44 protein-coding genes (1 of these 44 running past the window's edge) are annotated in these 57671 nt (G+C 66.5%); 17 read left to right on the top strand and 27 right to left on the bottom strand.

Going from position 1 to position 57671, the window contains the following annotated elements; translation table 11 throughout:
• Positions 1–809: the beginning of a hypothetical protein gene (locus tag AC3WRR_RS25455; protein ID WP_492298463.1), read on the bottom strand. The gene continues 1099 nt to the left of window position 1, outside the view; 809 of the gene's 1908 nt are visible here — the first part of the coding sequence; its start codon is at positions 807–809; its stop codon lies beyond the left edge, outside the window.
• A 741-nt stretch (positions 810–1550) separates the two neighbouring features.
• On the opposite strand from AC3WRR_RS25455, the gene AC3WRR_RS25450 reads away from it, so the two are divergent.
• Positions 1551–1940 carry a GIY-YIG nuclease family protein gene (locus AC3WRR_RS25450; RefSeq protein WP_492298461.1) on the top strand — a complete coding sequence of 130 codons (390 nt, stop codon included), beginning with the start codon at positions 1551–1553 and terminating at the stop codon, positions 1938–1940.
• Between the two features lie 9 nt (positions 1941–1949).
• Positions 1950–3305, top strand: coding sequence for a DNA sulfur modification protein DndB (locus AC3WRR_RS25445; RefSeq protein ID WP_492298459.1), 1356 nt, complete (start codon positions 1950–1952; stop codon positions 3303–3305).
• A gap of 197 nt (positions 3306–3502) precedes the next feature.
• Here the strand turns inward: AC3WRR_RS25445 and gyrB are convergent, their stop codons facing one another.
• From gyrB to dnaA, 3 genes are all read right to left on the bottom strand, one after another.
• Entirely contained in the window at positions 3503–6028 is a 2526-nt protein-coding gene (gyrB, locus tag AC3WRR_RS25440) for a DNA topoisomerase (ATP-hydrolyzing) subunit B (RefSeq protein WP_492298457.1), read from the bottom strand.
• 229 nt (positions 6029–6257) lie between these two features.
• The gene (dnaN, locus tag AC3WRR_RS25435; protein WP_010811375.1) at positions 6258–7373 is read right to left on the bottom strand and encodes a DNA polymerase III subunit beta; all 1116 of its coding nucleotides are present in this window, start codon (positions 7371–7373) and stop codon (positions 6258–6260) included.
• Between the two features lie 367 nt (positions 7374–7740).
• On the bottom strand, positions 7741–9498 hold the full coding sequence (gene dnaA, locus AC3WRR_RS25430; RefSeq protein WP_492298455.1) for a chromosomal replication initiator protein DnaA: 1758 nt from the start codon (positions 9496–9498) through the stop codon (positions 7741–7743).
• 816 nt (positions 9499–10314) lie between these two features.
• Between dnaA and rpmH the strand changes: the two genes are divergently transcribed.
• The 4 genes from rpmH (at position 10315) to yidC (ending at position 13031) form a co-directional block, all read left to right on the top strand.
• Positions 10315–10449, top strand: coding sequence for a 50S ribosomal protein L34 (rpmH, locus tag AC3WRR_RS25425; RefSeq protein ID WP_008650850.1), 135 nt, complete (start codon positions 10315–10317; stop codon positions 10447–10449).
• A gap of 133 nt (positions 10450–10582) precedes the next feature.
• A complete protein-coding gene (gene rnpA / locus AC3WRR_RS25420) occupies positions 10583–11020 on the top strand; it encodes a ribonuclease P protein component (protein WP_136227835.1) in 438 nt (145 codons plus the stop codon).
• A 10-nt stretch (positions 11021–11030) separates the two neighbouring features.
• Positions 11031–11342, top strand: a complete 312-nt coding sequence (yidD, locus tag AC3WRR_RS25415; RefSeq protein ID WP_010811372.1) for a membrane protein insertion efficiency factor YidD — start codon at positions 11031–11033, stop codon at positions 11340–11342.
• Positions 11343–11363: 21 nt separating this feature from the next.
• A complete protein-coding gene (gene yidC, locus AC3WRR_RS25410; protein ID WP_439668429.1) occupies positions 11364–13031 on the top strand; it encodes a membrane protein insertase YidC in 1668 nt (555 codons plus the stop codon).
• Positions 13032–13138: 107 nt separating this feature from the next.
• Here yidC and AC3WRR_RS25405 read toward each other — a convergent pair whose 3' ends face one another.
• From AC3WRR_RS25405 to AC3WRR_RS25380, 6 genes are all read right to left on the bottom strand, one after another.
• Positions 13139–13303, bottom strand: coding sequence for a rubredoxin (locus AC3WRR_RS25405; protein WP_035817912.1), 165 nt, complete (start codon positions 13301–13303; stop codon positions 13139–13141).
• The gene (locus tag AC3WRR_RS25400) at positions 13300–14175 is read right to left on the bottom strand and encodes a metal-dependent hydrolase (RefSeq protein ID WP_492298453.1); all 876 of its coding nucleotides are present in this window, start codon (positions 14173–14175) and stop codon (positions 13300–13302) included. Before AC3WRR_RS25400 ends, AC3WRR_RS25405 begins: the two co-directional genes overlap by 4 nt.
• 47 nt (positions 14176–14222) lie before the next feature.
• Entirely contained in the window at positions 14223–15185 is a 963-nt protein-coding gene (locus AC3WRR_RS25395; protein WP_211980480.1) for an alpha/beta fold hydrolase, read from the bottom strand.
• The gene (locus AC3WRR_RS25390) at positions 15182–16072 is read right to left on the bottom strand and encodes an SDR family NAD(P)-dependent oxidoreductase (protein WP_011616291.1); all 891 of its coding nucleotides are present in this window, start codon (positions 16070–16072) and stop codon (positions 15182–15184) included. Before AC3WRR_RS25390 ends, AC3WRR_RS25395 begins: the two co-directional genes overlap by 4 nt.
• A gap of 61 nt (positions 16073–16133) precedes the next feature.
• The gene (locus AC3WRR_RS25385; RefSeq protein ID WP_492298450.1) at positions 16134–17708 is read right to left on the bottom strand and encodes a flavin-containing monooxygenase; all 1575 of its coding nucleotides are present in this window, start codon (positions 17706–17708) and stop codon (positions 16134–16136) included.
• Between the two features lie 258 nt (positions 17709–17966).
• Positions 17967–19040: an AraC family transcriptional regulator gene (locus AC3WRR_RS25380; RefSeq protein WP_492298448.1), complete on the bottom strand. Its 1074-nt coding sequence runs from the start codon at positions 19038–19040 to the stop codon at positions 17967–17969.
• A gap of 115 nt (positions 19041–19155) precedes the next feature.
• Here AC3WRR_RS25380 and AC3WRR_RS25375 point away from each other — a divergent pair, with 115 nt between their 5' ends.
• From AC3WRR_RS25375 to AC3WRR_RS25345, 7 genes are all read left to right on the top strand, one after another.
• Positions 19156–19761 carry a hypothetical protein gene (locus AC3WRR_RS25375; protein ID WP_011616288.1) on the top strand — a complete coding sequence of 202 codons (606 nt, stop codon included), beginning with the start codon at positions 19156–19158 and terminating at the stop codon, positions 19759–19761.
• 8 nt (positions 19762–19769) lie between these two features.
• Complete coding sequence (locus AC3WRR_RS25370; RefSeq protein ID WP_492298446.1) at positions 19770–21365, top strand: GMC family oxidoreductase; 1596 nt, start codon at positions 19770–19772, stop codon at positions 21363–21365.
• 268 nt (positions 21366–21633) lie between these two features.
• A complete protein-coding gene (locus tag AC3WRR_RS25365) occupies positions 21634–22608 on the top strand; it encodes a TetR/AcrR family transcriptional regulator (protein WP_010811362.1) in 975 nt (324 codons plus the stop codon).
• Positions 22609–22814: 206 nt separating this feature from the next.
• Positions 22815–23711, top strand: a complete 897-nt coding sequence (locus tag AC3WRR_RS25360) for a DUF1571 domain-containing protein (protein ID WP_492298444.1) — start codon at positions 22815–22817, stop codon at positions 23709–23711.
• Positions 23712–23962: 251 nt separating this feature from the next.
• Positions 23963–25315, top strand: coding sequence for a DUF2957 domain-containing protein (locus AC3WRR_RS25355; RefSeq protein ID WP_439671094.1), 1353 nt, complete (start codon positions 23963–23965; stop codon positions 25313–25315).
• 37 nt (positions 25316–25352) lie between these two features.
• A complete protein-coding gene (locus AC3WRR_RS25350; RefSeq protein ID WP_492298442.1) occupies positions 25353–26633 on the top strand; it encodes a DUF2957 domain-containing protein in 1281 nt (426 codons plus the stop codon).
• A gap of 87 nt (positions 26634–26720) precedes the next feature.
• Positions 26721–27560 carry an OmpW/AlkL family protein gene (locus AC3WRR_RS25345; protein ID WP_010811358.1) on the top strand — a complete coding sequence of 280 codons (840 nt, stop codon included), beginning with the start codon at positions 26721–26723 and terminating at the stop codon, positions 27558–27560.
• Positions 27561–27628: 68 nt separating this feature from the next.
• Here AC3WRR_RS25345 and AC3WRR_RS25340 read toward each other — a convergent pair whose 3' ends face one another.
• The 3 genes from AC3WRR_RS25340 to AC3WRR_RS25330 form a co-directional block, all read right to left on the bottom strand.
• Positions 27629–29116, bottom strand: coding sequence for an efflux transporter outer membrane subunit (locus AC3WRR_RS25340; RefSeq protein WP_010811357.1), 1488 nt, complete (start codon positions 29114–29116; stop codon positions 27629–27631).
• A gap of 2 nt (positions 29117–29118) precedes the next feature.
• Positions 29119–32271: an efflux RND transporter permease subunit gene (locus AC3WRR_RS25335; protein ID WP_492298440.1), complete on the bottom strand. Its 3153-nt coding sequence runs from the start codon at positions 32269–32271 to the stop codon at positions 29119–29121.
• A gap of 63 nt (positions 32272–32334) precedes the next feature.
• Entirely contained in the window at positions 32335–33585 is a 1251-nt protein-coding gene (locus AC3WRR_RS25330) for an efflux RND transporter periplasmic adaptor subunit (RefSeq protein WP_492298438.1), read from the bottom strand.
• A 617-nt stretch (positions 33586–34202) separates the two neighbouring features.
• Here AC3WRR_RS25330 and AC3WRR_RS25325 point away from each other — a divergent pair.
• Positions 34203–34946 carry a TetR family transcriptional regulator gene (locus AC3WRR_RS25325; protein ID WP_010811354.1) on the top strand — a complete coding sequence of 248 codons (744 nt, stop codon included), beginning with the start codon at positions 34203–34205 and terminating at the stop codon, positions 34944–34946.
• Positions 34947–34965: 19 nt separating this feature from the next.
• On the opposite strand, the gene AC3WRR_RS25320 is transcribed toward AC3WRR_RS25325, so the two are convergent.
• Positions 34966–36060 (bottom strand): ABC transporter substrate-binding protein, encoded by a 1095-nt coding sequence (locus AC3WRR_RS25320; protein ID WP_454750887.1) that lies wholly within the window; start codon positions 36058–36060, stop codon positions 34966–34968.
• A 296-nt stretch (positions 36061–36356) separates the two neighbouring features.
• Between AC3WRR_RS25320 and AC3WRR_RS25315 the strand changes: the two genes are divergently transcribed.
• Complete coding sequence (locus AC3WRR_RS25315) at positions 36357–37031, top strand: response regulator (RefSeq protein WP_010811352.1); 675 nt, start codon at positions 36357–36359, stop codon at positions 37029–37031.
• A 2-nt stretch (positions 37032–37033) separates the two neighbouring features.
• The gene (locus AC3WRR_RS25310; protein ID WP_011616278.1) at positions 37034–38488 is read left to right on the top strand and encodes a sensor histidine kinase; all 1455 of its coding nucleotides are present in this window, start codon (positions 37034–37036) and stop codon (positions 38486–38488) included.
• Positions 38489–38491: 3 nt separating this feature from the next.
• Here the strand turns inward: AC3WRR_RS25310 and AC3WRR_RS25305 are convergent, their stop codons facing one another.
• From AC3WRR_RS25305 to AC3WRR_RS25245, 13 genes are all read right to left on the bottom strand, one after another.
• On the bottom strand, positions 38492–39961 hold the full coding sequence (locus AC3WRR_RS25305) for a dihydrolipoyl dehydrogenase family protein (protein ID WP_439668420.1): 1470 nt from the start codon (positions 39959–39961) through the stop codon (positions 38492–38494).
• 67 nt (positions 39962–40028) lie between these two features.
• Complete coding sequence (locus AC3WRR_RS25300) at positions 40029–40925, bottom strand: patatin-like phospholipase family protein (protein WP_492298436.1); 897 nt, start codon at positions 40923–40925, stop codon at positions 40029–40031.
• A gap of 22 nt (positions 40926–40947) precedes the next feature.
• Positions 40948–41370, bottom strand: a complete 423-nt coding sequence (locus AC3WRR_RS25295) for a PaaI family thioesterase (RefSeq protein ID WP_011616275.1) — start codon at positions 41368–41370, stop codon at positions 40948–40950.
• A 50-nt stretch (positions 41371–41420) separates the two neighbouring features.
• The gene (locus AC3WRR_RS25290; protein WP_010811347.1) at positions 41421–42479 is read right to left on the bottom strand and encodes an AbrB family transcriptional regulator; all 1059 of its coding nucleotides are present in this window, start codon (positions 42477–42479) and stop codon (positions 41421–41423) included.
• 124 nt (positions 42480–42603) lie between these two features.
• The gene (locus AC3WRR_RS25285; protein WP_010811346.1) at positions 42604–44118 is read right to left on the bottom strand and encodes a tripartite tricarboxylate transporter permease; all 1515 of its coding nucleotides are present in this window, start codon (positions 44116–44118) and stop codon (positions 42604–42606) included.
• Positions 44119–44150: 32 nt separating this feature from the next.
• Complete coding sequence (locus AC3WRR_RS25280; protein ID WP_010811345.1) at positions 44151–44624, bottom strand: tripartite tricarboxylate transporter TctB family protein; 474 nt, start codon at positions 44622–44624, stop codon at positions 44151–44153.
• A 230-nt stretch (positions 44625–44854) separates the two neighbouring features.
• Positions 44855–45823 (bottom strand): Bug family tripartite tricarboxylate transporter substrate binding protein, encoded by a 969-nt coding sequence (locus AC3WRR_RS25275; protein ID WP_010811344.1) that lies wholly within the window; start codon positions 45821–45823, stop codon positions 44855–44857.
• Between the two features lie 326 nt (positions 45824–46149).
• Positions 46150–46986 carry a ChaN family lipoprotein gene (locus AC3WRR_RS25270; protein ID WP_492298434.1) on the bottom strand — a complete coding sequence of 279 codons (837 nt, stop codon included), beginning with the start codon at positions 46984–46986 and terminating at the stop codon, positions 46150–46152.
• A 321-nt stretch (positions 46987–47307) separates the two neighbouring features.
• On the bottom strand, positions 47308–50505 hold the full coding sequence (locus tag AC3WRR_RS25265) for an efflux RND transporter permease subunit (RefSeq protein ID WP_010811342.1): 3198 nt from the start codon (positions 50503–50505) through the stop codon (positions 47308–47310).
• 3 nt (positions 50506–50508) lie between these two features.
• A complete protein-coding gene (locus AC3WRR_RS25260; protein WP_010811341.1) occupies positions 50509–51747 on the bottom strand; it encodes an efflux RND transporter periplasmic adaptor subunit in 1239 nt (412 codons plus the stop codon).
• A gap of 260 nt (positions 51748–52007) precedes the next feature.
• On the bottom strand, positions 52008–52646 hold the full coding sequence (locus tag AC3WRR_RS25255; RefSeq protein WP_011616272.1) for an MOSC domain-containing protein: 639 nt from the start codon (positions 52644–52646) through the stop codon (positions 52008–52010).
• Positions 52647–52811: 165 nt separating this feature from the next.
• Positions 52812–53984: an MFS transporter gene (locus AC3WRR_RS25250; protein WP_492298432.1), complete on the bottom strand. Its 1173-nt coding sequence runs from the start codon at positions 53982–53984 to the stop codon at positions 52812–52814.
• A 227-nt stretch (positions 53985–54211) separates the two neighbouring features.
• Positions 54212–55237 carry a D-2-hydroxyacid dehydrogenase family protein gene (locus AC3WRR_RS25245; protein ID WP_492298430.1) on the bottom strand — a complete coding sequence of 342 codons (1026 nt, stop codon included), beginning with the start codon at positions 55235–55237 and terminating at the stop codon, positions 54212–54214.
• A 460-nt stretch (positions 55238–55697) separates the two neighbouring features.
• On the opposite strand from AC3WRR_RS25245, the gene AC3WRR_RS25240 reads away from it, so the two are divergent.
• The gene (locus AC3WRR_RS25240; protein WP_010811337.1) at positions 55698–57554 is read left to right on the top strand and encodes a phosphoenolpyruvate carboxykinase (GTP); all 1857 of its coding nucleotides are present in this window, start codon (positions 55698–55700) and stop codon (positions 57552–57554) included.
• The last annotated feature ends 117 nt before the right edge of the window (positions 57555–57671 follow it).

Here is a 57671-nt window from a genome sequence, read left to right as displayed (position 1 = left end):
CGGGCGATCTCTACTAGGTCACCAAGACGACGTGCTAGCTGTCCCCCGTCCGATTCGCCCAAGAGGCGCCTGCGGTTCTCGTCGATCGGGCAGATCTTGCCGCCCGATGCAAGTGAACAGCGCTTGCAGTTGTCCCACTCGGGATGCCCCGCGACAGCCCTGGCCACCTCGTCCAGCGTTTTGCGGCTGGTGGTACGGCTCAGATCAAAAACGGCAAGCCGATCAGGCGCCGGACCTGCTTGAAGAAATCGCTCCTGCAAGGGCTTGCGCAGCGGATGGTGCCGTCCTTGTCTACGACCCAATTGGCGCAGTCGGTCGAGCAATTGACCGTGGTTGGCCGCAAGAACGACCACTTCAGAATCATCGCCTCCAAGCACCGACCGTTCGAGTCGTTCCAAGGGGACGTCGCTCTCCTCGCCATTGAACTCAGAAAGGTCCTTGATAAAGACAGCCAAACGGCCATCTGCAAGCTGGAGCTCCTTGATGTTGCCCTCACCTGACCAGACTTGCGAATCCCCTCCAATCTTGGCCCAAAGGGCCCGACAGTGATAGGTTTTGCCATCGCCAGCTGTGCCGGCGATGAGTATGGAACCTGGGACCTTTGACTGGATGTGCTCGACCATCGCATCGAGCAGCGGTGTTGACAAGCTGATGGGCTGCACCTTGGCCCTACTAAGCGCGCCTGCCACGTATTCATCGAACATCGTCAAGTTGTTCGGTGTTGGGCCGTAGCTTCGTAGGAAGCGTACCCAGGCGCTGGAAGGCAGCACGGGGGAATCCCCTTCCCCTTGTGATTGAGTTTCATTCAATTTGTTCTCCCTCGGAACACTATTCTGGATCGCGTACCGCCTTCTAGGCAACCTTGGCGCTGAGAGTAATGGCCGTACTTTCTACTTAAGGTTTCGAAACCCCGAAACTCCCACTTTCACCATCACTCGTGCTGTCGAAGTCTAGCGCAAACAGGAGAGGCAATGCATCGCCCTCCTTAACATACGGCCGTTAATCAATACACTGTGGCCGCTGGCCACGGAACGTTTGGCGCGGATGAGCTTTGTTCCATATGACACAGCATTCCCAACTTTAAGTACCTTCGCCCAGACAGCCTCTGTTAATTACCATTCGTTATGGAGACTATAAATAGTTGCTGTGACCTCGATATGGACGTACGACATGCTAGTGCGATTGGCGACCAACAGGTGGGCGAGGTTTGCAACAGTCGCCAACTTACATAAGCAGGCAAGCAAGATTGTTCCGCAATCACTGGAAGGGTCTTTTGTAAGAAATCGGCTTCGTAATGGCCCACATGTTCTTCAAGTTCTTTGAGCCCGATGCTCAGTACTAGGCCTCGGGTTCCAACCGGATGCGGTTCGGGCATAACCGCGTCAGCCCTCTGACTACGTCCAGAACGGCAGCGCGCTCACCAAGGCCCGACGTTCTTTTGGCGGGCTGTGCAAGAATACTTAGGCGCTGAAAAAGGCACAAAAAGAGCCCTTGACCAAATGTAAAACAGAACCATACTTCTGGCAAACATCCCCGCTGTTTGCAAAAACATGGCGAAGCAATCGCGACTTCTTCACGGGCGTGCGAAAGGCTTTTTTGAAGCACCCATCGAGCTTGTTTTCGATGGGCCCGTACCGTTCGGACGAAACAAGGCGTTCTTGGTCCCGTGTTCGGCGGGTGTTTACTTGATCAGCGACCTTCGAGGGGTGCTCTATGTCGGACGAAGCAGAGACTTGCGTCGGAGGCTTATGGAGCACGTGGAGTTGCCGAGAAATGATCTTCTACAGACGGCGCGCCGTAGCCCCTTTGGGCCAATGCAGTTCCACTGGGTGCTGGAAGAGGACGATCTTGCGAGAGCGCGCCTTGAAAGGGAACTCGTTTCATGGTTGCGACCAGCGTGCAACAAGGTAGTCCCAGGCCCCAGGCCTGATCTCGACTAGGAGAAAGAAATGGCGATCTTAATCCCGGCGCTTAGAGCCAAGTTCGGCAACACGGAATATTACGAAGCGGTCATGTCCGCAAGAGATCTAGTCCAATCCGTACGCCCGCCTCGGGAGCTCGATGAATGGGCGAGCTTTAGCATTGAGGAGCGCATGCAGCGCGAGCCCGCGGTTGCGCGCATCAAGAAGGAACTCGCCCCCTACCTTGTAAATAATGCCGACCGCTTCTTTGGCTCGATTATCGTGCTGATTTATAAAGGGGAGATCACTTTTGAGCCACTGGCCTCATTAGCAAAGGATGTTCCGGCCGCGTACAAGAAGGCTGCAGCACAGCAGATAGGCTTCCTGACGATCGATAGCGGGACACTGATTGTGCTAGACGGTCAACATCGTCTCCTAGCCGAACGAATGGCGATCCAGCAAGAAATCTCCGGCCCCGAGTCGCCCAAAATTGGGGACGATGAAATCTGCGTAATATTTGTTCAGCACGAGAGCAACGTCAAGACGCGGCGAATCTTCAATACCGTTAATCGTTACGCCAAACCCACCAGCCGGGGAGACAATATCATAACCAGCGAAGACGATGGATATGCAATCGCCGCGCGGGGCCTGCTCCGCGACGATGAACCGCTGCACGCCGTGCAGGTTGATGGAAAAAAGGAGGATATTGTCGACTGGAAGAGCAACACGCTTTCAGCCAGGAGCATCAAACTAACAACGATTAGCGCGGTGTACGAGACCGTTAAGATGGTTTTGCACGACAAGAATATTTATCTTAACAAGCAGGAACGTCCGGGCGTCGAGCAAATGGAGCTACATCGATCCGAGGCGGCTTCGGTGTGGGGTGACGTCCTGAAAGGAATTGACGCTTATCGCGATGCCCTCGCCGATCCAAAATCCATCCCCGCTCGTCGAGCGGACGAATCCCAAACTTCGCTACTGTTCAAGCCAGCCGCCCAGATCGCCTTGTTCGACGGATTGCTGCGCGCGAGGAAGGAGTCAAAGTTTCCGCTAGCAAAGGTGATTGCTCGTGCGAACATGATTCCTGATTGGAGCATGACCACACCGGTTTGGCGTGACATCATAATCAAGGCAGGCGGCACTATTGATACGTCGGCAGATGCGCTTAGACGAATGGCGAGTCTGTTGCTATACCTGCTAGTCGCCGACCGCCTCGACGCCGCCACAAAATTCGGAGTGTGGAGCATGTATAACGAAGCACGCAATCCTGATGCGTTCAAAACTTGGAAGTCCTGCGGCCAGGTCGATGATCTAGAAGCACTGCCAAAGGCTGTGGAGAGCTCCAGTTACACCATCAAGGAGGCAAAGGAGTTTTCGGAAACCCACCAAACGGTCCTCGCGTGAGTATGGCGAAGCAATATGTTCATTAGCGCTTACGCGAGAACCACAAGCAATGAGGGGTTGCAGGCAAAAGCACTGCAACCCCTCGATTTGTTTGGTGGCCAATCAGGGCGCGGCCCCCGAAACTGCGGACATAGTTACAACGCAGGATGATTCACTTACTTGTGAATTTTTTCACCGTTCGGAGATGCGTTGGTCCATTAGACGTCAATGTTCTGTGCAATTAACGCATTCGACTCAATAAAGTTCCGCCGCGGCTCCACCTCATCCCCCATAAGGGTGGTAAAGATCTGATCCGCCGCAATAGCATCCTCAATCTGCACCTTCAGCAGGCGACGTTGGGTGACGTCAAGCGTAGTCTCAAACAGCTGCTCAGGGTTCATCTCACCAAGACCCTTATACCGCTGACGAGAAACCCCGCGCTCAGCCTCAGCCAGCAGCCATTGCATAGCCCCGTGGAAATCGTTGACAGTCTGATCGCGCAGCTTTTCGCCTTCACCCCGCTGCACCTTGGTGCCTTCCGGGGTCAGGCCCTGGAAGGTCTTGGCAGCATTAGACAGGGCAGCGTAATCAGCCCCATGAACAAAATCCGCATCCAGATGCGACAACCGCACGTTCCCATGATGCCGACGCGCAATCATCAACCGATGCTTATCCGTCTTCTCATCAAACTGCGCGTAGACGTCAGCGGTACCGTCATCATTAACAGCCGCCCCAATCAACGTCTTGGCATGCATCTCAGCCAATTTGGCCTTCAGCGCCACGGCAGACGCCTCAGCAGCAGCCGCGCTGTCGAGATCCAACGCCACCCCATCAGCAATAGCACGCAGGGCATCGGTATCAACAACACGTGACAGGCGAGAAATCACCCCCTCAGTCAGCTGATACTGCCGCGCCAACTCAGTCAGCGCATCGCCATTGATCTCCGTACCATCCGGCCGCACCAGCACAGCCTTTTCCATCGCCAGCTTCAGCAGGTAGGCATTGAGCTCAACATCGTCCTTGATATACCGCTCTTCCTTGCCGTGCTTGATCTTGTACAGCGGCGGCTGCGCGATATAGACATAGCCGCGCTCGATGATGTCGGGCATCTGGCGGTAGAAGAACGTCAGCAGCAGCGTGCGGATGTGTGAGCCGTCCACGTCAGCATCGGTCATGATGATGATGCGGTGGTAGCGCAGCTTGTCCAGGTTGTAGTCGTCCTTGCCGATGCCGGTGCCCAGGGCGGTGATCAGGGTCAGCACTTCCTGGCTGGACAGCATCTTGTCGAAGCGGGCGCGCTCTACGTTCAGGATCTTGCCCTTCAGGGGCAGGATGGCCTGGAACTTACGGTCGCGGCCTTGCTTGGCGGAGCCGCCTGCGGAGTCGCCCTCCACCAGGAAGAGTTCTGACAGGGCGGGGTCTTTTTCCTGGCAGTCGGCCAGCTTGCCGGGCAGGCCCATGCCGTCCATCAGGCCCTTGCGGCGGGTCATTTCACGGGCCTTGCGGGCGGCTTCGCGGGCGCGGGCGGCGTCTACGATCTTGCCGCAGATGATCTTGGCGTCGCCCGGGGTTTCCAGCAGGAAGTCGTTCAGGGCCTTGCCGACGAGTTCTTCCACGGGCAGGCGCACTTCGGAAGAGACCAGCTTGTCCTTGGTCTGCGAGCTGAACTTGGGCTCTGGCACCTTGACGGAGAGCACGCAGGACAGGCCTTCGCGCATGTCGTCGCCGGTGGTTTCCACCTTGGCTTTCTTGGCGACTTCGTTCTCTTCAATGTACTTGTTGATGACGCGGGTCATCGCGGCGCGCAGGCCGGTCAGGTGGGTGCCGCCATCGCGCTGCGGGATGTTGTTGGTGAAGCAGAGCACCTGCTCGTTGTAGCCGTCGTTCCACTGCATGGCCACTTCCACGGCGATACCGTCTTTTTCGGTGTTGGCGTAGAAGATGTTGGGGTGCAGCACGCTCTTGGAGCGGTTGATGTACTCGACAAAACCCTTCACGCCGCCGGAGAAGGCAAAGTCTTCTTCCTTGCCGGTGCGCTGGTCGACCAGCTTGATGTGCACGCCGTTGTTCAGGAACGAGAGCTCGCGGATGCGCTTGGAGAGGATCTCGTAGTGGAACTCGACGTTGGTGAAGATCTCTTCGTCGGCCAGGAAGTGCACTTCAGTGCCGCGCTTGTCGGTGGCGCCGATGATCTTCATCGGCGAGACTTCAACGGGCTGGCCGTCGGGGCCGGTCACGGTCTCGACGATGCGGTTCTGCACGTCGCCCTTGGCGAATTCGATCAGGTGGACCTGGCCGTCGCGGCGCACGGTCAGGCGCAGCCACTTGGACAGTGCGTTCACGCAGGACACGCCCACGCCGTGCAGGCCGCCAGACACCTTGTAGCTGTTCTGGTTGAACTTGCCGCCGGCGTGCAGCTCGGTCATGGCGATTTCCGCCGCGCTGCGCTTGGGTTCGTGCTTGTCGTCGAACTTGACCAGGGGCGGGATGCCGCGGCCGTTGTCGACGATAGAGATCGAGTTGTCGCTGTGGATGGTGACCTGGATCTCGGTGCAGTAGCCGGCCAGCGCTTCGTCGATGGAGTTGTCCAGCACCTCGAAGACAAGGTGGTGCAGGCCGGTGCCGTCGGAGGTATCACCGATATACATGCCCGGACGCTTGCGTACCGCCTCCAGGCCTTCCAGGATCTGGATCGAAGAGGCTCCGTAGGTGTTTTCCTGCTGCGGGTTCTGCTGTTCGGTCATGTCTTTCTACTCACGGCAATGGCGGAATTCGGGCCGGGCCGGCATAGCGGCGGGGCGCGAAATGGTCCGCATGGCGGGTTACTAAAAACGGCAAAAGGGGCGGATCGTCGTTTCGATCCTGCCCCCGCTGCGGGATGGTCATCCCCAGGACTTCCCGGCCTGGGCCGGGTGTCGTTGCGTGCCGTTTGCTGCTCCGGTTCTTGTCTGGTCTGGTCCTGTTACCGGATCATCAGATGCGCATCGGCATGACGACGTACTTGAAGTTGTCGTCTTCCGGCACGGTAATCAGCGCACTCGAATTCGAGTCGCCGAGGCTGACCTGCACCTGCTCGCTCTTCAGGTTGGCAAGCACGTCAAGCAGGTAGGTCACGTTGAAGCCGATATCGAGCGCGTCGCCCGAGTAATCGAGTTCCAGCTCTTCCTGCGCCTCTTCCTGGTCGGCGTTGGTGGAGCTGATCTTGAGCATGTGCGTGTCGAGGATGCAGCGCACGCCCTTGAATTTGTCGGTCGTCAGGATCGCGGTGCGTTGCAGTGCCTGCTGCAGCCGCACACGGTCGATGGCGAAGGCGTTCTTGTAGCCCTTGGGAATCACGCGCTGGAAGTCGGGGAACTTGCCTTCAACCAGCTTGGAGATCAGTTCGATATTGGCGAACGTGAACTTGACCTGGTTGGCGGCCAGCTGCACCTGCACCGGATCGTCGTTGTCTTCCAGCAGGCGCTGCAGTTCCAGGATGGTCTTGCGCGGGATGATGACTTCCTGGCGCGCGCCCACGCCGACGGCTTCGGTTTCCAGCTCAACGCCGCAGTACGCCAGGCGGTGGCCGTCGGTGGCGACTGCCATGACCTTCTTGCCTTCCACCACCAGCAGCATGCCGTTCAGGTAGTAGCGGATGTCCTGCTGCGCCATGGCGAAGTGGACCATCGCCAGCAGGTGCTTGAAGGTCTTCTGCGGCAGGCTGACGCTGGCGTTGAATTCGCTGGCTTCGGCAACGGTCGGGAATTCCTCGGCGGCCAGCGTCTGCAGTGCGAAGCGGCTCTTGCCGGATTGCACGGTCATGCGCTTGTCGTTGAGCGACAGGGCCACGTCGCCGTCAGGCATGGCGCGCAGGATGTCCAGCAGCTTGCGCGCGGCCACGGTGGTGGCAACGCTGTCGCTGCCAACGCCGCATTCGGCGTGCGTGGTGATCTGGATCTCGATGTCGGTCGAGAGGAAGGAAACGTTGGACCCGGACTTGCGAATCAGCAGATTGGCCAGGATCGGGAGGGTGTGGCGGCGCTCCACGATGCCGCTCACGATTTGCAGCGGACGCAGCAGGTTGTCTCGCGAGGTTTTGACCAATTGCATTGAATTTATCCTTCGTCGTTTGTAATCGGCGACCGCAGAACGCAAACAACTCCGAATTCACTTAGGAATCAAGGAGTTAATATGCCATTGTACCAAGGATAAGCCGCTGCGGTGAAGCGGGGCGGGACCGGCCGGGGGGCCAGCTGTGCCCAAAAAGCCACGCTGGCGCTGCCCGTACTTGCCATCCCGTCCCGACTCACCGCAAAGCCTTATCAGTGGCCATTTTCCGGACACTTGCCCCGGCGACGCTGACGTTAATTCCCCAGGCGCCACGGGATGTCCGTGGCGCGCACCCTACAGTATGCCAGCCCCGAGGGGCCGACCCTTCAAAACGCCTTCCCGGGGGTTCCCGGGCATCGGCCATGCATCAGCCCTTGAGCGTTTGCTCCAGCACGTGCAGTTCATGGTTGAGCTGCGCGTCCTTGCTGCGTTCGTCGGCGATCTTGCGCACGGCATGCAGCACGGTGGTGTGGTCGCGGCCGCCAAAGAGCTCGCCGATTTCGGGCAGGCTCTTCTGCGTCAGCTCCTTGGCCAGGTACATCGCAATCTGGCGTGGCCGTGCAATATTGGCAGGGCGCTTTTTCGAATACATGTCAGCGACCTTGATGTTGTAGAAATCCGCGCAGGTCTTCTGGATGTTCTCCACCGAGATCTGGCGGTTCTGCACAGTCAGCAGGTCCTTGAGCGCTTCGCGCGTCACCTCGATGGTGATGTCCTTGCCGTGGAAGTTGCTGAACGCCAGGATCTTGCGCAGCGCGCCTTCCAGCTCGCGCACGTTTGAGCGCAGGTGCTTGGCGACAAAGAAGGCAACCTCTTCGGGCACGTTGACGTTTTCCGCGGCGGCCTTCTTCATCAGGATGGCCACGCGCATTTCCAGCTCGGGCGGCTCGATGGCCACGGTCAGGCCCGAGTCGAAGCGCGAGATCAGGCGGTCGTCGATGCCGGAAATCTCTTTCGGGTAGGTATCGCTGGTGATGATCACCTGCGCCCGGTTGGCAATCAGGGCCTCAAAGGCATAGAAGAACTCTTCCTGCGTGCGGTTCTTGCCGGAGAAGAACTGGATATCGTCGATCAGCAGCAGGTCCAGCGAGTGGTAGTAGCGCTTGAACTCGTCGAACGCCTTGCGCTGGTACGCCTTGACCACGTCGGACACGTACTGCTCGGCGTGGATGTAGCGGATGCGCGCGCGCGGGTTCTCCAGCAACATGAAGTTGCCGATGGCGTGGATCAGGTGAGTCTTGCCGAGGCCCACGCCGCCATAGAGATACAGCGGGTTGTACGACTTGCCCGGGTTGTTGGCCACCTGGATGGCCGCGGCGCGGGCCAGCTGGTTGGCTTTACCAGTGACGAAGTTGTCAAAGGTCAGGATCGGGTTCAGGCGCGAGCGCTCATGCACCGTGTCGCTCGGCTGGTGGCCGGGCATCGGCGTGGCGCCGCCCATCTGCTGGTGCGGCTGCTGCTGGGGTTGCTGCGGCGGCGCGCGGTAGGAGCGGGCGCTGGCTTCGGCGGGGTCCATCTGGACCACGTCGATCTCACCCATGTCGGCGCCGTGCGGCTGGTGGCCGTGCTGGCCAGGGTGGGGCTGGCCGCGCGCACCGGCCGGGACCGGTGCGGCGGACGGCATGCCGGCCGGATTGCCCGGATTGCCATAGGGCGGTTGCCCCATGCCGTAGCCGGCCGCGCTGACCGGCTCGCCATAGCCATAGCCGGGCTGCTGGCCGGGCATGGCGAACGGCGGCTGGCCCATGGCCTGGCCGCCCATCGGCTGGGCGCCGGGATAGCCGCCCATGCCCGTACCCGGTGCTGCGTGGCCGTCCATGCCGCCCGGGCCCATGCCGGGCTGGGCCGGCTGCATATAGGCAGCGGCACGGCCCGACGCGGCGGGATCCAGCACGAACTGGACGCTGACCTGCGCTTCCCAGTACTCGCAGGCCAGTGCGGTGATGCGCCCCGAAAACTGGCTCTTGACCCAGTCCAGCTTGAAACGGTTGGGCGCGGCAATGCGCAGCGCGTGCGTTTCTTCATCGAACGCAACGGGCGCCAGCGGCTTGATCCACGTTTTGAACTGTTGCGGCGTCAGCTCGCGCTCTAGTTGCGCTGCTGCCGCCTGCCAGAAATCTTGCATTGTTTGTTTTTTGGTAATCGTACCCGGCCGCAAATCAGCGGTTCCCCCGGCACGCCACAAGCAGCATCTACGCCGCGCGATCCGGGCCATCCTTACCGTATTAGGAATCAATTCCGTTCGGTGAGGCCTCCGCGGCATGCCAATGCAGCAGCAAGCGAGCCTTCAGGCTCGCCGCACTGGCGTGCGTTCAGTCATGCGTTGCCGCGGTGGGGGCCCGGGTTGCGCCTGCGCCACGCAGCCCGTGTTGTGTTTGGACCCGGATTGTACCCCCGCCCCTGAGTTATCCACAAAGGATAAGTCTGTGGATAACTTGTGCAAATGCAGTGGATTTGTGTGCACAACCCTTGGTGCGATGCGGCTTTCCGGGGTGTGGAAACGGGGGAAATCTCAGGCAAAACAGGGACTTCGCCTGTGGATGGATGCGGTAGAGGTGGCCCTCGGGACACTTGCAGTTACCCACTGGCCTTTGTGGACAATGGCGCACCACGGGCCACAGTCGGGTGTGGCAATTGTGCCGGTGCACACAGTCTTTCGCCTTGACATTGCCGCAGAAAATCGGTTAAATGCCGGGTTCTGCGATGCGGCAGGGGATCACGTATGCGCATCGCCGGGTCTGGCCTGTTCGTGCCGTCCTTGCTAACAGGTTAGCGACCTGCACATGCATAAACACGGCCGGCAGCAAGACAGAACCAGAATCGTCGGCAATCCCGCTGCAGTGTCTTGCCAGCGGCAGCCCCATGCGAACCATACGCGGCGGCCACGGCACCCCGGCACCGGCCGGTGTCAGGCGCGCCCAGATCAACCAGAGAGTGCAACATGAAACGTACCTACCAACCTTCCGTTACCCGCCGCAAGCGTACCCACGGCTTCCGTGTCCGCATGAAGACCCGCGGCGGCCGTGCCGTCATCAACGCACGCCGCGCCAAGGGCCGCAAGCGCCTGGCCATCTGAGGCCGGGGCGACTGGTATGACGGCGCGCACTGCGTTGCCGTCATGGCCTGACGCCTCACCTCAGGGACGGCCGGCAGCTTGCCGCAGGGCTCAGCTAGTTAGTCAGCAGTATCTCTCGCCAGCATTGCCCAGCGTGTCTGCCCATGCCTTCCCCAAAGCCGCAAGGCTGACAAAGACGGATGAGTTTTCATCCGTTTTTGCTTTGCGGCCCCGGCGTCGCAGCCCGCATTTCGTGCTCTATGTGCGCGCCAATGACCGGCCGGAAGGCCGCCTTGGCGTGGTGGTGGGCAAGAAGTTTGCGCCGCGCGCCGCTGAGCGCAACCTGGTGAAGCGCATGGCGCGCGAGCTGTTCCGCCAGCGCCGTGAGCACCTGGCCGGGCGCGACGTACTGCTGCGCCTGCAAGCCAGGTTCCCGCGCGCGGAATTTGCGACGCGCGCGGCGGTCAGACAGGCGTGCCTGGCGGAAATCACCAGCTTGCTGGAAATTGCCGCCAGGCCGCTGCCGCCACCGCCGGCGGCAAACCCCGCTCCGCCTGCGCCACCCAGCCAGGCACCGGGCCTTCCAGCCTGACCACCCCGCCATGAAGCCGATCCTGCTAGCCCTGCTGCGTATCTACAAGATCGCCCTGAGTCCTTACCTGGGCTCGCGTTGCCGCTTCCTGCCGACCTGTTCCGACTACGCCCGCGACGCCGTCATCCATCACGGCGCCGCGCGCGGCAGCTGGATGGCCGCCTGCCGGCTGTGCCGCTGCCATCCTTTCGCCCAAGGCGGGTATGATCCCGTGCCGGGCACGGAAGCTGACGACACTGCCAGGCCGGACACCCACGCGGGCCGTTCCGTCCATGCCGCCGCAGGCCATGCGCCTGTTGCGATCCGTCTGCCCAGACCCTGATTTCTCCGACCACAGCCAGACATGGATATCAAACGCACCATCCTCTGGGTCATCTTCTCGATGTCCCTCGTGCTGCTCTACGACAACTGGCAGCGCTCCCAAGGCCATGCGTCGATGTTCTTCCCGAGCACGACCCAACAGGCCGCCTCGGCGCCCGCCGCCAGCGGCGCTGCCGCGCAGGGCGACGTGCCCAAGGCCAACGTGGCGCCAGGCGCAGCGGGTACCGCTGCCCCGGCCGCGCCGCAGGCCGCGGCCCAGCCCGCCGGCGAGAAGGTCGTGGTGACCACCGACACGGTGCGCGCCGAGATCGACACCGCCGGCGGCATCGTGTCGCGCCTGGAGCTGCTCAAGGAGCATGAGAAGGACGGCAAGCCGGTGGTGCTGTTCGAGCGCGACAAGGTGCGCACCTACATGGCACGCTCGGGCCTGATCGGCGGCGACCTGCCCAACCACACCACGGTGTTCACCGCCGCCCCGGGCCCGCGCACGCTGGACGGCGCCGAGCAGCTGGAAGTGGCGCTGACCGCCGAGAAGAACGGCGTGAAGCTGGTCAAGACCTATGTGTTCCGCAAGGGCAGCTATGTGGTCGACACCAAGTTCGCGGTGACCAACGCGGGTGCCGCGCCGGTCTCGCCGACGCTGTACCTGGAACTGGCGCGCGACGGCAGCAAGGTCGAGCAGTCGCAGTTCTACAGCACCTTCACCGGTCCGGCCGTCTACACCGACGCCGACAAGTACCACAAGATCGACTTCGAAGACATCGCCAAGGGCAAGGCCACCGTGCCGGCCGCCGCCAACAATGGCTGGGTGGCGATGGTGCAGCATTACTTTGCCTCGGCCTGGATCCCGCAGACCGGCAAGGAGCACAGCTTCTACGTCCAGCAGATCGATCCGCACCTGTACCGCGTGGGCGTGCAGCAGCCGCTGGGTGAACTGGCCCCGGGTGCCACGGTGACCACCGATGCACGCCTGTTCGCCGGCCCGCAGGAAGAGCACATGCTCGAGAAGATCGCCCCGGGCCTGGAGCTGGTGAAGGACTATGGCTGGCTGACCATCCTGGCCAAGCCGCTGTTCTGGCTGCTGGAGAAGCTGCACGGCTTCCTGGGCAACTGGGGCTGGTCGATCATCGCGCTGACGGTGCTGATCAAGCTGGTGTTCTTCCCGCTGTCGGCGGCGAGCTACAAGTCCATGGGCAAGATGAAGGACCTGCAGCCGCGCATGACGTCGATCCGCGAGCGTTACAAGAACGACCCGCAGAAGATGAACCAGGAGATGATGGGGCTGTACAAGACCGAGAAGGTCAACCCGCTCGGCGGCTGCCTGCCCATCGTGATCCAGATCCCGGTGTTCATTGCGCTGTACTGGGTGCTGCTGTCGTCGGTGGAAATGCGCGGCGCGCCGTGGCTGGGCTGGATCCATGACCTGTCGGTGCCGGATCCGTTCTACATCCTGCCGATCGTGATGGCCGTCTCGATGTTCGTGCAGACCAAGCTGAACCCGACCCCGCCGGACCCGGTGCAGGCCAAGGTCATGATGATCATGCCGCTGGTGTTCTCGGTGATGTTCTTCTTCTTCCCGGCGGGCCTGGTGCTGTACTGGGTGGTGAACAACATCCTGTCGATCGCCCAGCAATGGCAGATCAACCGCATGCTCGGCAAGGGCAAGGCGGCAGTGGTGGCGAAGAGCTGAAGCTGTTGCAAGTTGCGGTAAGCAAAAAAGCCCGGCAGTGATGCCGGGCTTTTTGTTTGATGGATCGGGGCGCTGACAGCCATCACCCCTCGTTGATCACCGCCCGTCTATAGCGCAACCATGTCGAAATCCGCTTTCGCCATGCCGCAGTCCGGGCAGCTCCACTCCAGCGGGACCGCGCCCCACGGTGTGCCGGGCGCGATCCCGTGCTCGGGCATGCCGAGCGCTTCTTCATAAACGAATCCACAGATACGGCACTGCCAGATGGTCATGCGGCCCCCCGCAGCGAGGGCGCACGGGTGGAGACGCCGGCGGCGCGCGCGGTGTTTTCGATCTCTTCGACCAGCGGGGCGATGCGCGCCAGCTCGGCGCGGTTGTCGTCGTCCCACGGATGGAAGCCCGGGCGGAAGTAGCTGAGCCATTCCGGGATCATCTTGGGCAGCACGCCGGGCGAGGCCCACAAAAAGCGCAGCGCGCCGCCAAACCCGGTCAGCTTGTTGCGGCAGCCCTTGTCGCCCATCACCAGCGCGATGTGGAACACGAACACCATGGCCCAGAACGTTACCGTGGTGGTCAGCATGGTGAAGGTGCGCAGGAAGTAGCGGTAGGGGCCGGGCTTCATCACCGTGTTCCAGACATCGTAGGCCACGGCCTTGTGCTCGGTTTCTTCCAGTGCGTGCCAGGTCCACACCTGCCGGTAGCCGGTCTCAGAGGCCGCGCCCATGTGGCGCTGATCCTGCAGCAGGCCGCCGGCCAGCATCGCGGTGTAGTGCTCCAGCGCGATGGTGTGGGCCAGCTGCCAGGACTTGGGCAGGATCTTGCGCAGCAGGTCCAGCAGCTTCCACACCGAGCGGTCCAGCGCCGCGGCGGGCAGGCCGGCGTCTTCCATCAGCCGGTTGTAGAGGATGTGCTCGCGCGTGTGCATCGCTTCCTGGCCGATAAAGCCGGCGATGGCGCGGCTCAGTCCGGGGTCTTTCACCTGGTCGCGGTAGTTGCGCACACTGTCCATGAAGAAGCGCTCCCCGGCGGGGAAGAAGATCGACAGCGCGTTGATGAAATGGGTGACGTGACGGCCCCGTTCGTGCCAGTCGCTGATGCGTTCTGGCGGCAGGTGGGGATGCACGTCGCGGCGGACTGGCATCATGGCGGTCTCCTTGGGTAAAGGCCGGCGCGTGTTGCGCCGGTGGGAATTCATTGGGCGGCCAGGAACGGCAGCAGGTCTGCTGCCACGCGTTGCGGGTCTTCTTCCATTGGCACGTGGCCAAGCCCCGCATAGCGGCGCAGCTGCGCGCCGGGGATGCGCTCGGTGAAGGCCTGCGCGTGCGCGGGCGGGATCCAGCGGTCGCGCTCGCCCCACAGCACCAGCGTGGGCGCGCGCACGCTGCCGAGCAGGTGGGTATCAAGCTGGGCAAAGTCGAGCCTGGGCACCATCTTGCCGACGGCCTCGCGGCTGCCTTCGGCGTAGAAGAAATCGACGTAGCGGCGGAAGGTGGACTCCGGCACGCGTGAAGCATCGCCATAGACGTCGCGCGTGGCGGCGCGGATGATGAACTCCGGCAGCATCCACGGTGCCGACCAGCGCACCGGCGCATGGCGGAACAGGTCGATGTAGATCGGCAGCCGCATCGGGAAGCCGGCGGCGTCGATCAGCACCAGCTTGTCGACCGCATCGGGCCGGCGCACCGCCAGGTCCCACGCGATCAGCCCGCCCAGCGAGTTGCCGATGATGCTGGCGCGGCGCACGTTCACCGCGGCCAGGAAGGCATCGATGAAGTCGCGGTAGCGGTGCACGTCCATGGTTTCGATGCGGCCGCGCGCATCGCGCAGCGGCCCGGTCAGCCCGAACGGGGCGAGGTCCAGCCGCAGCACGCGGTAGCGCTGCGCCAGCGCCGGCACGATCCCCTGCCACGTATGCAGCGAAGCGCCGAAGCCGTGGATCAGCACCAGGGTCTCGCCGTCGGCGGGGCCTTCGTCGGTGTAGTGCACCATCGCATCCAGCACGCGCACCCAGCGCGAGGCCGGCAGCGCATGGCGCTGCGCCAGCGTGGCGCGAGACAGGCTGAACAGCCCTACGCGGCCCTGCCCGAACCAGCGCGTCAGCGCCCCCGGTGGCGCCAGCAGCGCAGCATCCTGTTCGATCGCGAGCCGGTTCACGGGCGCTCTCCCTGGCCGACCGAGGCCGGTGCCGCAACCGGGCCCAGATCGCGCTTGCGGCGCGTCTCGCGCACCACCAGCGACTGGTAGGCGGCGGGCAGCAGCCGCGCCATGGCATCGGCAGCGTAGGCGTCGGGTCCGATCAGCACGCGCCGGCGGTTGCGGCGCACGCCTTCCAGGATCACGCGCGCGGCCTTGTCGGGCGAGGTGATGAAGAATTTCTCGAACTCATCCTTGCCGTGCTGCGCGTCGCGCACCAGGAAGCCGTTGACGCTGGATGACACGCGGCTGGCCTGGGCGATATTGGTCTTGATGCCGCCCGGGTGCACGGTGGTGGCCGACACGCCGCAGTCCATCAGGTCCAGCTCCTGCCGCAGCGATTCGGTGAAGCCGCGCACCGCGTACTTGCTGGCGTTGTAGGCGCCCATGCCGGGCTGGGCGAAGATGCCGAAGATGCTCGACGTATTGACCACGTGGCCGTCGCCGCTGGCCTTCAGGTACGGCAGGAAGGCCTTGGTGCCGTAGACCACGCCCCAGAAGTTGATGCCCATGATCCATTCCAGGTCGTCGTAGCTCATGCCCTCGACGGTGCTGGACAGCGCCACGCCGGCGTTGTTGAAGATCAGGTTGATGCGGCCGTGGGCCTCGGCGGCCGCGGCGGCCCACGCGTAGACCGCGGCGCGGTCGGCCACATCCACGGTGTGCTGGGTGATGCGGGCCTGCGGTGCGGCGGCCATGGCCTGGGCCACGGTCTGCGCCAGCCCGGCCTCGTTGCGGTCTGACAGCGCCAGGTGGCAGCCCTGCCGTGCCAGCGCCACCGCCAGCGCGCGGCCGATGCCCGAGCCGGCGCCGGTGATCGCGGCAACCTTGTTGCGGAAGTCCTTCATGTCCGGTCTCCTTCCGGTGATGTCGTTCTTTTGGGTGTGAACCAGGGGGAATGCGTGTGCGTCAGGCACCGGCGACCGTGGCGATATCGGCCGGCCCGGGCTGCGTTGCGGTCTCGTCCGGCAATGCGCGCCGCACCGGGTACAGGTCGTAGTCGGTCATGCGAAAGCTCGCCGTGGCGCGGCGGAACTGCCAGGTGAAGCCCGGCCACAGCGTGGTGTTGCGGCCGCTGCGCGGGTCGATGTACCAGCTGGCGCAGCCGCCGGCGGACCAGATCGCATGGCCCAGCCGCGCCTGCAGCCGTTCGTTGAAGCGGCGCTGCACCGGCTCGCGCACGTCCACCGCCTGCACGCCTTCGCGGCGCATCTGCTGCAGGGCGTCCGCGATGTAGGCCACCTGCGACTCGATCATGAACACCATCGAGCTGTGGCCCAGGCCGGTATTGGGGCCGACCACGAAGAACAGGTTGGGGAAGCCCGCCACGGTGGTGCCCAGGTAGGCCTGCGCGCCGTCGCGCCAGGCATCGACCAGGTCCACGCCGTCAAGGCCGGAGATCACGCCGCGCGGCAGCGGGTCGGTGGCATGGAAGCCGGTGCCCAGGATGATGCAGTCGGCGGGCCGGCGCGTGCCGTCGCGCAGCACGACCGCGTCGCGCTCAACGCGGGCGATGCCGGTGGTGACCACGTCCACGTTGTCGCGCGTCAGCGCCGGGTAGTAGTCGTTGGAGATCAGCACGCGCTTGCAGCCGATGGTGTAGTCCGGCGTCAGCGTTGCGCGCAAGGCGGGGTCGCGCACCTGCCTGGCCAGATGGCGGCGCGCGACGCGCTCCACCACCTTCATGATCTTCGGATGCAGCACGAAGCCCAGCACGCGCGATTCCAGCATCCAGTAGATGCCGGTGCGCACCAGCGTCTGCGTGAACGGCAGGCGGCGGAACAGCCAGCGCTCGGTCGCGCTGACCTCGCGATCCGGCTTGGGCATGATCCACGGCGGGGTGCGCTGGTACAGGTCCAGCTGCGCCACCTGGGGCGCGATCTGCGGCACGAACTGGATCGCGCTGGCGCCGGTGCCGATCACCGCCACGCGCTTGCCAGCGAGCGCATAGGCGTGGTTCCAGTGCTGCGAGTGGAAGCACTCGCCCTCGAACGAATCCAGCCCCGGGATATTGGGGTAGGAAGGCCGGCTCAGCCCGCCCATGCCGGAGACCAGCACGCGCGCCCGCACCACCTTGCCGTCTGCCATCTCCAGGCGCCACACCTGCGCGGCCTCGTCCCAGGCGGCGTGGCGCAGTTCATGGTGCAGCCGCAGGTGCGGGCGCAGGCCGAAGCGGTCGGTGCAGCCTTCCAGGTAGGCGCGGATCTCCGGCTGGGTCGAGAACATGCGCGACCAGTCGGGGTTCGGCGCGAATGAAAAGGAATACAGGTGCGACTGCACATCGCAGGCGCAGCCCGGGTAGTGGTTGTCGCGCCAGGTGCCGCCGACGGAGCCGGCCTTCTCGAAGATCAGGAAGTTGCGCTCGCCGCGTTCGCGCAGCTGTATCGCCATGCCGAGGCCGGCAAAGCCACTGCCGATGATGGCAATGTCTGTGTGCTCAAGGGCAGGGGATGCCTGCTGCGGCAGCTCCGCGGGTGCATTCATGGGCGCTCCTCACCGTTATTACAGTGTTTATTGTGACATTGATGGATGTCATCGTAGGAAGCGCAGGGCAGGTGGTCAATGCCGTGAGTTGAAGGATGGTTCTAATTTTTAGGGATTTCCAGCGGCGTTTCGCGCACATAAAACAAGGCGATGCCACCCCGCAGGCGCTTGCGCCATGGGATTCGGTCGTGTGTTTGAAACCGGGAGATTTTTTTCAGGCTTCGCGGATCACGAAAGCGTGGCCGCAACATTCAGGCGCTAGGCCGCCTGTCCCTTGCGGCGCCAGCCGTGCGGCGTTTCACCGGTCCAGCGCTTGAAGGCGTGGGTGAAGGCACTCTGCTCGGAATAGCCGAGCCGCATCGCGCACTGCGCCAGGCTGATGCCGGGATCGGCAAGATACTGCTCCGCCAGCGCGCGCCGCACGTTATCCACAAGCTGTGAATAACTGATGCCCTGCGCCTGCAGCCGCCGCTGCAGGGTGCGCACGGGCAGGCTCAGGTGCGCGGCCACGTCGGCAATCGGCAATTCGCCCTGCGGCAGCCGCCCGCTGATATAGGCACGCGCCTGCGCCAAGGCGTCGGCCCCGGCCGGCGCGATCTGCTGCAGCTGGGTATCGGCGATGCGCGTCATCTGCGCCTGCATGCCCGCGTCGGCCTGCAGCGACGGCAGGTCCAGCAAGGCCCGTTCGATATGCATGGCATGGCGCGCGGCGTTGAAGACCACGGGGCAGCCGAACACCTCGGCATGCAGGCGGGTATCGGCCGGCGCGGGATGCGGGAATTCCACCTGGGTGGCCACGTGCTGCTCACCGATCAGCCAGCGCGCGAACACCACCCAGGTTGCCATGTGCAGCTCATGCGCATGGCGCGACAGCGGGCCATGCCGGGCTTCCCAGGTCATGCAGGCGGCATGCGGCGTTTCGATCAGGCGGGTGCCGCCGATATCGTTGGCCAGCACCTCATAGCGGATGCCTTGCAGGATGGCGTCGCGCACGGTGGGCGTGGTCAGCACCACGTAGCCCATCTCGGCATAGTGGCGCGGCGCGAAGGCGGCGCCGGCGCGCAGGCCGACATCGGGATCGCCGGTGACCTGCTCCAGCCAGTCGAGCAGCGCCAGGTAGGCGGCACCGGGAATGCGCGTGGCGGTCTGCGCACCGGTGGCGTGCAGCAGCTCGGGCGACACGCCGACGGCGCGCAGCTGTTCGGCCGGGGCAATGCCCTGGCGCGCGCCGTGGTCGAGCACGGCGCGGAGGTAGGCGAGCGAGACGGTGCCCAATGCGGTGCCCGCTTGCGTACCACTGGCACCGCCGTCGGGCTGGTTGGCGCGTGGCATCAATTCACCTGTCGTGCGGGATCAAGACCGGGCACCGATCTTTATCCATACTCCGGGTAGCGTCAATGCGGGCCTGCCCCCGCCTGAATACAAGAGACCGACGCAAGGAGACAACATGGCCCCCAATCATCCACACCGCCGTGCGGATGCCGATGCCGAGGCGCTGCACGCGCTGACGCGGCGCGGCTTCCTGAAAGTCGGCCTCGGCTTCTCGGCCGCGCTGGCCTGTACCGCGCTGGTGCCGTCGCTGGCCGGCTGCTCATCGGCCCATCCCGCGCCGCAGGCCGGCATGACCTGGCTGCGACCGGAAGACGTGGCGATGTTGCGCGCGCTGCTGCCGGCCATCGTCACCGAGCTGGCCGAAGCGCCGCCGCCGCGGCGCGCGGCCCTGGAGCAGGACGCGCTGCGCAATATCGACGCGACCTGCGCCGCCATGGGCGCGGGCGCGCAAGCCGAGCTGCGCAAGCTGTTCGGACTGCTTGCCAGCATGCCGCTGCGCTGGGCGCTGACCGGCATCCGCCAGGACTGGAGCGCGGCCACGCCCACGCAGGTGCAGGCCTTCCTGGCGCGCTGGCGCGCCAGCCGCCTGGCCACGCTCAATGCCGGCGCGGTGGTGCTGGTCAAGCTCATCAGCGTGAGCTACTACGTGTTGCCGGCCGCATGGGCGGGCAGCGGCTATCCCGGCCCGAACGCGGCCGTCTACAAGGCGCTGCACGCCTGATCCCCGACATGGCCATCGACAATCTCTACGACGCCGGCATCGCCGCCGGCTGGAAGGTACTGGACGCTGCCACCTTCACCACCACGCGCACGCTCGATGCCGACGTCGTCATCGTCGGCAGCGGCGCGGGCGGCGGCATCAGCGCCGAGGCGCTCAGCCGCGCGGGCCTGCGCGTGGTGCTGCTGGAAGAGGGGGCGCTGCGCACCTCGGACAGCTTCCGCGACATGGACGAGAACCGCGCCTATCGCGAGCTGTACCAGGAGGCCGCGGCCCGCACCACGGCCGACGGCGCCATCGCCATCCTGCAGGGCCGCTCCGTCGGCGGCAGCACCACGGTCAACTGGTCATCGAGCTTCCGCACGCCGCCGCAGACGCTGGCGCACTGGGCCACGCATCACGCCGTCTCCGGCCACAGCGAGACCGACATGGCGCCGTGGTTCAGGAAAGTGGAAGAGCGCCTGGGCATCGCGCCCTGGGCGATGGCACCCAATCCCAACAACGACGTGCTCAAGCGCGGCTGCGAGACGCTGGGCTGGGAATGGCACGTGATCCCGCGCAATGTGAAGGGCTGCTGGAACTCCGGCTATTGCGGGCTGGGCTGCCCGGTCAATGCCAAGCAGTCGATGCTGGTGTCGACCATCCCCGCGGCACTGGCCAGCGGTGCGACGCTGGTGCACCGCGTGCGCGTGCGCACGCTGGACCATGACGGCAAGCGCGTGCAGTCGGTCACCGGCGAGGCGCTGGGCGCCGATGGCTACACGCCCACCGGCGTCGGCGTGATCGTGCGGGCCAGGCACTTCATCGCCGCCGGCGGCGCCATCAACACGCCGGCGCTGCTGCTGCGCTCGCGCGTGCCGGACCCGCATGAGCGGCTGGGACTACGCACGTTTATCCATCCGGTGAATATCAGCATCGCAAAAATGCCGGAGCGCATTGATCCTTATTATGGCGCACCGCAGTCGATCGCTTCCGACCACTTCCAGTGGAAGGACGGTGCGACCGGGCAGATGGGCTACAAGCTGGAGGTGCCGCCGCTGTTCCCCGGCATCAGCGCGGGCGTGGTCAACGGCGTGGGCGAGGCACTGCGCCGCGACATGGCGCAACTGCCCCATACCAACGCCATGCTGGCACTGCTGCGCGACGGCTTCGTGCCAGAGAGCGCGGGCGGGCGCGTGCGGCTGGCGGCCGACGGCAGCCCGCTGCTGGACTATGAGATGAGCGACTACGCCTGGGACGGCGTGCGGCGCGCATGGCTGAGCATGGCGCAGGCGCAGTTTGCCGCCGGCGCGGAGCGGGTGCGGCCCGCCCACCTGGACGCCGCCGAGTACCGCAGCTGGCCCGAGGCGCGCGACGCCATCGCGCAGCTGCCGCTCAAGCCGTTCCGCACCGCGCTGTTCACCGCGCACCTGATGGGCGGCTGCGGCATGAGCGACGATGCGCGCGGCGGCGTGGTGGACAGCCATGGCAACCACCACCAGCTGGCCAACCTGTCGGTGTTCGACGGCTCGGTGTTCCCGACCAGCGTGGGGGCCAATCCCCAATTGTCGGTGTTCGCGCTGACGGCGCAGAATGCGCACGCGCTGGCCCGGAGCCTCACGTCATGAGGTATTGGCCGCGCAAGCCTGCAATGTCCTGCATTGCAGGCATCCGGCATGCCTGCTTCATGCAGGTTGCCGGCGACATTGTTGTGCGATTCCCCACACCAGTGGCGCAATTAGAATGTCCACTCCAATTCAGCTCTTGTGAAACGCTCGAAGCGGTGGATAGGCTTCGTACAGCTGTTTCAAGCATCCGTATGCCGTCAGAGCAGGGAGCGGAACAGCGTAGCAAATTGCTAAGGGGTTTAAGGCAGCAACGAAGAGAGACGCCCCCATGAAGACCGGCAAAAGCTCGGCAGGAGACACCAAGGCCCGGATTCTCGACGCCACGGAAAAGTTGTTTACCGAGGTCGGCTATGAAGCCACCTCGCTCAGGCAGGTCACGTCGCGCGCCATCGTCAACCTGGCCGCCGTGAACTACCACTTCCGCAGCAAAGACATCATGATGCACGCCGTGCTGAGCCGGCGGCTGGATCCGCTCAACGCGCGGCGCCTGGCGCTGCTCGATGCGTGCGAAGCGCGCTGGCCCGGCAACAGCATCCGCTGCGAGCACGTGATGGGCGCGCTGTTCGTGCCCGCGCTGCAGATGGCACGCGACCCGTCGGTGGGCGGGCCGTCGTTCCTGCGGCTGCTCGGGCGCGTGTATTCGGATACCTCGCCCTTTATCCAGCAATACCTGCTGGAGCACTACGCCCCGGTGTACGGGCGCTTCTTCGACGCCTTCTCGCGCGCCATTCCGGCGCTGCCGCGGCATGAGCTCGGCTGGCGCCTGCAGTTTGCGCTCAAGGCACTGGCCGGCGTGCTGGCCGGCGAAGAGCTCACCAGCCTGCTGCCGGTGTTCACGCAGGGCCGGCAGATGAGCGATGCGCACGTGCTGGCCCAGCTCACCGCCATGGTGGAAGCCGTGCTGAACGTGGCGCAACCCAGTGCGGACGACTTCTCGGCCCTGCAGTCGGTGTTCGAGCTTGGCGAGCAGCAGCAGGCCAGGGAGCGCGCCAGCAGGCTGGCCGCGGCGCAGTCTGCCGATGAACTGAGTGCCAGTTGCGCCGCGATGGCGGCAACCATGGGCGATGCGGCCAGCCAGACCGCCGCCGCCCTCGGCAAGGCCCGCATCAGCGCACGCACCGTGCGCAATGAGGGCACCAAACGCTCAGCCGTGACCAGCATGCCGGTCCGCGCGCGCGAGCAAACCGTGAGCTTCCCCAGCAACCCGCTGGATGACTGGATGCGAATGCGCACCAGGACATAGCGGCGCGCGCCGCACCCGGTTACCGCCGGGCCGGCGCCACCGCCCTCACGCAAAAACTGAACCGTCGATCCATCCAGCGAGGCCACGCACAGGCCCCGCGGACCCCGTGCGCCTTATCGGATTTTCCAAGGGCGCGGCGGTGGCCCCGTTCGCCCTGCGCTGCCCGCGCTCCGCCTCCTGGCGGACATCTTGAGGAGGAAGCTGCCATGTCGATCCAACCGCTTTACCTTGCCGCCGTCGCCGGTGCCGTCATCGGACTGCTGGCTGCGCCACTGGCCATGCCCCCGGTGGCCATGGCCCAGACGGCCACAACCACCGCCGCCGCGGGCACGGGCTATGACGGCCAGACATCCGCACAGCAAGCCGCACTGTTCTCGCGCCAGGTCGCCAGCGGCGAACTCGCGCGGCTGTCCGATGAGCAGGTGCTGGCCGTGTTCCACGCGCTGCAGCCGGACGCGCTGCTGAAATGGGCCCGTGCCGGAATGAACCGCTATCCCGAGTACGAGTACTGGATGTCGCGCCAGGAACGGCTCAACAACCAGTGGCAGGAGCAGCCCGCCAGGATGCAGATCCGCTACCGCCACCAGCCGCGCCAGCTCTATGCCAAGTGGCTGCCCGGCGGCGCGCAGTCGGGACAGGAAATCATCTACGACGAGACCCGCCGCAAGGACGAGATGTACGGCCACCTGGGCGGCGTGCTGGGCTTCACCTCGATGTGGATTGCGCTGGACGGCACCCTGGCGCGTTCGCAGTCCAACCACACCGTGCGCGACCTGGGCTTCCAGTTCGTGCTGTCGATGCTGGAGCGCGACGCCAGGTCCCTGCGGGCCGCCGGCCTGTCCGAGAAATACAGCAAGGCCGAGATCGTGCAGGAGCAGGGCGTGCGCATGGTGGCGCTGACCTGGGACCTGCCGGCCGGCGCGCCGCAGTACTACGCCAAGAAGGTGCAGCTGATGCTGGACCTGAAGCATCCGTATATCCGCGTGGAAACCGCCTGGGATGCCGACGGCAACATGGTCGAGAAGATCGTGTTCGACAAGCTGGTGCGCAAGACCTTCGAGGCCTCGGCGTTCGATCCGGCCAATCCTGACTATCGCTTCTGAGATGCGGCAAAGCGGCGCGCACCGTGCGTTTGAATCGGTGGCTGCGCCGCTTTGCCGCGCAGTCCGTGCAACACCCGCAATCCACCGCCACGTGCGGCATGCACGCCAGGCGCGCCTGTTTGGAACGGCCGCTCTATTGACGCAAAAACACGCGAGCGGCGAGAGTCGCCGCACCCGGGAGGGATCCGGCCGCAGAGCCGGACACCAGATCCAGAACCAGGGGTCGCCAAGAAAAAATCAGGAGACAGGCAATGACCATGTCGATGCTTCGACGCAGCACTTTGGTTTTGACAGGGGTGAGCCTTGCCGCGGCGCTGGCCGGCTGCGGTGGCGGCGGCGGCGATGAAGAGGCGCCGCGCGCCGGCACGCAGGCACCGCAATGCGCTGACACGGGCACGTGCCCCGCGCAGGGGCCGGTCACCATCGGCGGCCCGCCGGGGTCGTTGTGCCCGGCGGCACTGGACTACAGCACCACCTTCACCGGCGGCTCCGGCGCGGGCGAACTGGTGAAGCTGCGCTTCGACACCGCGGCCCGCACCTACCAGCTTGAGATCATCGAGTCGCCGGTGCCCAAGCAACCCGGCAGCGTCAGCCCGACGCGCGCGGGCGTGACTTTCACCGGCACCTTCGCCAACCTGACCTCGCTGCCGACCGCCGAGCAGAACCGCTGCGCAGTCGCGCTGCAGACGGCCACCGCATCCGACGGCACCTCGCAGGCCAATATCGACAGCGCCAGGCCGCCGGTGATCTTTCTGGGCAATGGCGTTGCCGGCGGCGGCATCCCCGGTGCCACCATCTCCTATCCGGGCGTGCTCGGGCTGGGTGCGATCCCGGCCACCACGTTCCCGTTCTACCCGGTGCTGGCATTCGCACAGACCGAGACCGACTTCACCAGGGTGGCCGGCAGCTACAACCTGCTGGGCTACCACCAGGTGCCGTCCGGCGGCTCGCTGACTTCGTCGAGCCACTTCACGCCCGCGACCGCGCAGACCACCGAGACGCTGAACGCCGACGGCAGCTGCACGGCCGCGGCCGGCAGCTGCCTCAGCACCGGCAACAGCTGGAAGCTGCGCAGCGCCGATGGCGCCTTCGAAAGCAGCAATGCGGATGGCAGCCGCCGTTACCCGTCGTTCCAGAGTGCGGCCATCACCAGCAACAACGCCAGCCGCGCCAAGGGGCTGATGGTGGTGGGCAAGCTAAACGGCGCACTGGTGCCGCTGCTGGTGCGCACCGGCTACGCGCAGATCTCGCTGCTGCCACTGACGGTCAATGTCGACGACGAATCGGGCCTGGCACTGATGGCGCCGGCGAAGGCACTGGCCAGCGGCCAGCTTGACGGCGGCTATATCGGCTCGGGCAGCGACTTTGTCTACACCGCCTCGCTGGTCAAGGGCGCGCGCGTGGAGCTGCTGGACCCGATGACGATGAACCAGACCGGTGCCTTCCAGCTCGACTTCACGCAGAACGCGCCGGGAATGATCGCCACCACCGACAACAGCGGCACCACCGGTGCGCTGATTGCCAGCGGGCGCGTGTTCAGCCACCTGTCCGGCACCGGCAGCGCCAGCCCGACCTTCCGCGTCGGCGTGCTGGCAGCACCCTGAGTCCACCAAGAACACACAAAACCGAGGAGACCACGCCATGCAACCCCATCGACTGATCCTGCCGCGGGCCTCGCGCCCATCCACGGTGCCGGCGCGTGCGCTGGCCGTGGCCGCCACCGCCATGCTCGCCGCCTGCGGTGGCGGCGGCGGCGACGACGCGCCGTCCACGCCGGCCGCGGTGCAGACGCGGCTGTGCCCGGCAGCGCTCGACTACTCCACCACCTTTACCGGCGGCACCGGCTCCGGCGAGCTGGTGAAGGTGCAGATCGACACCACCAAAAAGACCTGGCAGGTGACCTTCGTGGACTCGTCGGTGCCGCGCCAGACCGGCACCGTGCAGCCCACGCGCAGCGATCCCACCAACGGGCAGAACGTGATGCGCGGCACGCTGAAGGCGGAGACGGGGTTGCCGACCGAGAAGCTCAACCAGTGCGCGTTCGAGCTGAGCGGCGCCAGCCTCGATCCGAACCGTCCGGCCAAGCTCTTCGTCGGCGAAGGCGTGGTGGGCGGCACCATCCCGGGCGCGCGCATCCAGTTCAACGGCGTGCTGGGCGCCGGCGCGGTGCCGGACACCACCTTCCCGTATTTCCAGTTCATCGGCTTCGCGCAGACCGAGACCGACCTGTCGAAGATTGCCGGCCAGTACAACGGCACGGGCTTCCACGAGGTGCCGTCCAAGCAGTTCCAGCTGGTAGCGCAGGACTACCGCATGGCGCTGGCTGCCGATGGTTCCTTCACCGTCTGCGACAACGCCACCAACACGTGCGAGCGCAAGGGCAACAACTTCGTGCCGCAGGCGAGCGGCGCGCTGCTGTCGACCAACTACAAGGCCGAGAGCCAGCCGCCCACGCTGGGCGGCACGCTGGGCAAGGCCTACCTGATCGTGGGCAAGCTGCGCGGCCAGCTGGTGCCGGTCATGATCCGCGTGGGCTATGCCAATGACACGCTCGCCAACGGCCCGCTTGGTGCCGACGACGAGATCGGCATCGGCATGATGGCGCCGGCGGTAGCGCTTACTGAAGGCACGGTCAACGGCGAATACGTCGGCGTGGACAGCAACTTCAACTACCGCGTGACGGCACTGGTCGGCGCCGCGGCCACCATGATGGATCCGTTCCGGCCGCATGATGCCTCGCTCGCCATCCCGTACCGGCTGGATTTCTCGCAGCAGGTGCCGGGCGTGGTCCGCACGTCGCGGCGCGATGCGCCTGCAGGCTCGGCGCCGACCGGCAAGCTGATGTTCACCGGCGGCGTGTTCGGCTTCCTGGAACAGCGCGACAGCGGCCCGTACTTCACCGTCGGCGCATTCGTGCAGTAAGCACGCTGCCAGGCCCGGGCCATTGCAGCCCGGGCCACTGCGCCACGATCCGACCATACAGAGACATCCACTGCCCGGGGACACAAGATGAAAACCATACGCCTCACGCTCACACTGATGCTGGCCGCGCTGGCCAGCTTCGCCCTGCCTGCCCACGCCCAGAAGAAGGGCGACAACGTGGTATCCGCGGGCTGGTTCCATATCCAGACCCACGGCCAGAGCGCTCCGCTGACTACCACCTTGCTCGACGTGCCGATCAACTACCCGCTCGGGCTGCCGTCCAGCTTCACCGCACCGGGCAGCAGCATCTCGTCATCCAACGCCAATACGCTGGGGCTGACCTTCAGCCACTTCGTCTCCGACCATATCGCGATCACCGCGGTGGGCGGCATCCCGCCGGAGTTCAAGCTCTACGGCCACGGCGAACTGATCCCGCCCGGCCCGGCCGGAGCGCTCGGGCGCCAGAGCCTGGGCGATCCGTCGCTGAACCCCATCGTCACCAAGGCACGCCAGTGGAGCCCGGCGGCGATGGTGCAGTACCACTTCCTGGATCCGGGCACGCGCTTCCGCCCGTTCCTGGGGTTGGGGGTGTCGTACAACTTTTTTACCAACATCGAGGTCAATCCGGCGTTTGCGAGCTCGGTCAACAACAACCTCGGCGCGATCCTGGCGGCGGGGGCGGGCATCCCAGGTCCGACTTCGGTGAGTGCGGATGCGTCGTCGTCATGGGCGCCCGTGTTCAATATCGGCGGCACCTACAACTTCGACGAGCATTGGGGGCTGACGGCGGCGGTGACTTATATCCCGCTGAAGACGACGTCGACGATGACGATCAAGGCGGCCGACGGGACCGTGCTGTCGACCTCGAAGACCAAGCTGGAGCCGAATCCGCTGGTGTTCTTCCTGGCGGCTTCGTACAAGTTCTGACGCTGAAAGAAAAAAACGACGCGCCTGAGCGCGTCGTTTTTTATTGCTGCAACGGCAAGCGGCAACCTTTACTGCGTCACCGTCCCCGGTTGCGCAGGCGTCGCCTGCTGCGCCACCGGACTGTTCTCCTGCAAGCCACCGCCCAGCGACCGGTACAGGTCGATCGCGTTGTTCAGCCGCAGCTGCCGCGCCTGGATCAGCGCCTGCTCGGCGGTGAACAGCTGGCGCTGCGCATCGAGTTCGTCCAGGTAGCTGGCCACGCCGCTGCGGAACCGCAGGCGCGCCAGCTCGTAGCGCGCGGCTTCGGCGTTGCGCACCTCTTCCTGGCCGGAGACCTGGTCTTCCAGCGTGCCGCGTGCTACCAGCGCATCCGCCACTTCCGCGAAGGCCGTCTGGATGGTCTTCTCGTAGTTGGCGATCTGGATGTTCTTGCGCACGTTGGCCAGGTCCAGGTTGGACTTGTTGCGGCCATAGTCGAAGATCGGCAGCGTCAGTTGCGGCGCGAACGACCACGCCTTGGTGCCGGCATCGAACAGGTTCGAGAACGTCGGGCTGATGGTGCCAACGCTGGTGGTCAGCGTGATGCGCGGGAAGAACGCCGCGCGTGCCGCGCCGATATTCGCGTTGGCCGACAGCAACTGCTGTTCGGCCTGGCGGATGTCCGGGCGTTGCTCCAGCAGGTCCGACGGCAAGCCCGCGGGGATATCGCTGATGATGCGTTCGTCCGACAGCCGCATCGGCTCTGGCAAGTTCCCGATGCTGCCGATGGGCTTGCCCACCAGCACTTCAAGCGCGTTCTGCGCCTGCGCGCGCTGGCGTGCTAGCTGCGCGGCGGCGACACGCGCCTGGGCCACCAGCGACTCGTTGTCGCGCAGGTCCAGCGCGGATGTGGCGCCGACGTCGAAGCGCTGCTTGGCGAGCCCATAGGTGCTCTCGCGCGCCTTGAGCGTGTCCCGCGCAATTTCGTACTGCTCGGCAAAGGAACGCTCGGACAGATAGGCCTTGGCCACTTCCGACACCAGCGAGATATACGCCGAACGATGCGCCTCTTCGGTGGAGAAGTACTGCGCCAGCGCCGCGTTCGACAGGCTGCGCACGCGGCCGAAGAAGTCGAGCTCGTAGGACGAAATGCCCAGGTTGGCCTGGTAGACCTGCGTCACCCCGGGCTGGCCGAGCACGGTCGAGGTCCCGGCGGCGTTGGTGCTGGCTCGGGTGTAAGCGGCGTTCGCGTTCACCGTGGGCAGCAGGTCGGCGCGCTGCACCTGGTACAGCGCGCGCGCTTCTTCGATGCGCAGCGCGGCGGTGCGCAGGTCGCGGTTATTGTCCAGCGAGGTCGCGATCAGCGACTGCAGGCGCGGGTCGCGGAAGAACTCGCGCCAGCCGATGTCGACGGCGCGGCGGGTCTCGCCGCTCTTGGCCTCGGCAGTGGCGTAGCCCTCGGGCGCCACCGGGAAGCTGTCTGCCACCGGCGGGGCAGGGCGGTCATAGTGGGGCGCGAGCGTGCACCCCGTCAGAACGCCGGCCACCAGCAGCAGTGTGGTCAGAGTCTTGGTCATGTTCAGATTTCCTCTTTCGGCTCGTGCCACTTCTGGTCGAGCATGCGCTGGCGCGCACTGCCCTTGAAGCGCTTGCGCACCACCACGAAGAAGACCGGCACCAGGAAGATCGCCAGCACCGTGGCCGTGATCATCCCGCCCATCACGCCGGTACCGATGGCGCGCTGGCTGCCCGAGCCCGCGCCGGTGGCAATCGCCAGCGGCAGCACGCCCAGGATGAACGCCATCGACGTCATCAGGATCGGTCGGAAGCGCAGGTGCACTGCTTCCAGCGTGGCTTCGATCAGGCCCTTGCCCTGCGCCTGCAGGTCCTTGGCGAATTCCACGATCAGGATGGCGTTCTTCGCCGACAAGCCGATCGTGGCGATCAGGCCCACCTTGAAGTACACGTCGTTGGGCATGCCGCGCAGCGTCACGCCGAGCAGCGCGCCGAGCACGCCCAGCGGCACCACCAGCAGCACCGAGAACGGGATCGACCAGCTTTCATACAGCGCGGCCAGGCACAGGAACACGATGATCAGCGACAGCGTGTACAGGATCGGTTCCTGCGAGCCGGCCAGGCGTTCTTCATAAGACTGGCCGGACCACTCGAAGCCGAAGCCCGGCGGCAGCTTGGCGAAGTTCTCTTCCATCACGCGCATGGCTTCACCGGTACTGCGGCCCGGCGCGGCCTGGCCCGCCAGCTTCACCGCCGGCATGCCGTTGTAGCGCTCCAGGCGCGGCGAGCCCATTACCCACTTGGAGGTCGCGAACGCGGCAAACGCCACCATGTCGCCGTTGTTGTTGCGCACGCGCAGCTTGGTCAGGTCGTCCGGCAGGCGGCGGTCTGAGCCTTCTGCCTGCACGATCACCTTGCGCACCCGGCCTTCATAGATGAAGTCGTTGACGTAGTTGGAGCCGAACGCAATCGACAGCGTCGAGTTGATGCTCGCCACCGTGACGCCGAGCGCCTTGGCCTTCTCGCGGTCGATGTCGATCTGCAGCTGCGGCGCATCTTCCTGGCCTTCCGGGCGTACGCCCATCAGCACCGGGCTCTGCGCGGCCATGCCGAGCATCATGTTGCGCGCTTCCATCAGCTTGGCGTGACCCTGGCCGGTGCGGTCCTGCAGGCGGAAGTCAAAGCCCGAGGAGTTGCCCAGCTCGGAAATCGCCGGCGGGTTGAGCGGGAAGATGATCGCGTCCTTGATGAACGACAGCGCGCCGAAGGCACGGCCCACCAGCGCCTGCGCGGTCTCGCCGTCGCCGGTGCGCTCCTTCCAGTCCTTCAGGCGCACGAACGCGATACCGCCGTTCTGGCCGCGGCCGAAGAAGGAGAAGCCCGCCACCGTGATCATCTGGTCAACCACCTTGCTTTCCTTCTGCAGGTAGTAGTCCTCGATCTGCTTGAGCACACCGATGGTACGGTCCTGGGTGGCGCCGTTGGGCAGCTGCACCACGGTGATCATGTAGCCCTGGTCCTCATCGGGCAGGAACGACGACGGCAGGCGCTTGAACAGCACCACCACGCCGACGATGATGACCGCGTAGATGATCAGGTAGCGGCCGGTGCGCTTGAGGATGCGCGCGACCACGCCCTGGTAGCTGGTCGACGCGCGCGCGAAGGTGCGGTTGAACCAGCCGAAGAAGCCCTTCTTCTCATGGTGATGGCCGGCTTCCACGGGCTTGAGCAGCGTCGCGCACAGCGCCGGGGTCAGCGTCAGCGCCAGCAGCGCCGAGAACGCCATCGAGGAGATCAGCGACAGCGAGAACTGGCGATAGATGTTGCCCACCGAGCCCGAGAAGAATGCCATCGGGATGAACACCGCGGTCAGCACCAACGTGATGCCGACGATGGCGCCGGTGATCTGGCCCATGGCCTTGCGCGTGGCTTCACGTGGCGAGAGTCCTTCCTCGCTCATGATCCGCTCGACGTTCTCGACCACCACGATGGCATCGTCCACCAGGATACCGATGGCCAGCACCATGCCGAACATGGTCAGCACGTTGATCGAGAAGCCGAACGCCAGCAGCGCGCCGAATGTACCCAGCAGCGCGATCGGCACCACCAGCGTCGGGATCAGCGTGGCGCGGAAGTTCTGCAGGAACAGGTACATCACCAGGAACACCAGCACCACGGCTTCGAGCAGGGTCTTGATCACTTCCTCGATCGAGATCTTGACGAAGGCCGAGGTGTCGTAAGGCACCGAGTACTGGTAATCCGCCGGGAAGTTCTTGGACAGCTCTTCCATCTTGGCGCGCACCGCGGTGGCCGTGGCCAGCGCGTTGCCGGTCGGGGCCAGCTTGATGGCGATGGCCGCCGACGGCTTGCCGTTGGTGCGGGCCAGCGTCGAGTAGTCGGCGCCGCCAAGCTCCACCCGGCCCACGTCCTTGATGCGCACCGAAGACCCGTCCGGGTTGGTGCGCAGCAGGATATTGCCGAACTGCTCAGGCGTGGTCAGGCGGCTTTCGGTGGTGACGGTGGCGTTGAGCTCGGTGCCCTTGGGCGAGGGCGTGCCGCCCAGCTCGCCCACGGCGACCTGGATGTTCTGCTCGCCCACCGCGGCGGTGACGTCGGTCGGGGTCAGGTTGTAGCCGGTCAGCTTGGCCGGGTCCAGCCAGATCCGCATGGCGTACTCGGTGCCGAACAGGTCGGCCTGGCCCACGCCCGGCACCCGGCGGATCGAGTCGATCACCTGCGCCGAGACATAGTTGCCGAGCTGGATCGCGTCGGCCGTGCCGGACTTGGACGACACGGTCAGGAACATCATGTAGTTGTTCCCGGCCTTGTCCACGCGCACGCCCTGCTGGCGCACTTCAGCCGGCAGGCGCGCTTCCACGCGCTTGAGGCGGTTCTGCACTTCGACCGAGTTCAGGTCGACGTTCGAACCCGGCGCGAAGGCGATGGTGATGCTCGCCAGGCCGGACGACTCGCTGGTGGAGTTGTAGTAGAGCAGGTTAGGGGCGCCGTTGAGCTCCTGCTCGATCACCGAGGTGACGGAATCCTCCAGCGTCTTGGCCGACGCACCCGGGTAGGTGGCGGTGACCGAGATCGTCGGCGGGGCGATGTTCGGATATTGCGCGATCGGCAGCTGCAGGATCGACAATATGCCGCCCAGCACGATGATCAGCGCGAGCACCCACGCGAACACCGGCCGGTCGATAAAAAACTTGGCCATAAACTGGCTCCCTCTTGGTCTAGCGGTCTAGCCGTATTTGCCGTATTGGTGGTACGGCAGGGTTCAGCCTTGCTTGGCGTCAGACTTGGCTTGCTGCGGGCCCTCGGCCTTGGGGGCCGAGGCCGGCGCCGCCGGGGCGGAGGCCGTCGCCGCGGCCGGTGCCGAGGCCCCGGCCGGCTTGAACGGTACCGCCCTGGCCGGCGCACCGACCTTGACCTTCTGCAGGCCTTCGACGATCACCTTCTCGCCGCCCTTCAGGCCTTCGGTCACGACCCAGCGGTCGCCAATGGCCTGCGGCGCCTTGACCGGCACCGCCGCGACATTGCCGTCCGTGCCCACCACCATCACGCTGGCACCCTGCGCGCCGCGGATCAGCGCCCGCTGCGGCACGGTCAGTGCGTTCTCGTCCACGCCCTGCTCGATCTTCACGCGCACGAAGGTGCCCGAGAGCAGCTCGCGCTTCGGGTTCGGGAACTGCGCGCGCAGCGTGATCGCGCCGGTGGTCGGGTCGACCGTCATGTCCGAGAACAGCAGCTTGCCGGTGTGCTCGTACTCGCGGCCGTCTTCCACGAACAGGCGCACGTTGGCGCCGCCGTTGACGCCCTTGACCACGCCGGACTCGATGGCGCGGCGCAGGCGCGTGACTTCCGAAGCCGGCTGGGTGAAGGTGACCCACATCGGGTCGACCTGCTCCACCAGCGCCAGCTTGGTCGCCTCGCCCTTGCCCACCAGCGCGCCCTCGGTCACCAGCGCACGGCCGGCGCGGCCGCTGATCGGCGCGGTCACGGTGGTGTAGCCCAGGTTGATCTGGGCGGTGCGCACCGCCGCCTTGGCCGAGGCCACGTCGGCGTTGGCCTGGCCGGCGGAGGCCACGGCGTCGTCGTACTCCTGCTTGCTGACCGCGTTGACGGCCACCAGGGGCTTGTAGCGATCGGCCTTCAGGCGCGCCGACACGGCGTTGGCCTCGGCGCGCTGCAGCGCGGCCTGGGCCGAAGCCAGCGTGGCCTGGTAGGGTGCCGGGTCGATGCGGAACATCACCTGGCCGGCCTTCACTTCGCCGCCTTCGGTGTAGTTGCGCGACAGCACGATGCCTTCGACGCGAGCACGCACTTCGGCCGTGCGTATGCCTTCCAGGCGGCCCGGCAGTTCATTGACGACGGCGACCGGCGACGGCGACACGGTCACCACACCCACTTCCGGCGGCGGCGGGGCGCCGCCTTCGGCCTTCTTGTCGCCGCAGGCAACAAGCGCCACGGCAGACAGTGCCGCTAGTGCATAGGCAGCAACGCAACGGATACGTTGGGACTTCCTCATCGATAACCCCATGATGGCAATTTGAGATCTGCCGCATCGTCCCGACCTGTCATCCGACAAACGGATACGACACAGCCCGCCGCACGGTTTGCGGCGGACAAAAGCGTGATGCTAGCCACAAATCGCGGCGTCGCAGTGTCAAATGCGACGAACGGCGGCTTTTATGTAACGACTGGATTCATGACCGGCTGGCCTGCGGCAGGGATTGCCAACTGTGCTGGGTATGTCACAGAAGGCGGCTGGCCGAATGCCGGACAAGCGCGTATTATATATACATTCAAGCATGTATGTTAAGTTGATGTTGCAGAAGGGACTTTCGGCGCACAACCTGCGCCGCAGGGCCGCGGCAATACGGATCCCGCCCCCGGTCAAACCCAACCGGCCGGTCCAAATTGCTCCCCACCCGTTCGGAATCACGGCGCAAATCGCCGGCTCGGGTTAGGATGCGCGCCGTCGTATCGGCTCGCAGGCTGCAAGCACATTGGCATGTGACGACAACGACCCGCCGGCGCATGCGCCGGCCGTGCGGCTGCCACAGCGGGGCCGCACCCAGGGAGAACCAACAAGGCTGGCCATGACGGATCCATTGCGTCATGCCGCCGGCACCAGAGACAAAAATGGTCAGACGTACCAAGGAAGAGGCGCTTGAAACGCGCCACCGGATTCTCGACGCGGCCGAAGCCGTGTTCCACGCCCGCGGCGTGGCACGCCCGTCGCTGGCGGACATCGCCGAGGCGGCGGGTGTCACGCGCGGCGCGATCTACTGGCACTTCAAGAACAAGAGCGATGTGTTCGCCGCCATGTGCGACCGCGTCAACCTGCCCGTGGAAGCGCTGTGCGACCCCGAGCGGCTCGCGCGCCAGGAAGACCCGCTGGGCGGCATCCGCGACATCTGCGCCTATGTGATGCGCCAGACCGTGGTCAACCCGCGCTGGCGCCGGGTGTTCGAGATTATCTTCCACAAGTGCGAGATGGTGCAGGACAACGGCGCCATCTTCGAGCGCCAGCGCCAGTCGCACCAGGAAGGCCTGGTCAAGATGCGCGAGCACCTGCGCCTGGCCCTGGAGCGCGGCCAGCTGCCCGCCGACCTGGACCTGGACCTGGCCGTCAATGCCTTCCATGCCGCCATCGGCGGGGTGCTGGCGCACTGGCTGTTCTCGCCCCAGGACTTCGACCTCGACGCCAACGCCGAGCGCATGTCCGACGCCTTCATCGATACCCTGAAGTTCTCGCCGGCGCTGCGCCACGGCTACGTGCCGCGCCCGATGGCGGCGCTGGACCGGGAACTGTCCACGCTGTGCCAGCAGGCCTGCCCCAACGCCCAACCGGGCGGGCTCGATACCGGCGACCTGGTCCCCTGAGCGGCGCGCTTATCCGCGCTTATCCGCGCATGGCCTCGCGCCAGCGCGCCAGGAATGCGCGCTTGCGCATCGCGTCCTGCGCGGCCAGCAGGCCCGGGCCGACGCTGATCGGCTTGAGCGCGTAGCCCAGCCGCTCCGACAATGCCGCCGCGGTGTGCACGCTGTCGGTATCGGTGCGGATGGTGTAGAGCTGCGAGGTGGACTTGGCCAGCAGCGCCTGGCCCTCGCGCGAGAGCAGGTAGTCCAGCCACAGCCGCGCCGCATTGGGCCGCGGCGCGCGCCGGGCAATAAAGGCTACTCGCGACATCACCAGCGTGTAGTCGCGCGGGGCGATCACGTCGATGGCCGCGCCACGCTCCATCAGCGACAGCGCGTACGAACCCAGCAGGTTGTAGCCCATCACCAGCTCGCCGCTGGCGATGCGCTCGATCATCTCGGCGGTGGACGCCGACAGCTGCACCCCGGCGCGCCCCAGCGCCTGCGCCAGGTACCAGAACTCACTGCCCATGCGCGCGTCCTGCTGCGCCAGCAGGTAGCCCACGCCCGAGCGCTCCACGTCATACGTCACCACCTTGCCATGCCAGCGCGGCGCGTGCTCCTGCAGCAGCCGCGCCAGCCCGCTGCGGCTGCGCGGTGGGCGCATGCCGGCCAGGTGGTGGCGGTTGTAGACGATCACCGCGGGCTCGAAGGTGGTGCCCCAGGCCTCGTCGCGCCACACCGCCCAGCCGGGCAGGCCGGCGCGCTCGGGCGAGGCGTAGCGCTGCGCATGGCCGTCGTTGACCAGCTTGATCTGCAGGTCCATCGCCGTGCTCCACAGCACGTCGGCGAAGGCCGCATCGGGCGCGGGCCGCTTGCCGCCCAGCGCCGCGGTCTCAGCCAGGAAGCGCTGGTTCAGCTCGATCGTGTTGAGATCCTGGTAGTGCACGCGGATGCCCGGGTAGCGCGCCTCGAACGCGGCGATCAGCGGCTGCGCCACTTTCAGGTCGGTCGATGCATAGACCGTGACCACGCCTTCGCGCATGGCGCCGGCGATGGTGGCGTCATACCCGGACGGATACCCCGGCGGCGGCGCCGGGGGCCTAGACTGGGCATGAAGGGGCCACGCGGCCGGCAAGGTGGCGCCGGCCAGCAGCGATGCGCCCAGCAAGCGGCGGCGCTGCCCCGAGGCAGGCGGCTCGCAAGCGCACGGCAGGGACGGCGGGGGTGGACGCGTGGGCACGGTGGTCGGAAACGGAAGAACTGCCTGTGGAAGGGAGCGGGCGCACGGACAACACGCGCCGGGACCAGCGGGGCGGGGTTATTATAGGCGCCCGCGGCGGGCGCGCTCCATCGGTGCAGCCCCCTGTTCTCCGGACGATTTCCGCCGCCGCAACCGAAACATGGACCAAACCGGCAGAGGAGGAGACCGGCATGCGCATCCTGCTGGTGGAGGATGAAATCGAACTGGCACGCTGGGTCGCCCGCGCGCTGGAGCAGGGCGGCTTTGTGATCGAGCATGTCGCCGACGGGCTGCAGGCCGAGGCCCGCCTGCAGGCCGAGGAATACGACGCGGTGCTGCTCGACCTGCGCCTGCCCGGCAAGGACGGGCTGGCCGTGCTCAAGTCCATGCGCGCGCGCGACGACCGCACCCCGGTGCTGATCCTGACCGCGCAGGACACGCTGGACGAACGCGTGCGCGGCCTGAACCTGGGCGCCGACGACTACCTGCCCAAGCCCTTTGCCATTGCCGAGCTGGAAGCGCGGCTGCTGGCGCTGATCCGCCGCAGCCGCGGGCGCGCGCATCCGCGCCTGCAGTGCGGCACGCTGGTGTTCGACGGCGAGACCCGCAGCTTCACGCTGGACGGCGCCCCGCTGGCGCTGACCCCGCGCGAATCGACCCTGCTGGGCGCGCTGCTGGCACGCAGCGGCCAGCCGCTGACCAAGGCGCAGCTGCTCGACAAGGTGTTCTCGCTCGACGCCGATGTCTCGCCCGACGCGATCGAGGTGCTGGTCTACCGGCTGCGCAAGAAGCTGGCCGGGCACGGCGTCACCATCGTCACCCTGCGCGGCTTCGGCTACCTGCTGGAGCCCGAGGCCGGACGCTGAAGATGGCGCGGCGCCATCGCGTCCCGTCCTGGCGCCGCGGCAGCCTGCGCCGGCAACTGCTGTTGCTGCTGGTGCCGGCGCTGGCGGCGATGATGGCGATCGACACCTGGCTCACCTACGGCACCCTGCGCGACGCCGCCAACACGGCTTATGACCGCTCGCTCTATGGCTCGATCCGCGCCATCGACAGTGCCATCGGCATGGCTGGCGACAACGTCCAGCTGACCCTGCCCGATGCCGCCATGGAGATGTTCGAGACCGCGGCGCAGACCCATGTGTTCTACCGCGTGTCGACCGAGCGCGCCGGCCAGGTCGAGACCGTCACCGGCTACGACGACCTGCCGCTTCCTGCCGGCACCCTCGTCAACAACCAGCCGCGCTTCTACGACGCCGAATACCTGGGCGAGTCCGTGCGCATCGCCGCGATGGCGCGGCCGGTATACCGCCCGGACGCGCGCATGCGCGTGATCATCCAGGTGGCCGAGACCGCCGAGCCGCGCACCACGCTGATCGGCACGGTCTGGCGCAGCGCGCTGGCGCGCGACCTGCTGCTGATCCTGCTAAGCGCCGGCATCCTGGTGGGCGGCGTCACCTACGTGCTGCGCCCGCTGGCGCGCGTGCGCGACGACGTGGAAGCGCGCTCGCCGGATGACCTGACACCGCTAACGTTCGAGCGCGTGCCCGCCGAGGTGCGCCCGCTGGTCGACGCGGTCAACCTGCACGTGTCGCGCTCCGCGGCAATGGCGCAGTCGCAGGCCCAGTTCATCGCCGACGCCGCGCACCAGCTGCGCACGCCGCTGGCCATCCTGAAGACCCAGGCCGAATACGCCCAGCGCCAGCTGCGCGCCCCTGACCCCGAGACCGCGCGCCAGGCCGCCGGCGAAGCCGTGGGCGGCATCGTCACCCAGCTGGAACAGGCCGCGCGCCTGACCAACCAGCTGCTGGCGCTGGCGCGGGTACGCCAGCACCACGGCGAAGCCGCCCAGGAAGCCGATGGCATCGACATCATCGACGCCGTCACCGTGGCCGAGCAGGTGGCGCTGGACTACCTGCCGCTGGCGCGCGGCAAGCAGCAGGACTTCGGCTGGGAGCCGGTGCCGGGGCTGAAGCTGCCGGTGCGCGCCGACCCCGCGCTGCTGCGCGAGGCGCTGGCCAACCTGGTCCACAACGCGATCCAGTACTCGCCACGCGGCAGCCGCATCACGCTGTCGGCCACGCGCGCCGACCAGACCGCGTGCCTGGTGGTGGAAGACGATGGGCCGGGCATTCCGGCCGAAGAGCGCGAAAAGGTCTTCGCGCGCTTCTACCGGCGCGTTGGCAATGCGGAGCCGGGCTCCGGGCTGGGGCTGGCGATCTCGCGCGAGATGGCGGCGCGGTTTGGCGGCACGGTGGAGCTTGGCGACGGCTTGCAGGGCACCGGCGTGCGCGCGGTGCTGAAGCTGCCCATCGGCGAATAACCCCTAACCATATAACTCCTCCGCCACCGTCGGATGCAGCTGCACCGTGGTCTGCAGGTGCGATTCGCGCACGCCCAGCCGCAATGCCACCGCCAGCGTCTGCACGATCTCGGGCGCGGCGTCGTCCATCAGGTGCGCACCGAGCACGCGCCCGCTGCGCGCGTTCAGCACCAGCTTGAACATCGACTGGTGGGAGTTGCCGGCAAAGCGGTTTTCCAGCGAGACAAAGCGCTTGACCACGGTGCGGATGCGCTCGGGCCTGCCGGCGGCTGCGATCGCCTGGGCCTCGGTCAGGCCCACGGCGCCGATGGCGGGCTCGCAGAACACCGCGGTGGGCACGAAGTCGAAATCGGCGCGTTCGCCGCGCCGGCCGTACAGGCGGTCGGCCAGCCAGCGGCCCTGCGCGGTGGCCACCGGGGTCAGGTGCAGGCCGTCGATGGCGTCGCCGAGCGCGTAGATGCCGCGCACGTTGCTGCGGAACTGGCGGTCCACGCGGATGCCGCCCTTGTCGCCAAAGTCCACGCCAAGCGCCTCGAGCCCGAAGCCCTGCACGTTGGAAATGCGCCCGATCGCCGCCAGCGCGGCCTGCGCGCGCACAGCCTCGGTCTGGCCGGGGCGGTCGGTGGGGCGGTAGCACACTTCAACCGCGCCGTTGGCCTGGCTCAGCAGGTGCACCCTGGCGTTCAGGTGCAGGCGCACGCCGCGCGCGGTCAGTGCCTCGGCCAGCGACCGGGAGATGTCGTGGTCGAAGTGGGGCAGCAGCCGGTCGCCGGCAACGATCAGGTCTACCTTGACGCCGTAGCGCGACAGGATCGAGGCCTGCTCCACGCCGATGTAGCCGCCGCCGATGACCGCGATCGAACCCGGCACGGTCTGCCAGGTGAAGACATCGTCGGAACTGGCGGCCAGTTCGCCGCCCGGGACTTCGAGCGCGCGCGGGCGCGCGCCGGTGGCGATCAGGATGCGGCGCGCGTGAATGGTCTCGTCGCCGACGCGCACTTCGTCCTTGCCGGTAACCAGTGCATCGCCGCGCAGGATTTCCACGCCGGATTCGTGCAGGCGCTGGGTGTAGCCCGCGTTCAGCCGCGCAACCTCGGCATTGACGCGCACGATGGCGTCGCGCCAGTCCTCACGCCCACCGGTATGCGACAGGCAGCCCGACAGGATGGCCGACCAGCCGGCGCCGTAGGACAGCATCTTCTTGGGCACGCAGCCGCGGTTGACGCAGGTGCCGCCGATGGCATCGCGCTCGACCAGGATCACGCGTGCGCCGTGCGCGGCGGCACGCCGCGCGCAGGCCACGCCGCCCGAGCCGCCGCCGATCACCACCAGGTCTGCCTTGCGCACCTTGTCATTGCGCCGCGTGCGGCCGTCGCGCACGCGCGGCACCTGCTCCACCGGCGGCGCCGCGCTGACCTCGCGGGCGCGCCGCGGTTCCCTGGCCCCGGCGGGGGTTGTCTGGCGCTTAGTCATCCATGCCTCCTGTCGCGGCACACGGGCCGCATCGACAACAATCAGGCCAGCGCCAGCAAACAAGAAACTAGGCAGCGGGCCGCAGTTCGGTATTCAGGATCGACGGCCACTCGCGCAGGAAAGTTTCCCCGTCGCGGCGGCCCAGTTCGTAGGCGTGAGTCATGGCATCGGGCCGGGTGTAGTCCCAGCTCGAGATCGGCACGCGCTGCGAGGGCTGCAGGTACAGGCGGCGCTGGCCGCCTTGCTTAAGCACGAAACGGCGCGGGCGCGGATACAGCCTTGTCACCAGCACCAGCACATTGCCCGGGGTGGCATCGAGCGCGTCCACGGGCACGTTGTCGACCAGCCCGCCGTCCAGCACCGGGCGGCCGCCGCGGCGCAGCACCGGCGTAAACGGCGGCGTGGAAGCCGACTGCAGCAGCAGGTCGGCCAGCTGCTCGGGCGAATCGCAGTCCTGCGCGCGCACGAACTCCGGCCGGAAGCCCAGCTTGCGCCCCAGCCGCGGGTGCAGCGTCTTGAGCACATGCTTGTCGATGTTGTACGCCAGCAGCCCCGCTGCCACCGCCAGGCGCGGGCCGCTCCAGCGCGGGATATGGGCCACGCCGATGCGGATCTCCGGCGCCTGCTGCAGGTGCGAGAGGCGCCCGTCGGCGAAGATCGTCAGCAGCGCGGTGCGGTAGATGCCGTAATGCGGGAACACGCGCTCATTGCGCAGCAGGTTGCCCCAGTAGGCATTGCGGCGGTTGTTGGACAGGACCTCGCGGTAGTAGTCCATGGTCTGGTGCGAGTCGTGCGCATAGACCATGCACGCCGTCGCCGCGCCGGCCGAGATCGCGGCGATCACGCGCGGGCGCAACTGCAGTTCCGGCGCGACCGTGTCCCACCAGCCCGCCTGCCACCAGCAGCGGTTGCCACCGCCGGCAAAGACGACCTGGTCGAAGGGATGGGCGTGGCCGGAAGTCATGGGCGCTGGCGTTGCGAGGGGATCAGAGCAGGGCGTAGGTGGTGGTGGCCTGCACCGCCAGCTTGCCGTCGGTGCCGGTCAGCTCGATCTCGCCGAACACCACGGTCTTGCCCAGCCGCAGCACGTTGGCGCGCACCAGCACGTCGCCGTCGATCACCGGGCGCATGAAATTGGTGGTGAGCGTGACCGTGGTCATCGGGCGGAAGGCGCCCAGCGCGCTGGCCACGGCAACGATCATGGCGGTATCGGCGGCGGACATCAGCACCTGGCCGCAGACCACGCCGCCCGCATGGCGGAACGATTCGCTGAACGGCAGGCGCAGCGTGACGCCCTGGGCATCGACGGCTTCGGCACGCAGGCCGAGCTGGCGCACCCATGGCGCCAGCACGCGCTCCAGCGTGGCGTCGATATCGTTGAGGCTGAATTGCGGTGCGGCTTCGGACATGGCGCTCCTGGTTCTGGCTGGCCGCACCGTAGCCGTCCTGTAACGGACCGCTACTCTGTCTCCTCCGGCGCGACGCGATGTTTGAGGCAATGATACAGGGGGCCGGTGGCCAGCACCACGAAGGCCATCCGGATCACGTGGAACGCGGTCACCAGCGGCACCCCCACCTCCAGCACCTTGGCCGTGATGCACATCTCGGCGATGCCGCCCGGCGTGGTGCCCAGGATCACCGTGGCCGGGTGCGCGCCCGACTGCGCCGACAGCCCCCAGCCCACCAGCGCCGATACCACCAGCGCCAGCACGGTGTAGAGCGCCACTCCCGACAGGAAGCGCGGCGCGGTATGCAGGAACTCGCGCGAGAAGCGCACCCCCAGCGAGACCCCGATCAGCAGCTGGCCGGCACGGCTCATCCAGGTGGGGATGGCCGACAGCTCGATCCCGGACGCGGTCAGCACCGCCGCGGCCAGCAGCGTGCCGATCACGAACGGGTTGGGCATGTTCAGCCGCTTCACCAGCAGCGCCACGCCCAGCGTGATCGCGACCAGCGCCAGCAGCCCCGGGGCGCTGACCACGCGCGGGCCGGGGATATAGGGGTCGAGCCCGTGGATGCCGCCGTACTGGAAGATGGCCGGCACGGTCACCACCACCATCAGCACCCGCAGTGAATGCGCGGCCGCCACCTGGTCGATGCGCGCGCCGTTGCGCTCGGCCAGGTTGGCCATCTCCGAGGCGCCGCCGATGGCGGTGGAGAAGAACGCGGTCTTGAAAGCCACGCCGGTGGTCCGCCGCAGCAGGATGGCACCGCCCGCGCCCAGCACCAGCGCGAACAGCGAGCCGGCAATGATGTAGGGCAGGTATTCCACCAACCGCGCCACCACGTCCGGCGTGAAGTAGAGCCCGAGCGACGCGCCAATCACCCACTGGCCCGCGTTGCGGGCCTGCGACGGCGCCCGCAGGTCGGCCCCGGCCATGCGCGCGGCGGCCACGGCCAGCAGCGGGCCGATCATCCACGGCAGCGGGGTATGCAGCGCGGTGCAGAGCAGGGCGGCGGCCAGCCCGAGCGCCAGCGTGGGCAGCGCGGACAGCCAGGGGTTGGAGAAGAGACGCATGGTTCAGCGGCCTGGCACGGAAGCGCCGGCGCCTTGTTGTTTTGGAAAACGAGAGACGAAAGACAAGAGGCCCGCACACCATTGGCGTGCGGGCCTCGCAAAGCTTACCGCAAGATCGCGCGCATCAGGCCGCGTTGTCGGCCTGCGCGTGCGCCGAGGTGCGGGTCGCGTGCCAGCGCAACAGGCGCGGGATCACCACCACCGCCACGGTCAGCGCCAGGATGGTGGCCGAGATCGGCTGGCGCAGGAACAGGGTCCAGTCGCCCTGGCCGATCGACAGCGCATTGCGCAGCTGCTTCTCGGCCATCGGCCCCAGGATCATGCCCACGATCACCGGCGCGGTGGGGAAGTCGAAGCGGCGCATCACCATGCCGAGCAGGCCGACCACGAACAGCAGCAGCAGGTCGAACCACGACTGGCGGATGCCGTAGGCGCCCAGCCCGGCGAAGATCAGGATGCCGCCGTACAGCAGCGGCGTGGGCACGCGCAGCATGCGCACCCACAGCCCGATCGCCGGCAGGTTCAGCACCAGCAGCATGACGTTGCCGATATACAGCGACGCCAGCAGGCCCCACACCAGGTCGCCCGAGGTCTGGAACAGCATCGGGCCCGGCTGCAGGTTGTAGTTCTGGAACGCGGCCAGCAGGATCGCGGTGGTGTTGGAGGTGGGGATGCCCAGCGTCAGCAGCGGGGCCAGCGTCGCGGTCACTGCGGCGTTGTTGGCCGCTTCGGGGCCGGCCACGCCTTCGATCGCGCCGACCTTGCCGAAGTCTTCCTTGTGGTCGGACAGCTTCTTCTCGGTGGCATACGACAGGAAGGTCGGGATCTCGGCGCCGCCGGCGGGGATCAGCCCGAACGGGAAGCCGATGAAGGTGCCGCGGATCCACGCCGGGATCGAGCGCTTCCAGTCCGACTTGTTCATGTGGACCGAGCTGAGCTTGTTGAAGGTGCCCGCCGGCTGCGGGAAGAACGCGTTGAACAGCGCCTCGCCCACCGCGAACAGGCCCACCGCCACCACCACGATGTCGATGCCGTCGTACAGCTCCTGCACGTTCATCGAATAGCGGGTCTGGCCCGACAGCGAATCCATGCCGATCAGGCCGATGCCCAGGCCCAGGAACAGTGCGGTCATGCCGCGCAGCAGCGACGAGCCCAGCACCGCCGAGACCGTGGTGAAGGCCAGCAGCATGATCATGAAGTACTCGCCCGGGCCGAACTGCAGCGCCACGTCCGCCGCCACCGGCGCGAACATCGACAGCATCACCGTGGCGATGGTGCCCGCCACGAACGAGCCGATCGCCGCGGTGGCCAGCGCCGGGCCGGCGCGCCCGTTCTTGGCCATGAGGTTGCCTTCCATGGCTGTGACCATGGTGGAAGACTCGCCCGGCGTGTTCATCAGGATCGAGGTGGTCGAGCCGCCGTACATCGCGCCGTAGTAGATGCCGGCGAACATGATCAGCGCGGCGGTCGGTTCCACCTTGGCGGTCAGCGGCAGCAGCATTGCCACCGTCAGCGCGGGGCCGATGCCCGGCAGCACGCCGATGGCGGTGCCAAGGAAGCAGCCCACCAGGGCCCACATCAGGTTGATCGGCGTGATGGCCACGGCAAAGCCGTGCATCAGCTGGTTCAGGGTATCCATTCGAAGACTCCTTGCTGGACGGGCGGGCGGGCTCAGAAGCCGGCGATGGGCAGCAGCGGCAGGTTGATGCCGAGCAGGAACTCAAACAGCGCCCACATCGGCACCGTGATGCACAGGCCCATCAGCGCGTCGCGCACGATGCGGCGGCTGCCGTAGCCACGCGCCACGCACACCATCAGCAGCGTGGAAGCGATCACGAAGCCAAGCGTGCCGATCAGCGCCATGTTCAGCACCAGGCCCGCGGCCACCCACAGGAAGCCGCCGAAGTTGTGCGGCGCGTTGGGCAGCTCGGCATCTTCTTCCGGCATATTGCGGAAACCGCCGCGCACGCCCTGCCAGGTCAGCAGCGCGCCGCACACGGCCAGGCCGACGGCCACCAGCGTGGGCACGAAGCGCGGCGACAGGCCGGCGTAGCCCTCGTCGCCGGAAATGCCGGACAGCCCGAGGAAGAAAAACAGCGAGAGCGCCAGCACGGCAATGCCGATGGCGAGGTGCGAGGGTTTCATGGAGACTCCTTGGCCTTTGTCGCCAGCATGGGTGCTGGCGTCCGCGACGCTGGCAGGTGCTGCCCGCGCGGCGGCAGGGCCCGGCGACATATGATTATTTGTCTGGTATCGCAGGTGGACACCGGGCCCTGCGCCGTTTTCCTGCCGCCGGGTTCACCGGCGGGATTGGCAGGCACGACAGGTAAAGCAGGTTGATGCGGTACTGCCGGTTTGGGTGCCGCCGGCAGTTCTTACTTGGCCACGCCCAGTTCACGCAGCGAGCCGCCCAGGCGGGCCGATTCGCTGTCGACGAACTTGCCGAACTCGTCGCCGGTCAGCAGGAACGGGGTCCAGTCATTCTTCTGCAGCGTGTCCTTCCAGGCCTGGCTCTCGGTGGCCTTGACCACGGCGTCGATCATGGCCTTGCGCTGCTCGGCGCTGATGCCGGGCGCGCCGTACACGCCGCGCCAGTTATAGATCTCGACGTTCACGCCTTGCTCCTTGAGCGTCGGGATATCGGCGGTGCGGTCCTTGGAGGTCACCGCCAGCGCGCGCATCTTGCCGCTCTTGATGAAGGGCAGGAATTCCGACACGCCGGCGATGCCCACCGTCACGTGGCCGCCCATGATCGAGGCCGAGGCTTCGCCGCCGCCCTGGAACGGCACGTAGTTGATCTTCTTGGGATCGACGCCCGATTCCTTGGCGATCAGGCCGGCCAGGATGTGGTCGATCGAACCCTTGGAGCCGCCGCCCCAGCTGACGCTGCCCGGGTTGGCCTTGAGCTGCGTGGTCAGGTCCTTGACCGACTTGATCGGCGAGCTGGCCGGCACGGTGATGACCATGGTGTCGGCGAACAGGCGCGCGATCGGGGTGGCGTTCTTCAGCGTGACCGGCGGCTTGTTGGTCTCGATCGCGCCCACCATCACCGCGCCCACCACCATCAGCGCATTGGGGTTGCCCTTGTCGGTATTGACGAACTGGGTCAGCGCGATGGTGCCGCCGGCGCCGCCCTTGTTGTCGTATGAAGCGGTCTTGGCCTGGCCCGCGGCAATCATCGCGGCGCCCAGCGAGCGGCCGGTCTGGTCAAAGCCGCCGCCGGGGTTGGCGCCGATCATGACCTTGACGCTATCGAGCGCAAAGGCCGGCGCGGCGGCGAAGGTGGCGGCAACGGCGGCCGATGCCATCACGGCATGGGCCAGGCGGGAATAGGTACGGCGCATAGTGGTCTCCTGGTGTTACCGGGGATGCGCCATGCCAGCCTGCTGGCAGCCGCGATCCGACCCGGGCGTTCCGGCTGCCACTGCGTTGCGGGGGACGGGAAGACAGCCTGGCGGACTGCGCGAAAGGCGCAGTGCCGGTGCTTGTCTCCTGTCCGGCGCGGCGGGGCGTGGCCGGGACTGTTCTTGGACTTTTGGTGAACGTCAGACCGGAATTACCGGTCATGGGGCGGATTCTAGGCGGGGGAAACTGTCAAAAGGCTGTCAATCGGGGGCAGAAAGGGTCGGGGTTTACGTGGATGGCGGATTGCAGCGCGGGCGCAGGCCCCTCAACCCGCCGGCTTCGCCTGCAGGCACGGGTCCTTGCGCGCCACCGCCGGCACCACCACGGCCATGTCGAACTCGCCGTCGGCAGGCGGGCTTTCCACATACCCCACGCTGACCACCTGCCCCACGCCCGCCCCCAGCCAGCGCGGCACGCCGATGTCGCGCCGCACGTGGCCGTTGCCGGCAATCAGCACCGCGCCGCGCTGCGCGTAGGGGCGCAGCGTCTGCGCCATCACCGCATCGCGCGCGGCCTGCGCCGCCAGCATCCCGGGCAGCATGGCCTTGGGGAAATTGCCGCAGTGGCCCCGGTCCAGCACCGCCGTCTGCGCGGCCACGAGGTCGCCGGGGAGCGCGTGGGACAGGCCCAGCTGCTGGCGCTCGCCGGCCGGGAACAGGCTGTCCAGTCCGCCGCGCACGATCTTGTCAGCGTCGGCGCGCGACAGGTTGGCCGCCACCAGCGGCAGTTCGTACCGCAGCGCCAGCGCCACCACCGGCCGGTACAGCGGCCATTGCCAGGCACCGCCGCCGGCCTGGGCGATCAGGTAGTCGGCATCGCGCGGGCGCTCGCGGCGGGCGCGCTCGATATCGGGCTGGCGCTCGCGGTCGAACTGTTCCATGGCGATGGCCGGGCGCCAGCCTTGCTCGACGGCGCGCGTCAGCGCGGCCAGGCGCTGCTGCTGCGCGGCAGCGTTGTCGTGGACCTCGCCCAGCAGCACGTAGGACTTGCCGGCGAAGGCGGCGCTGACCGCCTCGGGTGCCGGGCCGGTGGCGGCACAGCCGGTCGCCAGCACTGCGACAGCGGCGGCCAGCATGCCGGCAATGCGCAAACGGAATGACATCACGCAGTTCCTTTCCCTATCTCGTTGTAGTGGCGGGGTTGGCGGCCTGCGCTCCCGCTTGTTGCCCGGGTTGGTGTGATGGTCACGTCATCATTCCGTGACGATGCGCGGGCGTTCCAGCAGGCGGTGCGCGGCAACGTCGAGCGCGTCGGTGTTCGCAACCTTGTGCCGGCGCGCCCACGTCACCAGCACGTAGCCGCGCCCGCTTTCAGGCGGATGGCGCGTGCAGCCACTACATGTCGCTGATGTCCGACCCTGGCCGGCACCTCGAAAGCAAAGAGCCCGCAGCAATGCTGCGGCCTCCTCTTGTCTGCCGGTGCCTCAGCGCTGGTGCACGGTCTCGCCCGGAGCCTTGTCCGGCAGCTTGGTGCCTTCAGAATCAATCTGCAACGGCCCCGTCCCGGAGAACCGGTCCAGTGCGAGGTAGATCACCGGCGTGATAAACAGCGTGATCACCTGCGAGAACAGCAGGCCGCCGACCACGGCCAGGCCCAGCGGCTGGCGCAACTCGGCACCGGCGCCTAAGCCGAGCGCCAGCGGCAGCGCACCCATCACCGCGGCGAAGGTCGTCATCATGATCGGCCGGAAGCGCAGCAGGCACGCCTGCCGGATCGCCTTCGCCGGCGTCATCCCTTGTTCGCGCTGCGCGGCCAGCGCGAAGTCGATCATCATGATCGCGTTCTTCTTGACGATGCCGATCAGCATCAGCACGCCGATCACGGCAATCAGCGACAGCTCGACATTGAAGATGAACAGCGTCAGCAACGCGCCCACCGCCGCCGAAGGCAAACCCGCCAGGATCGTCAGCGGATGAATATAGCTTTCATACAGCACGCCCAGCAGCGTGTAGATCACCGCGATGGCCGCCACCAGCAGCACGATCTGCGTGGCCTGCGACGACTGGAATACCGCCGCGTCGCCGCCCCAGCTGGTGAAGATCGAGCTGGGCATGGCGATCTCCTGCCGGTAGCGGTCGATGCGTGCCGAAGCATCGCCCAGCGCCGCGCCCGGCGCCAGGTTGAACGATACCGTCACCGAAGGCAGCTGCCCCTGGTGGTTGACGGAGATCGGCCCGACCCGGCGCTCGGTGGTGGCGAAGGCTGAGACCGGCACCATCTGGCCGGTCTTGCTGCGCACATAGAGCTTGGAGAACGCGCTCTCGTCGGTGCGGTCGACATCGGCCGCCTGCAGGATCACGTAGTAGTTGTCGATCGGCGTATAGATGGTCGACACCTGCCGCTCGCCGAAGGCCGAGTACAGCGCGGTGCGCACGTCCTGCATCTGCACACCCAGCGCATTGGCCTTGTCGCGGTCGATCGACAGGTGCGCCTCCAGCCCGGACTGCTGCGAATCGCTGGTGACGTCGCGGAAGATCGGATCGGCGCGCATCTTTGCCATCAGCTGGTCGGACGAGTCCTGCAGCTGGCCGGCCTTCACGCTCTGCAATGTGTACTGGTAGCGGCTCTTGCTCTGGCGCCCGCCCAGCTGCAGGTTCTGCACCGGCGCAAAGTACACCGCCAGGCCCGGCACACCGGCAACATCGCGCCGCAGCGACTCGATCACCTTCGGCATCGCTTCGCGCTCGCCGCGCGGCTTCAGTTCGACAAACATGCGCCCGGTGTTGATGGCGGGCGACGGGCCGCCGCCGATGGCGACCACGATGCTCTTGACCGCGGGGTTGGCGCGCATGCGCTCGGCGGCGTCGCGCAGGCGTTCCGCCATGGCGTCGAAGGAGATGTCCTGCGGGCCTTCGGCGTTGACGCGGATCTGGCCGATGTCCTCTTCGGGGAAGAAGCCCTTGGGAATGGTGACGAACAGCACCGCGGTCAGCACGAAGGTCAGGCCCGCGACCGCCAGCACGGTGCGGCGGTGCGCCAGGCACCAGTCCAGCCCGCGCGCATAGCGGTGCAGCGTGAACTCGAACAGGTTCTCGAACCACTGCGTGGAGCGCATGCCGAAGGTCTGCTTCTGCACGATGGCGGGCTGCGCCGACGCGTGGTCGCCGTAGGCATGGTGCGATTCATCCACCGGCACGTTCTCGGCCGACAGGAAGCGCGCGCACAGCATCGGGATCAGCGTCAGCGACACCAGCGCCGATACCAGGATCGCCAGCGACACCACCGCGGCAAATTCATGGAACAACAGCCCGATCACGCCCGGCATGAAGAAGATCGGGATAAACACCGCCACCAGCGAGATCGAGATCGACAGGATGGTGAAGCCCATCTCGCGCGAACCCACCAGCGCGGCCTTCAGCGGCGCCACGCCTTCCTCGATATGGCGCACGATGTTCTCGAGCATAACGATGGCGTCGTCCACCACCAGGCCCACCGCCAGGGTGATGGCCAGCAGCGAGACGTTGTCCAGGCTGTAGCCGAAGGCCTTCATCAGCGCCACCGTGCCGATCAGCGAGATCGGCAGCGACACCGTGGGGATCAGCGTGGCGGCGGCGCGGCGCAGGAACAGGAAGATCACCATCACCACCAGCGCCACCGTCAGCGCCAGCGTGAACTGCACGTCGTGGATCGATTCGCGGATCGAGCGCGAGCGGTCGTTGACCACCGACACATTGACCGAGCCCGGCATCTGCTGGATCAGGCGGGGCAGGGCGGCGTTGATCGCATCGACCACTGCCACGGTGTTGGCGTCGGGCTGGCGCAGCACGGCCAGCACAATCGAGCGCTCGTTGTTGAGCCAGCTGCCGGTCTTGATGGTCTCGACGCTGTCCTCGACCTCGGCCACGTCAGAGAGCCGCACCAGCGCGCCGCTGGGCTGGCTGGCGACGATGATGTTGCGGAAGGCGTCGGCGCTGGTCAGCTGCCGGTTGGCCTGGATGGTCAGGGTCTGGCGCGCGCTGTCGAGCGTGCCCACCGGCGTGTTGGCGTTGGCGCGATTGAGCGCCGTGGCCAGCTCGTCCAGCGTCAGGCCGCGCGCGGCGAGCGCATCGGGGTGGGCGCGCACGCGCACGGCAAAGCGCTTCTGCCCGAAGATCTGCACCTGCGCCACCCCCGGCAGCGTGGCCAGCGTGGGCGAGATCAGGTTGTCGCCAAAGGCATTGAGGTCGGCCAGGCTCATCGCCGGCGAGTTGATCGCCAGCAGCAGCACCGGCGCGTCGGCCGGGTTGACCTTGCGGTACGACGGCGGCACCGTCATCTCGATCGGCAGCGAACGCTGGGCACGGAACAGCGCCGCCTGCACGTCGACGGCCGCGTCGTCGATATTGCGGTCGTTGTTGAATTCGATGGTGATGCTGGAGTTGCCGAGCGTGTTCTGCGAGCTGATCACCGTCACGCCGGGGATGGTCGCGAACTGCTTCTCCAGTTGCGTGGCCACCGACGCCGCCATGGTCTCCGGGCTGGCGCCGGGCAGCGTGGCGGTGACCTGGATCACCGGCGAGTTGAAGCTGGGCAGCGCCGCGATCGGGATGGTCGGATACAGCACGATGCCGGCGACCACCACCGCCAGGCACAGCAGCACCGTCATCACCGGACGGCGGATGCAGAGTTCAGACAGCGTCATGGCTCAGTGCCCCGCGGTGGCAGGGGCCGGACGGGCGGCGGCGGCCGAGGCGCCGGCGGCCGGGGCCTCGCGCACCAGCGCGCCGGGGCGCAGGTTCTGCATGCCTTCCACGACTACGCGGGCGCCGGGTTGCACCCCCTCGACCACGGCGGCGGCGGCAGTGGTGGTCACCACCTGCACCGGCACGCGCGCCACCTTGCTGTCGGGCTGGACCACATAGACAAAGCGGCCTTCGGGGCCCGTCACCACCGCCTGCGGCGGCACCGACAGCGCGCCCTTCAGGGTCTGCACCACGGCGTTGACGTTGGCATAGGTGCCCGGCCACAGCCGCTGCTCCTCATTGTCGAACTGCGCCTTGACGCGGATGGTGCCGTACTGCGGATCGACGGTGTTATCCACAAAGGTGATCCTGCCGGTCACCGGGGTCTTGCTGCCGTCGTTGGGCAGCGCGGTGACCTGCACCGGGCCGGCGTGCAGCGCCTCCCGCAGCGCGCCGAGCTGCCGCTCGGGCAGGCTGAAGGTGACGGCAATCGGCTGCACCTGGGCGATGATGACCATCGGCTGGGTGCTGTTGGGCAGCACCAGCGAACCCGGGAAGGCGTTGATCACGCCGGTGCGGCCGCTGATGGTGGCGCGGATGGCGCCGTAGCTGACCGCCACGCGGCTGGCTTCGATCGCGGCCTGGTCGGCGCGCACGGTGGCGGCAAAGCCATCCACCTTGGCCTGGGCGGTGTCGACCGCGCTCCTGGAGATGAAGTTGCGCTGCAGCAGCTCCTGGCTGCGCGCGAGCGTGCGCCGGGCATCGGCCAGGTCGGCCTGGTCGCGCAGCAACTGGGCCTGAGCCTTGGCCAGGTTGGCCTCGTCCATGCGGGTATCGAGCGAGAACAGCAGGTCGCCCGGCCTGACGGTCTGGCCTTCCTTGATATGGACGGTGCGCACGGTGCTGGACACCTGCGGGCGCACCTCGACCGTGGACAGCGCGGTGACATTGCCGTTGGCCGTGACCTGCAGCGGCACGTCGCCCTGCTGCACGCGCGCGGTGGACACCACCACGGCGGCCGGCGCCTTGGGCGCGGGCTTGGGCGCAAACCAGGTACGCCAGGCAAACCAGCCCAGGCCGGCAATGACCAGCACCACGGCCACCACCGCCCACGGCGATACGCGGCCGCGCCCGGTTCCGGTGGCCGCCCTCCAGTTGCTGTCGACGAAGCCCTTGGGCTGGTCGATCCTGTCAGATTTCATATTTGTGTGGACCCTCTGCACCGCGTCTTCGCGCCACTCCCCGTAATCGCCCGGCTGGTTGTGCCCAGATGTTGCCGGTGCGCGTCGCGCAAAGACTCTACTAGTACCGCGCTTCGCCCGCCGGAGCCAGCGCCGCGTATTACAGTCCGTTACAGGGTTGCAAGGGTCTGGTAATGCCCGGCACCGGCAAACGCCGTCCGGGCCACAGGGGAGGCCGGAGATGTGTTTAGCGGGGCGCTTGTATGGTTAGACAAACATTATCAGAAAAGCTGCCGCCGGCCATCGCGGCGCCACTGATTGACGCTGTCGACCGACAGTTCGCGTGGCCCGGCCTGCACAACCACGACATCGCCGGCGCGCACTTCTCCCTTCAGCACCACGCTGAGGTAGACCCCGGAGTAGCCGCTCTGGATCATGTCGCGCACCGCGTGGCGGTAGCCCAGCGCGGCATTGAACTTGTAGCAGGGCTTGCGCGGCGACTCCACCCGCAGCAGGGCCGTGCCCACGCGCACGAGGTCGCCGATCCAGAGTTGGGATTCAAGCAGCCCCTCCAGGGTCAGGTTCTCGCCGATGGCGCCAAACGGCAACGGCGGGCCTGACTCAGGCTGCCCGCACGCGCGGCGGCGCGCGTTCCACCACGGGTAGTGCTCGAAGGGATAGGCGTAGACCGCCTTGTCCAGGCCGCCGTGCACGGTCAGGTCACCCTGTTCGTCGCCGGCCAGGCCCAGCGGCTGCACCTGTACCCGCAACGGGTGCAGCAGGGTACTGACAGGGTGCTTGCGAATGCCCGACAGCACCACCGCCTCGGTGCCAGCCCCCGCGACCACCAGCGGGATGGCCTTGCCCAGGCTTACCGCCAGCACGCGCGCAAGGCCCGGCCGAGGTCTGGATTCGCTCACGTGCGCCCCCGCTTTGTGGTTACCCTTCCGGCTGTGGAAAGGGTTGTGGATAAGCTGCGGATATGCCTGAGGATAACGGGGCGGATAACACTGTGGACAAGTGCTTGGTGCGGTCCCTCACAAGGAAGCCGGCGGCGGGGAGCCGCCTCTGGTTTCAGCCTTGCATCACACCTGCTGCGCCGCCTGCGGCCGCTGCCACTGGCAGCCCAGCGCCCGGGCGCGTTGCGATACCGCCAGCGCCACCAGCATCAGCGCCGCCGCGCCCCAGTGCAGCATATCGGCGCCGGCCAGCGTATAGATGGCGGCCCCGGCCATGGCGCCGGCGGCCTGGCCCAGGTAGATCGATGAAGAATTCAGCGAGATCGACACCGATGCACGCTCCGGCGCCAGCAGCACCAGCCGCGCCTGCTGCGCGCTGTTGGTGGCAAACCCGCCCGCGCCCCACAGCATGAACAGCAACACCAGCGCAACGCTGCCCAACCCGGCCAGCGGCCACAGCACCATGGCCGTGATCGAGGTCAGCAGCGTGACCTGCACGATCCGGCTGGGCGTGACCCGGTCCATGCGCGACGCCGCCATGGCATTGCCGAACACGCCGCAGGCGCCATAGGCCAGGAACATCAGGCTGAGCGCGCCACCGCTGATGCCGTAAACGTCGCGCATCAGCGGCGCGATATAGGTGAACACAGTGAACATGCCCGCCGACGAGATCATGGTGGTCAGCACCACCAGCATGATCGGCTTGTGGCGCAGCACCGCGCCCCAGGCCTCGCGCCCGGCCGGCGGCACCTTCAGCCCGCGCGGCAGCGCGCGCCAGACCGCCGCCGACACCAGCAGCGCCAGGGCCCCGACCAGCGCCATGCTGACGCGCCAGCCCAGCGTGCTGGAAATCCACGTGCCCAGCGGCACGCCCACCACGCTGGCAATGCTCCAGCCAAGAAACACAAAGCTGATGGCACGCCCGCGCGTCTGTGCGTTGACCAGCAGCGGCAGCGTGGCGGCGGTCTGGGGCGTATAGATGGCCGCGCCGATCGCGGTCAGGAAGCGGATCGCCATCAGCGCCGCAAAGCTGGGCGCAAACGCGGCGGCCAGGTGCATTACCCCGTAGACCAGCAGCGACCCGGCCAGCAGCAGCCGGCGGTCGATGCGCGAGCCCAGCGTGGCAAACAGCGGGGCGCCGATGCAGGTGGCCAGCGCAAACACCGAGATCAGCTGCCCGGCGCTGGCCGCGCCCAGCCCGAAATCGCCGGCAATGTCGTTCAACATGCCGGTAACGATCATCGCACCGGTGCCAATGACGAAGTTGCCGACGCAGAGCGTCACTAGCCTGGGGTCCATGCCGGCCTTGGGAATTGTGGATTGGCGCAGGGGGGCGCCTTGTTGTTGTCTGGGCTGCCGCGGGCCGTGGCAGGCCGGGCGGTAAGGGAAGTCCCGAGTGTAGCGGTTTCGTGGAATTCGCGTTTCCCGGAGGAAATGCCCGGCCAGATGTGAAACACCCCTGTCCCGCATGGCGGAACAGGGGTGTCGGGGGCGGGCCGTCCGGAGGCAATCCGGCCGCTGGTGACTCAGCGCGTCAGCACCGGCGCCAGCGCCTTCGGGTTGACGATGCAGTCATGGTTGCCGGCCAGCACGTTCAGGATGTTCTGGAACGCGGTGCGGAAGTACAGCTCGTAGCTGTCGCGCTCAACATAGCCCAGGTGCGGCGTGCAGATGCAGTTTTCCATGCGCAGCAGCGCGTGGCCCTGCAGGATCGGCTCGGACTCGAACACGTCGATGGCCGCCATGCCCGGGCGGCCCCGGTTCAGCGCGGTGACCAGCGCGTTCTCTTCCAGCAGTTCGGCACGGCTGGTGTTGACGAACAGCGCCGTGGGCTTCATCCGGGTCAGGTCAGTCATCTTGACGATGCCGCGGGTGTCGTCATTCAGGCGCAGGTGCATCGACAGCACATCGCTGTCGGCAAACAACTGCTCCTTAGATTCGGCCACGCCCAGCCCGTCGGCACGGGCGCCTTCGAGCGACGCCTCGCGGCCCCAGACCAGCACCTTCATGCCAAAGGCGCGGCCGTAGCCAGCCAGCAGCCGGCCGATCTTGCCGTAGCCCCAGATCCCCAGCGTCTGGCCGCGCAGCACCTGCCCAAGGCCGAAATTGGGCGGCATCGTCGTCGATTTCAGCCCCGATTGCTGCCAGGCGCCATGCTTCAGGCTGGCGACGTATTGGGGAATGCGCCGCTGCGCCGCCATGATCAGCGCCCAGGTCAGCTCCGCCGGCGCAACTGGCGAACCCACGCCCTCGAGCACAGCCACGCCACGGTCGGTGGCGGCATCCAGGTCGATATGGCTGCCGGGGCCGGCGCCGACCTTGCCGGTCTGGCTGATCAGCTTCAGTCTGGGCAGTTTTTCCAGCAGTTGCCGGGTGATGCGGGTGCGTTCGCGGATCAGCACCACGGCTTCGACGTCTGACAGGCGTGCGGCCAGCTGGCCCACGCCCTTGACGGTGTTGTTGAACACCTTGACGTCGTGCCCCTCCAGCAAGCTGAAGCAAGGCAGCTTGCGCACGGCATCCTGGTAATCGTCGAGTACGGCAATCTTCATCGGCAACTCTGGTTATCTAACGGTCTTGTGCCGGTTGGTGCGCGCGGCCACCGAGCAGCGCGCCGGCCAACAGTATTGTTGAGAAATATCGAAAAACCCGCGCCGGCCGGTGGCGGCGATTGTTGCATAGCAAAAAACAGGGGGGTGCGCCAGTGGTATCCTTGCCCGTTCCGGTGCCGCCGCGGATTGTCGGTCGAGCATTGCTCCCGCCACGCGATCGCACCCGGGCAAAGTCCGGCCAGCCCGCGCAGCCACCCCTGCGCGCGCGAAGCGCAACTGTAGCGCAGCCGCAGGGACCGCCGCGACCTTTTGCATAAACGGGGCCGCCGCGGAGTTGTAACGGGATGTGTCGATCCGAGTGTGACCATCACTCCGGGCGTGTGACGGCCCCATCTGCCCGCTGGCCAGGCTTTGCAAGGATTCTTCCCTTCCTTCCCTTTACGAATCTGGAGTCTGCAGTATGAACCACCCCACGATGCAAGGTACGGCGCCCGTCAATGCGCCGGCCTGGGTCAAGCACCCCAAGCTGGTGGCCTGGGTCGCGGAAATCGCCGCCCTGACCAAGCCTGACAATATCCATTGGTGCGACGGCTCCCAGGAAGAATACGACCGCCTGTGCGAGCAGATGGTCGCCGCCGGCACCATGAAGCGGCTGAACCCGGCCAAGCGCAAGAATTCCTTCCTGGCACTGTCGGACCCCTCGGACGTGGCGCGGGTAGAAGATCGCACCTTTATCTGCTCTGAAAAGCAGGAAGACGCCGGCCCCACCAACAACTGGACCGCACCCGCCGAGATGCGCCAGACGCTGAACGGCCTGTTCGACGGCTGCATGCGCGGCCGCACGCTGTATGTGGTGCCGTTCTCGATGGGCCCGCTGGGTTCGCCGATCGCCCATATTGGCGTGGAACTGTCCGATTCGCCGTATGTGGCGGTCAATATGCGCATCATGACGCGCATGGGCCGCGCGGTGTACGACGTGCTGGGCAGCAACGGCGAGTTCGTGCCGTGCGTGCACACCGTGGGCAAGCCGCTGGCCGCCGGCGAGCAGGACGTGGCCTGGCCGTGCAATCCGACCAAGTACATCGTCCATTTCCCGGAAACGCGCGAGATCTGGTCGTTCGGCTCCGGCTACGGCGGCAACGCGTTGCTGGGCAAGAAGTGCTTTGCGCTGCGCATTGCATCGACCATGGGCCGCGATGAAGGCTGGCTGGCCGAGCACATGCTGATCCTTGGCGTGACCTCGCCCGAGGGCAAGAAATACCACGTCGCCGCCGCGTTCCCGTCGGCCTGCGGCAAGACCAACTTCGCCATGCTGATCCCGCCCAAGGGCTTCGAGGGCTGGAAGGTCACCACCATCGGCGACGACATCGCCTGGATCAAGCCGGGCCAGGACGGCCGCCTGTACGCGATCAACCCGGAAGCCGGCTACTTCGGCGTGGCCCCGGGCACCAGCGAGAAGACCAACTACAACGCGATGGCGACGCTGAAGGAAAACGTCATCTTCACCAACGTGGCGCTGACCGACGACGGCGACGTGTGGTGGGAAGGCATGACCAAGGAAGCGCCGGCGCACCTGATCGACTGGCAGGGCAAGGACTGGACCCCGGAAATCGCCAAGGCCACCGGCGCCAAGGCTGCGCACCCGAACGCCCGCTTCACCGCGCCGGCATCGCAGTGCCCGTCGATCGACGACAACTGGGACAACCCGGCCGGCGTACCCATTGATGCGTTTATCTTCGGCGGCCGCCGCTCGACCACCGTGCCGCTGGTGACCGAGGCCCGCAACTGGACCGAAGGCGTCTACATGGCCGCCACCATGGGTTCGGAAACCACCGCCGCGGCCGCCGGCCAGCAGGGCGTGGTGCGCCGCGACCCGTTCGCCATGCTGCCGTTCTGCGGCTACAACATGAGTGATTACTTCGGCCACTGGCTCGAACTCGGCAAGAAGCTGGAAGCCGCGGGCGCGAAACTGCCGAGGATTTACTGCGTCAACTGGTTCCGCAAGGACGCCGACGGCAACTTCGTGTGGCCAGGCTTCGGCGAGAACATGCGCGTGCTGTCGTGGATGATCGACCGCGTGGAAGGCAAGGGGCAAGCCGCCGAGCATATGTTCGGCACTACCCCGCGCTACCAGGACCTGAACTGGAATGGCGTTGACTTCACGCCGGCGCAGTTCGCGCAGGTGACTTCAATCGACCGTGAAGCGTGGCAGCAGGAGCTGGTGCTGCATGATGAGTTGTTCACCAAGCTGCGGCATCGGCTGCCGCAGGCGCTGGCGGATGTGCGGGCGGCGCTGGGCAAGCGGCTGGAAGGCTGATCGCGCCACGGTTCGCGCAGTTCGCAATAAAGACGCCCGTCTCTGCCGAGACGGGCGTTTTTTTATCCCGCCTCGCTATCCCCCAGCGTCTCCACTGCGTACTTCACCAACCCCGCC

This window comes from Cupriavidus sp. FW305-3-2-15-C-LB2, from assembly GCF_058787575.1.
This window is presented reverse-complemented; position numbering and strand designations above follow the sequence as displayed.

Bases quoted from the DNA above. Each gene is read 5' to 3' on its own strand.
- AC3WRR_RS25365 (WP_010811362.1), top strand. From the start codon at position 21,634: ATGAAGACCGGCAAAAGCTCGGCAGGAGACACCAAGGCCCGGATTCTC.
- AC3WRR_RS25310 (WP_011616278.1), top strand. From the start codon at position 37,034: ATGGCGCGGCGCCATCGCGTCCCGTCCTGGCGCCGCGGCAGCCTGCGC.
- AC3WRR_RS25260 (WP_010811341.1), bottom strand. From the start codon at position 51,747: ATGAAATCTGACAGGATCGACCAGCCCAAGGGCTTCGTCGACAGCAAC.
- AC3WRR_RS25350 (WP_492298442.1), top strand. From the start codon at position 25,353: ATGCAACCCCATCGACTGATCCTGCCGCGGGCCTCGCGCCCATCCACG.
- AC3WRR_RS25330 (WP_492298438.1), bottom strand. From the start codon at position 33,585: ATGAGGAAGTCCCAACGTATCCGTTGCGTTGCTGCCTATGCACTAGCG.
- rpmH (WP_008650850.1), top strand. From the start codon at position 10,315: ATGAAACGTACCTACCAACCTTCCGTTACCCGCCGCAAGCGTACCCAC.
- AC3WRR_RS25245 (WP_492298430.1), bottom strand. From the start codon at position 55,237: ATGAAGATTGCCGTACTCGACGATTACCAGGATGCCGTGCGCAAGCTG.
- AC3WRR_RS25360 (WP_492298444.1), top strand. From the start codon at position 22,815: ATGTCGATCCAACCGCTTTACCTTGCCGCCGTCGCCGGTGCCGTCATC.
- AC3WRR_RS25400 (WP_492298453.1), bottom strand. From the start codon at position 14,175: ATGATGCCAGTCCGCCGCGACGTGCATCCCCACCTGCCGCCAGAACGC.
- AC3WRR_RS25375 (WP_011616288.1), top strand. From the start codon at position 19,156: ATGGCCCCCAATCATCCACACCGCCGTGCGGATGCCGATGCCGAGGCG.
- AC3WRR_RS25335 (WP_492298440.1), bottom strand. From the start codon at position 32,271: ATGGCCAAGTTTTTTATCGACCGGCCGGTGTTCGCGTGGGTGCTCGCG.
- AC3WRR_RS25370 (WP_492298446.1), top strand. From the start codon at position 19,770: ATGGCCATCGACAATCTCTACGACGCCGGCATCGCCGCCGGCTGGAAG.
- AC3WRR_RS25345 (WP_010811358.1), top strand. From the start codon at position 26,721: ATGAAAACCATACGCCTCACGCTCACACTGATGCTGGCCGCGCTGGCC.
- AC3WRR_RS25250 (WP_492298432.1), bottom strand. From the start codon at position 53,984: ATGGACCCCAGGCTAGTGACGCTCTGCGTCGGCAACTTCGTCATTGGC.
- AC3WRR_RS25280 (WP_010811345.1), bottom strand. From the start codon at position 44,624: ATGAAACCCTCGCACCTCGCCATCGGCATTGCCGTGCTGGCGCTCTCG.
- AC3WRR_RS25390 (WP_011616291.1), bottom strand. From the start codon at position 16,072: ATGAAGGACTTCCGCAACAAGGTTGCCGCGATCACCGGCGCCGGCTCG.
- dnaN (WP_010811375.1), bottom strand. From the start codon at position 7,373: ATGCAATTGGTCAAAACCTCGCGAGACAACCTGCTGCGTCCGCTGCAA.
- AC3WRR_RS25450 (WP_492298461.1), top strand. From the start codon at position 1,551: ATGGCGAAGCAATCGCGACTTCTTCACGGGCGTGCGAAAGGCTTTTTT.
- AC3WRR_RS25300 (WP_492298436.1), bottom strand. From the start codon at position 40,925: ATGACTTCCGGCCACGCCCATCCCTTCGACCAGGTCGTCTTTGCCGGC.
- AC3WRR_RS25405 (WP_035817912.1), bottom strand. From the start codon at position 13,303: ATGACCATCTGGCAGTGCCGTATCTGTGGATTCGTTTATGAAGAAGCG.
- AC3WRR_RS25380 (WP_492298448.1), bottom strand. From the start codon at position 19,040: ATGCCACGCGCCAACCAGCCCGACGGCGGTGCCAGTGGTACGCAAGCG.
- AC3WRR_RS25270 (WP_492298434.1), bottom strand. From the start codon at position 46,986: ATGTCATTCCGTTTGCGCATTGCCGGCATGCTGGCCGCCGCTGTCGCA.
- AC3WRR_RS25275 (WP_010811344.1), bottom strand. From the start codon at position 45,823: ATGCGCCGTACCTATTCCCGCCTGGCCCATGCCGTGATGGCATCGGCC.
- AC3WRR_RS25315 (WP_010811352.1), top strand. From the start codon at position 36,357: ATGCGCATCCTGCTGGTGGAGGATGAAATCGAACTGGCACGCTGGGTC.
- AC3WRR_RS25290 (WP_010811347.1), bottom strand. From the start codon at position 42,479: ATGCGTCTCTTCTCCAACCCCTGGCTGTCCGCGCTGCCCACGCTGGCG.
- yidC (WP_439668429.1), top strand. From the start codon at position 11,364: ATGGATATCAAACGCACCATCCTCTGGGTCATCTTCTCGATGTCCCTC.
- AC3WRR_RS25385 (WP_492298450.1), bottom strand. From the start codon at position 17,708: ATGAATGCACCCGCGGAGCTGCCGCAGCAGGCATCCCCTGCCCTTGAG.
- yidD (WP_010811372.1), top strand. From the start codon at position 11,031: ATGAAGCCGATCCTGCTAGCCCTGCTGCGTATCTACAAGATCGCCCTG.
- AC3WRR_RS25305 (WP_439668420.1), bottom strand. From the start codon at position 39,961: ATGACTAAGCGCCAGACAACCCCCGCCGGGGCCAGGGAACCGCGGCGC.
- gyrB (WP_492298457.1), bottom strand. From the start codon at position 6,028: ATGACCGAACAGCAGAACCCGCAGCAGGAAAACACCTACGGAGCCTCT.
- AC3WRR_RS25445 (WP_492298459.1), top strand. From the start codon at position 1,950: ATGGCGATCTTAATCCCGGCGCTTAGAGCCAAGTTCGGCAACACGGAA.
- dnaA (WP_492298455.1), bottom strand. From the start codon at position 9,498: ATGCAAGATTTCTGGCAGGCGGCAGCAGCGCAACTAGAGCGCGAGCTG.
- AC3WRR_RS25340 (WP_010811357.1), bottom strand. From the start codon at position 29,116: ATGACCAAGACTCTGACCACACTGCTGCTGGTGGCCGGCGTTCTGACG.
- AC3WRR_RS25325 (WP_010811354.1), top strand. From the start codon at position 34,203: ATGGTCAGACGTACCAAGGAAGAGGCGCTTGAAACGCGCCACCGGATT.
- AC3WRR_RS25355 (WP_439671094.1), top strand. From the start codon at position 23,963: ATGACCATGTCGATGCTTCGACGCAGCACTTTGGTTTTGACAGGGGTG.
- AC3WRR_RS25285 (WP_010811346.1), bottom strand. From the start codon at position 44,118: ATGGATACCCTGAACCAGCTGATGCACGGCTTTGCCGTGGCCATCACG.
- AC3WRR_RS25265 (WP_010811342.1), bottom strand. From the start codon at position 50,505: ATGACGCTGTCTGAACTCTGCATCCGCCGTCCGGTGATGACGGTGCTG.
- AC3WRR_RS25295 (WP_011616275.1), bottom strand. From the start codon at position 41,370: ATGTCCGAAGCCGCACCGCAATTCAGCCTCAACGATATCGACGCCACG.
- AC3WRR_RS25240 (WP_010811337.1), top strand. From the start codon at position 55,698: ATGAACCACCCCACGATGCAAGGTACGGCGCCCGTCAATGCGCCGGCC.